At 41.1% G+C, this 57,671-nt stretch carries 53 protein-coding genes, 1 other RNA gene and 2 pseudogenes (1 of these 56 running past the window's edge); 15 read left to right on the top strand and 41 right to left on the bottom strand.

Features of this window, described 5'->3' with window-relative positions; all coding sequences use genetic code 11:
- The 6 genes from HLH16_RS05340 to HLH16_RS15905 form a co-directional block, all read left to right on the top strand.
- Positions 1–265 carry the final stretch of a hypothetical protein gene (locus HLH16_RS05340; RefSeq protein ID WP_171528546.1) on the top strand. 878 nt of this gene lie to the left of the window's left edge, so only the last 265 of its 1,143 coding nucleotides appear in the window; the start codon falls outside the window, past its left edge; its stop codon occupies positions 263–265.
- A gap of 11 nt (positions 266–276) precedes the next feature.
- Positions 277–1,038, top strand: a complete 762-nt coding sequence (locus tag HLH16_RS05335; protein WP_171528545.1) for a hypothetical protein — start codon at positions 277–279, stop codon at positions 1,036–1,038.
- A 14-nt stretch (positions 1,039–1,052) separates the two neighbouring features.
- On the top strand, positions 1,053–2,153 hold the full coding sequence (locus HLH16_RS05330) for a hypothetical protein (protein WP_171528544.1): 1,101 nt from the start codon (positions 1,053–1,055) through the stop codon (positions 2,151–2,153).
- A gap of 8 nt (positions 2,154–2,161) precedes the next feature.
- Complete coding sequence (locus tag HLH16_RS05325; protein WP_171528543.1) at positions 2,162–2,779, top strand: hypothetical protein; 618 nt, start codon at positions 2,162–2,164, stop codon at positions 2,777–2,779.
- Complete coding sequence (locus HLH16_RS05320; RefSeq protein WP_171528542.1) at positions 2,779–3,294, top strand: hypothetical protein; 516 nt, start codon at positions 2,779–2,781, stop codon at positions 3,292–3,294. Before HLH16_RS05325 ends, HLH16_RS05320 begins: the two co-directional genes overlap by 1 nt.
- Before the next feature lie 210 nt (positions 3,295–3,504).
- On the top strand, positions 3,505–4,020 hold the full coding sequence (locus HLH16_RS15905; protein ID WP_350643834.1) for a tetratricopeptide repeat protein: 516 nt from the start codon (positions 3,505–3,507) through the stop codon (positions 4,018–4,020).
- 62 nt (positions 4,021–4,082) lie between these two features.
- Here the strand turns inward: HLH16_RS15905 and HLH16_RS05310 are convergent, their stop codons facing one another.
- The 7 genes from HLH16_RS05310 to HLH16_RS05280 all read right to left on the bottom strand — a co-directional run bounded on the left by HLH16_RS05310 (position 4,083) and on the right by HLH16_RS05280 (position 14,008).
- A complete protein-coding gene (locus HLH16_RS05310; RefSeq protein ID WP_171528540.1) occupies positions 4,083–4,637 on the bottom strand; it encodes a DUF2799 domain-containing protein in 555 nt (184 codons plus the stop codon).
- Between the two features lie 84 nt (positions 4,638–4,721).
- Positions 4,722–5,384, bottom strand: a complete 663-nt coding sequence (locus tag HLH16_RS05305) for a hypothetical protein (protein ID WP_171528539.1) — start codon at positions 5,382–5,384, stop codon at positions 4,722–4,724.
- Positions 5,385–5,409: 25 nt separating this feature from the next.
- On the bottom strand, positions 5,410–6,813 hold the full coding sequence (locus HLH16_RS05300) for a hypothetical protein (RefSeq protein WP_171528538.1): 1,404 nt from the start codon (positions 6,811–6,813) through the stop codon (positions 5,410–5,412).
- Between the two features lie 81 nt (positions 6,814–6,894).
- Entirely contained in the window at positions 6,895–10,605 is a 3,711-nt protein-coding gene (locus HLH16_RS05295; protein WP_171528537.1) for a tubulin-like doman-containing protein, read from the bottom strand.
- A 39-nt stretch (positions 10,606–10,644) separates the two neighbouring features.
- A complete protein-coding gene (locus HLH16_RS05290) occupies positions 10,645–11,055 on the bottom strand; it encodes a hypothetical protein (RefSeq protein WP_171528536.1) in 411 nt (136 codons plus the stop codon).
- Between the two features lie 20 nt (positions 11,056–11,075).
- Positions 11,076–12,545, bottom strand: coding sequence for a hypothetical protein (locus tag HLH16_RS05285; protein WP_171528535.1), 1,470 nt, complete (start codon positions 12,543–12,545; stop codon positions 11,076–11,078).
- Complete coding sequence (locus tag HLH16_RS05280) at positions 12,542–14,008, bottom strand: hypothetical protein (RefSeq protein WP_171528534.1); 1,467 nt, start codon at positions 14,006–14,008, stop codon at positions 12,542–12,544. The genes HLH16_RS05285 and HLH16_RS05280 overlap by 4 nt, the downstream gene beginning before the upstream one ends.
- 1,218 nt (positions 14,009–15,226) lie before the next feature.
- Between HLH16_RS05280 and HLH16_RS05275 the strand changes: the two are divergent.
- Positions 15,227–15,592, top strand: a pseudogene (locus HLH16_RS05275) (site-specific integrase); the annotation flags it as partial.
- A 97-nt stretch (positions 15,593–15,689) separates the two neighbouring features.
- On the opposite strand, the gene ssrA reads toward HLH16_RS05275, so the two are convergent.
- Positions 15,690–16,048: a transfer-messenger RNA gene (gene ssrA / locus HLH16_RS05270) on the bottom strand.
- A gap of 131 nt (positions 16,049–16,179) precedes the next feature.
- Between ssrA and glpK the strand changes: the two genes are divergently transcribed.
- Positions 16,180–17,664, top strand: coding sequence for a glycerol kinase GlpK (gene glpK, locus HLH16_RS05265; RefSeq protein ID WP_171528533.1), 1,485 nt, complete (start codon positions 16,180–16,182; stop codon positions 17,662–17,664).
- 72 nt (positions 17,665–17,736) lie between these two features.
- Here the strand turns inward: glpK and HLH16_RS05260 are convergent, their stop codons facing one another.
- The 3 genes from HLH16_RS05260 to HLH16_RS05250 all read right to left on the bottom strand — a co-directional run bounded on the left by HLH16_RS05260 (position 17,737) and on the right by HLH16_RS05250 (position 21,216).
- Entirely contained in the window at positions 17,737–19,269 is a 1,533-nt protein-coding gene (locus HLH16_RS05260) for a DHA2 family efflux MFS transporter permease subunit (protein ID WP_171528532.1), read from the bottom strand.
- Between the two features lie 6 nt (positions 19,270–19,275).
- Positions 19,276–20,427, bottom strand: a complete 1,152-nt coding sequence (locus HLH16_RS05255; protein WP_171528531.1) for an HlyD family secretion protein — start codon at positions 20,425–20,427, stop codon at positions 19,276–19,278.
- A gap of 291 nt (positions 20,428–20,718) precedes the next feature.
- The gene (locus HLH16_RS05250; RefSeq protein WP_131292076.1) at positions 20,719–21,216 is read right to left on the bottom strand and encodes a thioesterase family protein; all 498 of its coding nucleotides are present in this window, start codon (positions 21,214–21,216) and stop codon (positions 20,719–20,721) included.
- Positions 21,217–21,322: 106 nt separating this feature from the next.
- On the opposite strand from HLH16_RS05250, the gene hemB reads away from it, so the two are divergent.
- Together hemB and thiO are read left to right on the top strand one after the other, a co-directional pair.
- A complete protein-coding gene (hemB, locus tag HLH16_RS05245; RefSeq protein WP_171528530.1) occupies positions 21,323–22,336 on the top strand; it encodes a porphobilinogen synthase in 1,014 nt (337 codons plus the stop codon).
- 18 nt (positions 22,337–22,354) lie between these two features.
- Positions 22,355–23,476 carry a glycine oxidase ThiO gene (gene thiO / locus HLH16_RS05240; RefSeq protein WP_171528529.1) on the top strand — a complete coding sequence of 374 codons (1,122 nt, stop codon included), beginning with the start codon at positions 22,355–22,357 and terminating at the stop codon, positions 23,474–23,476.
- Here thiO and HLH16_RS05235 read toward each other — a convergent pair.
- The 4 genes from HLH16_RS05235 to HLH16_RS05220 form a co-directional block, all read right to left on the bottom strand.
- Entirely contained in the window at positions 23,462–24,370 is a 909-nt protein-coding gene (locus HLH16_RS05235; protein ID WP_171528528.1) for a TIGR01777 family oxidoreductase, read from the bottom strand. The genes thiO and HLH16_RS05235 overlap by 15 nt on opposite strands.
- A 70-nt stretch (positions 24,371–24,440) precedes the next feature.
- A complete protein-coding gene (locus HLH16_RS05230) occupies positions 24,441–24,884 on the bottom strand; it encodes an ABZJ_00895 family protein (RefSeq protein WP_171528527.1) in 444 nt (147 codons plus the stop codon).
- A gap of 390 nt (positions 24,885–25,274) precedes the next feature.
- Positions 25,275–25,898, bottom strand: coding sequence for a LysE family translocator (locus tag HLH16_RS05225; RefSeq protein ID WP_171528526.1), 624 nt, complete (start codon positions 25,896–25,898; stop codon positions 25,275–25,277).
- A 368-nt stretch (positions 25,899–26,266) separates the two neighbouring features.
- Positions 26,267–26,458, bottom strand: coding sequence for an NF038215 family lipoprotein (locus tag HLH16_RS05220; RefSeq protein WP_171528525.1), 192 nt, complete (start codon positions 26,456–26,458; stop codon positions 26,267–26,269).
- A gap of 310 nt (positions 26,459–26,768) precedes the next feature.
- On the opposite strand from HLH16_RS05220, the gene HLH16_RS05215 reads away from it, so the two are divergent.
- Together HLH16_RS05215 and HLH16_RS05210 are read left to right on the top strand one after the other, a co-directional pair.
- Positions 26,769–27,635, top strand: coding sequence for a 1-aminocyclopropane-1-carboxylate deaminase/D-cysteine desulfhydrase (locus HLH16_RS05215; protein ID WP_171528524.1), 867 nt, complete (start codon positions 26,769–26,771; stop codon positions 27,633–27,635).
- A 67-nt stretch (positions 27,636–27,702) separates the two neighbouring features.
- Positions 27,703–28,902, top strand: coding sequence for a BaiN/RdsA family NAD(P)/FAD-dependent oxidoreductase (locus HLH16_RS05210; protein ID WP_171528523.1), 1,200 nt, complete (start codon positions 27,703–27,705; stop codon positions 28,900–28,902).
- Positions 28,903–28,912: 10 nt separating this feature from the next.
- Here the strand turns inward: HLH16_RS05210 and HLH16_RS05205 are convergent, their stop codons facing one another.
- The 7 genes from HLH16_RS05205 to eat form a co-directional block, all read right to left on the bottom strand.
- Positions 28,913–29,071: a hypothetical protein gene (locus tag HLH16_RS05205; protein WP_171528506.1), complete on the bottom strand. Its 159-nt coding sequence runs from the start codon at positions 29,069–29,071 to the stop codon at positions 28,913–28,915.
- Positions 29,072–29,199: 128 nt separating this feature from the next.
- Positions 29,200–29,385 (bottom strand): hypothetical protein, encoded by a 186-nt coding sequence (locus HLH16_RS05200; protein ID WP_171528522.1) that lies wholly within the window; start codon positions 29,383–29,385, stop codon positions 29,200–29,202.
- 73 nt (positions 29,386–29,458) lie between these two features.
- The gene (locus HLH16_RS05195; RefSeq protein ID WP_171528521.1) at positions 29,459–31,159 is read right to left on the bottom strand and encodes a mechanosensitive ion channel; all 1,701 of its coding nucleotides are present in this window, start codon (positions 31,157–31,159) and stop codon (positions 29,459–29,461) included.
- 256 nt (positions 31,160–31,415) lie between these two features.
- Positions 31,416–31,694 carry a hypothetical protein gene (locus tag HLH16_RS05190; RefSeq protein WP_131292058.1) on the bottom strand — a complete coding sequence of 93 codons (279 nt, stop codon included), beginning with the start codon at positions 31,692–31,694 and terminating at the stop codon, positions 31,416–31,418.
- A gap of 122 nt (positions 31,695–31,816) precedes the next feature.
- On the bottom strand, positions 31,817–32,635 hold the full coding sequence (gene eutC, locus HLH16_RS05185; RefSeq protein WP_171528520.1) for an ethanolamine ammonia-lyase subunit EutC: 819 nt from the start codon (positions 32,633–32,635) through the stop codon (positions 31,817–31,819).
- Between the two features lie 15 nt (positions 32,636–32,650).
- Positions 32,651–34,036, bottom strand: a complete 1,386-nt coding sequence (locus HLH16_RS05180; protein WP_171528519.1) for an ethanolamine ammonia-lyase subunit EutB — start codon at positions 34,034–34,036, stop codon at positions 32,651–32,653.
- Between the two features lie 27 nt (positions 34,037–34,063).
- Positions 34,064–35,506 (bottom strand): ethanolamine permease, encoded by a 1,443-nt coding sequence (eat, locus tag HLH16_RS05175; RefSeq protein WP_171528518.1) that lies wholly within the window; start codon positions 35,504–35,506, stop codon positions 34,064–34,066.
- A gap of 217 nt (positions 35,507–35,723) precedes the next feature.
- On the opposite strand from eat, the gene HLH16_RS05170 reads away from it, so the two are divergent.
- Positions 35,724–36,146 carry a hypothetical protein gene (locus tag HLH16_RS05170; protein ID WP_171528517.1) on the top strand — a complete coding sequence of 141 codons (423 nt, stop codon included), beginning with the start codon at positions 35,724–35,726 and terminating at the stop codon, positions 36,144–36,146.
- Positions 36,147–36,294: 148 nt separating this feature from the next.
- On the opposite strand, the gene HLH16_RS05165 is transcribed toward HLH16_RS05170, so the two are convergent.
- Entirely contained in the window at positions 36,295–37,524 is a 1,230-nt protein-coding gene (locus HLH16_RS05165) for a transposase (RefSeq protein ID WP_131290254.1), read from the bottom strand.
- Between the two features lie 148 nt (positions 37,525–37,672).
- Positions 37,673–38,434 carry a ferredoxin--NADP reductase gene (locus HLH16_RS05160; RefSeq protein WP_171528516.1) on the bottom strand — a complete coding sequence of 254 codons (762 nt, stop codon included), beginning with the start codon at positions 38,432–38,434 and terminating at the stop codon, positions 37,673–37,675.
- A gap of 85 nt (positions 38,435–38,519) precedes the next feature.
- Here HLH16_RS05160 and gigC point away from each other — a divergent pair, with 85 nt between their 5' ends.
- Positions 38,520–39,404, top strand: coding sequence for a LysR family transcriptional regulator GigC (gene gigC, locus HLH16_RS05155; RefSeq protein WP_131289365.1), 885 nt, complete (start codon positions 38,520–38,522; stop codon positions 39,402–39,404).
- 37 nt (positions 39,405–39,441) lie between these two features.
- Here gigC and HLH16_RS05150 read toward each other — a convergent pair whose 3' ends face one another.
- From HLH16_RS05150 to ndhC, 16 genes are all read right to left on the bottom strand, one after another.
- On the bottom strand, positions 39,442–40,179 hold the full coding sequence (locus tag HLH16_RS05150) for a cold shock domain-containing protein (RefSeq protein WP_171528515.1): 738 nt from the start codon (positions 40,177–40,179) through the stop codon (positions 39,442–39,444).
- A 138-nt stretch (positions 40,180–40,317) separates the two neighbouring features.
- Positions 40,318–40,611, bottom strand: coding sequence for a cold shock domain-containing protein (locus tag HLH16_RS05145; RefSeq protein ID WP_171528514.1), 294 nt, complete (start codon positions 40,609–40,611; stop codon positions 40,318–40,320).
- An 88-nt stretch (positions 40,612–40,699) separates the two neighbouring features.
- On the bottom strand, positions 40,700–41,335 hold the full coding sequence (gene upp / locus HLH16_RS05140) for a uracil phosphoribosyltransferase (protein ID WP_067726419.1): 636 nt from the start codon (positions 41,333–41,335) through the stop codon (positions 40,700–40,702).
- 122 nt (positions 41,336–41,457) lie between these two features.
- Entirely contained in the window at positions 41,458–42,951 is a 1,494-nt protein-coding gene (gene nuoN, locus HLH16_RS05135) for an NADH-quinone oxidoreductase subunit NuoN (protein WP_171528513.1), read from the bottom strand.
- Positions 42,952–42,954: 3 nt separating this feature from the next.
- A complete protein-coding gene (gene nuoM, locus HLH16_RS05130; RefSeq protein WP_171528571.1) occupies positions 42,955–44,559 on the bottom strand; it encodes an NADH-quinone oxidoreductase subunit M in 1,605 nt (534 codons plus the stop codon).
- 7 nt (positions 44,560–44,566) lie between these two features.
- Entirely contained in the window at positions 44,567–46,462 is a 1,896-nt protein-coding gene (gene nuoL / locus HLH16_RS05125; RefSeq protein WP_171528512.1) for an NADH-quinone oxidoreductase subunit L, read from the bottom strand.
- On the bottom strand, positions 46,459–46,767 hold the full coding sequence (gene nuoK, locus HLH16_RS05120) for an NADH-quinone oxidoreductase subunit NuoK (protein WP_067726428.1): 309 nt from the start codon (positions 46,765–46,767) through the stop codon (positions 46,459–46,461). The genes nuoL and nuoK overlap by 4 nt, the downstream gene beginning before the upstream one ends.
- Positions 46,767–47,285, bottom strand: a complete 519-nt coding sequence (gene nuoJ, locus HLH16_RS05115) for an NADH-quinone oxidoreductase subunit J (RefSeq protein WP_171528570.1) — start codon at positions 47,283–47,285, stop codon at positions 46,767–46,769. Before nuoJ ends, nuoK begins: the two co-directional genes overlap by 1 nt.
- Positions 47,285–47,827 (bottom strand): NADH-quinone oxidoreductase subunit NuoI, encoded by a 543-nt coding sequence (gene nuoI, locus HLH16_RS05110; protein WP_171528511.1) that lies wholly within the window; start codon positions 47,825–47,827, stop codon positions 47,285–47,287. The genes nuoJ and nuoI overlap by 1 nt, the downstream gene beginning before the upstream one ends.
- 18 nt (positions 47,828–47,845) lie before the next feature.
- Entirely contained in the window at positions 47,846–48,862 is a 1,017-nt protein-coding gene (nuoH, locus tag HLH16_RS05105) for an NADH-quinone oxidoreductase subunit NuoH (protein ID WP_067726434.1), read from the bottom strand.
- Positions 48,863–48,865: 3 nt separating this feature from the next.
- A complete protein-coding gene (gene nuoG / locus HLH16_RS05100; RefSeq protein ID WP_171528510.1) occupies positions 48,866–51,550 on the bottom strand; it encodes an NADH-quinone oxidoreductase subunit NuoG in 2,685 nt (894 codons plus the stop codon).
- A gap of 11 nt (positions 51,551–51,561) precedes the next feature.
- A complete protein-coding gene (gene nuoF / locus HLH16_RS05095) occupies positions 51,562–52,890 on the bottom strand; it encodes an NADH-quinone oxidoreductase subunit NuoF (protein ID WP_171528509.1) in 1,329 nt (442 codons plus the stop codon).
- Positions 52,887–53,396, bottom strand: a complete 510-nt coding sequence (gene nuoE / locus HLH16_RS05090; protein WP_131289388.1) for an NADH-quinone oxidoreductase subunit NuoE — start codon at positions 53,394–53,396, stop codon at positions 52,887–52,889. The genes nuoF and nuoE overlap by 4 nt, the downstream gene beginning before the upstream one ends.
- 14 nt (positions 53,397–53,410) lie before the next feature.
- A complete protein-coding gene (nuoC, locus tag HLH16_RS05085; RefSeq protein WP_171528508.1) occupies positions 53,411–55,198 on the bottom strand; it encodes an NADH-quinone oxidoreductase subunit C/D in 1,788 nt (595 codons plus the stop codon).
- An 88-nt stretch (positions 55,199–55,286) separates the two neighbouring features.
- Complete coding sequence (locus HLH16_RS05080; protein WP_086199188.1) at positions 55,287–55,964, bottom strand: NuoB/complex I 20 kDa subunit family protein; 678 nt, start codon at positions 55,962–55,964, stop codon at positions 55,287–55,289.
- 6 nt (positions 55,965–55,970) lie between these two features.
- Positions 55,971–56,519: an NADH-quinone oxidoreductase subunit A gene (gene ndhC, locus HLH16_RS05075; RefSeq protein WP_131289392.1), complete on the bottom strand. Its 549-nt coding sequence runs from the start codon at positions 56,517–56,519 to the stop codon at positions 55,971–55,973.
- Between the two features lie 627 nt (positions 56,520–57,146).
- On the opposite strand from ndhC, the gene HLH16_RS05070 reads away from it, so the two are divergent.
- Positions 57,147–57,503: a hypothetical protein gene (locus tag HLH16_RS05070; RefSeq protein WP_171528507.1), complete on the top strand. Its 357-nt coding sequence runs from the start codon at positions 57,147–57,149 to the stop codon at positions 57,501–57,503.
- 54 nt (positions 57,504–57,557) lie between these two features.
- Here HLH16_RS05070 and HLH16_RS05065 read toward each other — a convergent pair.
- A pseudogene (locus HLH16_RS05065) lies at positions 57,558–57,671 on the bottom strand (IS982 family transposase); the annotation flags it as partial.

Genomic DNA, 57,671 nt, shown 5'->3' with positions numbered 1-57,671 from the left:
AAAATTTCAAGAAAGATTACTCATAGAAATCCAAAATGAATCTGTACTCAACGCCATTGAAATAGATGAAATTCAACTCACCGATTTGGCTGCATTCGAAATTATTCAGGAAAAAATTGTATTTCTTTATTCTGCTTATCCAGATGAACCTAACCTAATTAAAAAACTGCAACAGACTAAAAACTTTATACAAAGTAACCAATCATTAAAAAATCAAATAAATGAGCTACAACATCGACTCCCAAACTTAGATAATCAGACATAGGGAGACGACTAATGTTACTCATCAAAAATCAAAAATCATTATTTTCTATAATGCTAATTAGCATCTTAATTTTAATTGTAATCAACATGGTGCTTTTTTATCAATTTGATAGGCAAAATAAGCGAAATGAATCTACCCACTGCTTGGATCAAGTTGAACACAAACATATTTTTATTATTGATAAATCTTCACCAATGAGTCTACAAACACAGGAAGAAATTCTGTCCCGAATTAAACAGCAAATATCACGAATTCAACAAGAAGACTTTATTTTAGTTTATCAAATTACTTCAGACTCATTGATGCAATTAAAACCTATTTTTCAGGCTTGTAAAACTGATGCAAATTTTGAAAAAAATTTACTTCAGAAAGCACGAACCAGTATCTATTCAAATTTTGATAATACGCTGACAAGCCCACTTGCGGAGGCGTTATTAGATATCAATTTAAGCCACTATCAAATGGATGCTCAACGTACCAATATTTATATTTATTCTGACTTATTACAGAATTCTCGGCATCTTTCTTTAGCACAAACACCACAATTATCAGATGCTATTGAGCAATTTAAAGCAACCCGATTAGGCGGCATACAGCGCCCTACATTTATTAATACTTTTGTGCATTTACATATTATTCCACGTGCTCAACTTACTGAACAACTAGTTAAAAATCGTGATGGATTTTGGATCTGGTTTTTAGGTGATATGCGTGGAGATAGACAATCATATGGCTTAGAACGCCATGATCTTCCGGGATCATATACGCAATAACAGCGGGGAAATACATGTCAAAACAACCTACGAACAGCTTACCCAAGCATTTTTTACCTATTTTAGCTTTCGCCTCAATTACCTCTATTGCTATCATTTGGTTCAACTTACATATTCTCATACTTGGCTTTTTTATCTTTACACCACTTATTGTGTATTTCTTTTATGTCAAAAAATCGGCTGAAGATCTTAATTATAATACAATTGATAGTGTTTACTATTTTGGTTTCAGCTTAACCATTGTTACATTGGCAACTTCTGCAATTATTCATTTTGGTTTATCTTCTGAAATTGAAGATTTACAAAATTTAAATTTAGTATTTTCACAGTTTGGTATTGGTTTATTAGTGACCTGTTTAGGTCTGATTTTGCGTTTATTCTTACTCGCATCAATGAGTAAAGAAACAGAAGATGAAGAGCAAAATGCACGCCAATCATTAATTCAAGATATTAGCGAATTACGTGAAGAAATTACCGGTTTTGCCAGTGAACTCAAAGACATTAATGTTAGTTTAAAAGAACAACAAAGCATCTTAAACCAAGGGATTATTCAAGGTTTAAAAGAAGCCACCTCAGAATTACAAAACCAGTGTAAACAAGTTCAAGACTCTTTAATTGAAAACCAAAAACAAAAAAACCTAGAACTCGCAGACTATCAATCTCAATTACAAAAAACCTTATTTGACCGTATGCAGGATATGAACCAAGAAGTTTATAAGAATATGCAAAAAGCGAATGAATCACATATTAGTTATGTGAAAGAATCTCAGGAACAACTCATTAATTTGGCAAAAGATGTAGGTCAAAGCCTGCATGATTTAGAATTTCATAAAGTTGCACAATCAGCTAAAAAATCAGTGCTGTTAGTATCTAGTGCATATGAAGATATGCAATATAAAATCAGCAATTTTAATGATGAAATGCAGAAAATTTCACAACAATATACAGATATTCATAAGCAGCATCAACATCAGCTACATTCAACTATGCAAACCACTAAAGCTTCAGTAGAGAGTGTCAATGAGGCCTTAATAGAAGTAGCAAATAAAGCATCTAATCACATGAAAAAACAGAAATCTGCAGCTATTAATAACTCAGAACAACGTGCAGGTTAATAATTTAAATGAATAAAAGAGAAGATGTATTATATCTCACCTTAGTTGACTTCTTTTTACAGATGCTTTTTTTGGTGATGATTGCTTTATTAGCTTATATTTATGTCGAACGTCGCCATAATGCTGAAGCGAAACAATTTCATGATTTAGCGAAAGAATATAAAGTAGATAGCGTTCAAGAATTATTAGATCGCTTACAAACTTTAGCGCCTATAGATAACTTAGAAAATGCAAAAAAAGCCAAAGAGTTAATTGATGCAAATGGCGGCTTCAAAGAAGTGAATGCAATGATTGACAAATTCAAAGAAGGACAAGGTAAGCCACCCTGCGTTTTTGAGATGATTGAAGGGTTGAAAACCCCAAAATCGATTGCAACTTTCGTAGCAACCAATACTTCAATTACTTTAATGACATGGCAACCAGAATTTGAAGCGTTAGCTAAAGAAATTAAGCAGCCAATTTCAATAAATCGGCAATGGTCTTTACGCAGTTTTAGTGCAAGTTGGCAACCAGTGCTAAATAAGTACCCGCAATGTCGATATACCGTAACTCTATATGAACGATCTAATCTAGTTGCTCCACGTGACCGTGTTCAAGGGATCTTCTACACAAGGATTCGTAAATAATGTCACTAAATCGTTTACAAGACACGTTGAATAATTACCAAATCCTATGCAAAACTTGTATTGGTATTTGCGATGTAGAATTAATTTCTTTTTCAACATTAACTACAGAAACTCCATCCTCTCCGCAACTACATTCTCCTGAGCAAAATGCGAAAATAGAAGATGTTAATAAAACAAAAGAGTTTAATTTTGACGTAGATGTTTCTGCTTTTACACCCATAAAGCAAAAACAATCGAGTGATGTAGACTATGATGAGGTTAGTGATTTTTCTACCCCTATGTCAAATAACGATTATCGCTCCCCTAAGTTTTCATCCGAAAATCCACCCCATATTAAGATAAAAAGAGTAAAGCCACCAAAAAAAAGCTATTTTGCTTATTATCTTTTTACTGGACTTCTTCTAGTTATATTGTCTTCTGTTACCTATTTTGTCTTCGATACTTTTTACCAGAAACAAAAACTGCCTATTGAAAGCACAAAACCAGTCCTGAGTCCTGCCAATGAAATCAAATAATAAACCACTTATACTCTGTTTAGTTGTATCAGCACTTTATACTTCACCAACTCTAGCGAAAAATTGGGTAGAGACCTTTGAAGAACAGAGCTATAAAAATATTGACAAATTTGATCAATTCGTTAGAAAGGGTGGCAATAAAGTTTCTTCATCCATCAACCGTGGGCTTGCAAATACAATCAATCCATATGTTGACAAAAAAATACACAGATCGATTTTGAAAATGGACTCGCATATTATACGGGTAATGGCACAGTCCAAAACTATGAGTTTGCTTTTCAAGCATGGGAGTCTGCTGCACATTTAGGACATTCTTTAGCTCAATATAACTTGGCGCTCCTCTATGCGAAAGGACTTGGAACTCCTGAAAATAAAGTGAAAGCTTTTGAATGGTTCTTAAAATCTGCATTGCAAGGACTAGCTTCAGCACAATACAAAACAGGATTAAATTATTTGCAAGTCTATGGCACTGAAGTCAATGATTCTGAAGCTAAAATTTGGTTTCTTGAATCAGCAAAACAAGACCATAAGGAAGCTGCATTTAATTTAAATAAAATGTATATAAATGGTCAAGGTGTAGCTCCTAATATGATAGAAGCCATCAAATGGCTAAAAATATCAGCAGCGTTAGGACATGAAGGGGCTCAACACAATTTAAATGTGATCAATAACCTTAAATTAGAATCTGGCAGTGTCATCAATCTTAATGATCAACTTGTAAAATAGAAAATCTTATTTTTTATAAAAATACATCTGCCACCCTTTCGGCAGCAGAGGTATCAAAGATTTTAGTACTCAAAATTTGCAATACGTTTAAAATTCTGTAAATCACGTTCAGCAATATTATATTCGCGCTGTGCCTGATTCAGCTTACTGCTCGCTTCATTATAACGCTCACGGTAATATTTTCGAGTCTCTTCTTTTAAATCGGAATCATACATTTTATTTTTTGATGATACGATTGTATCTTCCAAAGATTTCAATTTTGAGTTTGCTACATAATAACTGTTTGCAGCATTATAGTAAGGTCGTAAATTATTTTGCATCTCCATTGGACAGCTTTGGTATGTACCTTTACCCTGCAGTGCATAATCAAAAATCGTTTGAGGATTACAATAATTTTTTAAGCCTTTTTTATATCCACGTGTATAGGCTTCATTATCTAAAATTGAATTGTGCTTCATACACGCCTGCGTTCTTTTTTGCATTAAAGAACCATTACCATTGAAACCATCATTTTGCCCGATCAATGCCCAATTCGCTGACATACATTCACTTTTAGACATAATAGCGCAGCCGTTTAATATCAACACGCTACTCAGCAACAACATTTTTAATTTCATATATCCCTCTAAAAAACTATTTTAGATAAAGCAAAAGTCCCAAATTTCTTGAATAATTTGAGACTTTTATTGGATTCAACTGTTTTAAGTTAAAGTAATCACACGCGAATTGTTTGCAACTTTTTTACCATTCACCAATACTTCTGTATCAAGAACATAACGACCTTTTGAAACATTCGCTGGAAATTTCCAACTGAATGAGTTTTCAAAACCACCTGAACCAAATTCTTGACTTCCAGTTGTTTGTACATCTTTCACAAGTTCACGCATAACCTTGCCATTAGAATCTTTCAAAATGAGCTTTTCTTGAACACGCTGTAATTGCTCTGAACGCCCTTCGATGACCGTTAAATCTGATTTCACTGTAATATTTTGCTGTGCTTGAACAGTTTGATTGGGCAAAATTACCGTCGAATATTTTTCAACACGCGTATATTCTGGTAGCGTACCTTTATTGGCTTTTTTATATGCCATTTCTACTTCAGCAGCAGATTTTTTTTGCACCGTATTTGCATTAATCATTAAACAACCTGCAGCGAATACAGCCCCACCTATTGCAGCCCCTGCTGCAGCTGAACTACTGTTCCCAACAGATGCACCAATTGCAGCACCTAATAAAGCTCCCACAGCAGTAGACATCCCTGTACTACAACCACCATTAGCCCCTGTAGCTAGACCACCTGTGCTTGCACATCCTGAAACCAATAATGTTGTGCTTAGTATCGCAATCGTAAGTTGCTGTTTCATTATACCCACCCCTCTTTTAGTTAAATTATTCAATTACCATTTCATCAAATGCTCTTGTTTCACCTTGTTCAGCTTGACGTAAAATACGTTTCGCTTGTGCATTATTTGATGAACTTGATAAAACTTCTCTTGCTAAAGACTTGGCCAATCCATAATTATTCGATTTCAAAGCTCTTTCTGCTCGATTCAACTGGTTATCAAATCGTTCTTCATTTTGTTTACGTGTAAACTCTGCGGCTTGCTTGCGTGCTAGCTCAGCTGCTTGTTGACCTTGTTGGCGCTCTTTATCTACCTGTTCCGCTTGTTTACGTGCAGCTATTTCAGCTTGTTGACGAGCTTGCTCAGCAGCGAGAACTGCTGCTTGATTCCCTTGTGTAGATTCAGATTGCTCTATAACTTGAGGTTGTGCTGCCTCTTGTTCTTCCGGCAGAGGCTCTTCAATTACTGCGTTATTTTGCTGTTCAATTAACATTTGAATTTTTTGAAGTAATTCATTTCCGCCCACAAGCTCCCGATCCAGATCAAGTGCAGCAACTGCAGTTTCATGTGCCAATTCTAAATTGCTGGCTTGTACATACTCTTTAGCAAGTGCAATTTTTTCTTTTGCCAATGTAGTCTGCGCCTCAGCAGAAACTAACAGTTGGACAAACTCTCCGTTCGTTTTACATTCTTGCTGATGAAGTTTAATAATACTGAGTGCACGTACTGGCATTTTTTCACTTAACAGACTAGAAATTTCACTGTTCGCTACTTCACAGTTATTAATAGCTTCCCCTGCATCTGACGGCATATCAACAGTTGTTTCTTCTTTGTCGTTAAACACCAAAAAGATCACAATTAAGATGACGATAAAGGCGATTGCGATATATTTAAAACTAGATGATTTAGGCTGAGGTGTATCGAGAGGTGTCGGTACTGCTGGCGGCGTTTCGGCAACTTGAGGCTTAATCACCGGTAAGGCTTGAATCGGGCGCGTTTGAGCAGTACCCGCTTCTTCAGTAGCTTCTTCATCAATATTTATATCTTTGATATTTTCTTGATACTTTAAACGGAACTGATCTGTAGACAAATATTCGTTGGGAATTTTGGCTAAATGTTTTAAGCGAACAAATATTCCATTGTCCTTTTTAAATGCATAACGATCATATTGTTTAAGCACCTCCAGCGAGCTACCCAGCACAATAATGCCGAATAATTCTTTACCTTTTTTTTGGGTAATATGAGAAATTAAAGCAGGATTTTGCTCAGGTAAAACTACTTCATCCTCAATAATCAGATCTTGAATCTTTTCTTTTGTCGTTACTGGCACAATAGGTGGAATACTTTCCATTTTAACTTGGGAAACACCACAAAATGGACAATATTTGACGTAGAGCTTGAGCTCACCATCACATCCTACACAAACATTGATTTTTTTTTGCTCAGCCATCAAGTTAACCTATTCATTACTTTCTTAAGTTGGTGCGACAGACGACTGCTCTATATATGAGAACAATCGTTTAGTCCATTTTTATTGCAATACAGGTGGAATGCTCGGCATCACAGGCGGTGGCAGAATGGTCAATTCTGGACATTGCGCAATGGCAATCCAATTGTTCAAACCTTCACGCCAAACCATAGTCGTTACATTAATTTGCTGATTACGCAGCATGTCTAATACAGACGCATGCGGATATGGACCAAAATTTTGCCCATTAATCGCAATATGATATTGATACTGTGGTTGCTGCATGATTGGTGGGGGCATCGTACCTGCCAATGGTGGGGGTGTTGATGTACCGCTTACAAATGGATTTGTCGCTGCGGCTATCACTTGCGGGCGCAAGAATTGCTCATGCTGCTTCAGAATAGTAGGTGACATATTCAACACCCATTTTAAGCGACGTCCTTTGTTCGCTTCACGGACTTCTTCCTGATATGCATCTTCATCTGAGTCTCTGACCACTTCCGCCCACTTTTCTAACTCTTCATGATATTCTGTGAGTTCAAAAGCACGCTCAATATTTTCTTGGGCAATTTCCTTACGCTCCGCCAAAACTAAAAGTTCTTTTTTCAGCTCTTTGGTAATTGCACAGGCAAAACCAATATGCTCAACTTGAGCGCCAGTTTCGTTTTGTACCAAGCGCGGGGTATAGACTTCTTTTTCATAAAAATCGGTCAACGCAATCAGCATGGTTAAATTCGCGTTAGACAATGCATTAAATTTCTGCTGCACTTGTTCATAAATATTGTCGCGATAAGTTTGTGGTAAACCATTCAAACGGAAACCACGCTCATTACCTAAACGACGAACATCACCACGTGCCACAGCAAACTCGTATTGTCCTGCTGGAATCAAGCCCGGTACATCACAGCGCTTTAATACACCCAACATGACAGCTTTTAGATAGCATTTAAAATCATCTGCTAAACCATTGAGCTCATCCGGTGTTGGCGAATACGGATGTTTAAAACGTGTTGAATCAATATGTGTATGCAACGGGGTACGTTCACTTTCTTTACGATAGCTGGTGCGCCAAGTTTCAATACCACGTAAGATAGTAAGTGGAATACCTGAAAGTTCGACATAACAGACCGCACGCCCCGCTTCACCTGTCTCCACAATCGACAATGCTTGTGCATTTAAGCCAAGACCACCTGGTATACAACTTGTTAATTCATGTTTAAATTTCTTACTGAATTGGTCCGCATTATTAACCCCAATAAAGCATTTAAAACGATCTGGTGGCGGTGTAAAATCACCTCCCATTCGTGCATCAACCCATGGCATTGCACGCTGTAGCCATTCTGTAAAGACGTTTTGACGCTCAACCACACTCATGTTATCGAGCGCTTCATACAAAGCATCGCCATCTTGTGAGTTTTGTTCAAAAATGGCTAAACGTCGTTCAGCCATACGAATAATTTTGAGCAACAACGGTGATTGTTGTTCTGGATCAATCAGAACTCGGAATAGCTCTCGCGAGCCGCCAAAGTCTTCAAATGCTTCACTTGCCCATTCACACAATAAACGTGAATCTATGTCACGATCTTTCACTTCATCCGTTTCAATGATTTGTAAAGTCGCATGCTTAGTGCGAATTTGCTGATGAATCACTTCGCGGTCATGATCAAGTCGTTTCATCATATCAATGACAGCGTCTTGACCGTTTAATAAGTCACCTAAAATTCCATTCCAAATTGTCTTACCTGTTTCATCAACACCTAAACTATTACCTAACCAGTTGGAAATGTCTTTCATCAATTCAATGGCTTCAACTGCTGCTTTGGCTTGTAGATGGAAAGCTAAAACATTCGAAATATCATTACGTAAATGATCGAGAATCGATCTTGCTTGTTCTTCTTTCGCACTTGCCCCTAGACCGAAGAAGCCTGAACCTTTGGTTTCTTCTAAGTCCTTAAGTTGTTTTTCATATTCATAGGTCTGTACTGCATCTTTAATAGCAGTAAAGCGATTGGCTGAATTTTTCAATTGAATACAAATACCGGTATTGGCATTTTCAATTCGACCTTTAATTTGCTCAACTAACGAAATGACGTACTCAAAACCGCCCAATTCTTGATTATCGATATATAAATAAAGTCGACTTTCAATATCTTTTTTCAGTAAATCAAAAATTGCTTTACGACGGCGAACAACTTGGTCTTCTGCTGTGTCACCTTTTGTATTCGGGTTACGAATCACTTGTTCAAGTAGATTTTCCATCCCCAAACGGACTTGTATCGGCCATTGATCACGATCAACATTGCTAATTTCATTAATACGTTTACTCACACGTTGACGCGTTTCATCAACGATATCAACCTCAACGCCGGCCTGCCCTGAGCGAAGTAATGTTTCAACAATAGTTAAATCCATAAACTCGCTATTCAACTCACGAATTTCAGGGTTCTTCAATGTCACAGCAGAAAATTCTGGTAAATTGTTAAACGGCACTAAACCTGAATACATGTATTCAGACATGAAATTATCACATTGCTTTTGACTTGCTCGATTGGCGCTTGGATTAGCGCTCGCAACGCCGAAGAATGCTTTGAGCATGTCCGAGGCTAGACTATATGCATACTCGTCATAGCGAGCACGACCTAATGTATCGAGTGTTGACTGTCCGAATGCTGAATATGCACATGAATAATTCAACTTCATATCACCAAAACGACCTGTTGGTACCGGTGGTGAGAACATGTGAATTTTATGCTGACGTTGGTTCACTGCAACTGAACGTTTACGATTGGCAAAATCAGCGGAACGAAAATCTTCGAATAATGTATCCGCAACCATTGAATAAACATCGTTCATATTGTCAGTATGTTGGCGCGCCAAGTTACCTGAATCAATTAAATGTACTTCGTCATAAGGTTTGATCGCCAATTGTGGACGATCATAGTCATCCCATTTTTCCACATACTTAGAATTGCCCACCATCGCAGACTCAACTTCCATCAATGCGGCATACGCATTAGCTTCAGTACGAGATTTATTGGCACTTGAGTAACCCGTAGGCAAGAACATCATCAGTTCTACATCAGCGGCTTCAACTTCATTGCTTGCTACCCACTTTGACAACCATCCCATATCAAGGAATGAACCTGAGCCGGTACCACCCGCCACGGAACCCATAATCACAATACGGAATTTACTAGTATCTAATTGTAGATTTAATTTCTTTAAAATATCATCGCGTGACAATCCTGCTTTTAATGTATTTAATTTAGAGCGGATTTTGTCACGTGTCTTTGGATATTTATCAAAAAAGTATAAGCGTGAAACTGAACGTATCTGCCCCGCACCTTTGGCAGGATCAATACCCAATTCACGAATTTTTTTCGGCGTTAATGGTAACCAATTTTGAATATGTGGATAACGACTTAAGGACGCATCATCACGACTGTATTTTTCAATATCAAAGGATTCAACAATTTTTTCATCATCATTAAATTTAACCAAATTATATTGCAAGTCTTCAGTCTGAGCACGACCGCTATCAATTACCGCACCTTGGTCTAAATCGAAATGAATAAACTGCGCTATTGGAAATTGAGATAAATTCTCTAAGCGAACATTATCACTACCCCAACTTGCATTTAGAATACGACGACGCACACGCATCATCACTTCCATTCCAGTTCCCCCAACCCCAATATACAAGGTGGGTCTAAGCTTGACCATCTGCTCACTTTTAGTAGCAGATCCAGTGTTAATATTTTGTACGTCAGACATTATCTTCCCCTTGATTTTTATATTTTTTATTTTCTTTAATTAAGCGCGACTTGATGTAAATGCCAAAATTGCGCTGACTAAAGCCACAACACCCAAAGGGCCAAGAATTAATAAAGATAAAAATTTAGCTGGATTCACAGCTGCCAATACTGCACCAATTGCAACCGATGCTAAGAAAATAAATAACCACCAACCCGCCGTGCTTGCTTTACCCGGTGATACACGTTTTTTAACTAAGCTGTTGGTAAAACCACGCTTAGCAAAGAAAAATGCGATCAACAATACCAAAATAATGCCTCCCGCGATCATTAAATCACGTGATTCTGTTTCTTCCTGAATAATCGGCAAAGTAGGATTTTCCGCTGTTTGTGTTGCAACTGCAGTTTCAGCTTGAGTTTTATCATCGGCTTGAGGTAAAACAAAACCGTTATTTTCAGTAGAATCTGACATACATCCCTCTGGATTTTTAACTATATTGAACGAATTGTAACTGTTTTTTCTTTATCTAGATTCTGGACAGTTGCTTCGGAGACACCACGTTTTACAATGGCAATTTCACGACCAGCTTCCCCATAAATGCTACATTTTGTAAAAGGTTTAATTTGGATAGTTTGTTTTTTCAGACCATTTACCCAAATTTCATAACGCTTACGCTTCGAAGCCAATGCCATAGCAAGAATTACTAAAACGATTAGGAGTAAAATACCGCCCATTAGCACTACGACAGGCCATAAGGGATATTGCAACTTAAATTGCACAGGAATGGCTGCTGTGGACGATTTGATATTTTGTGGTGCAACAAAAACGTCCGATAAAGGATCGCCGGGAAAAAGGTGCTGCAAATTCTCTTTAAACTCATCCGATAAACTTAGTTTTTGCTCAGACAAAGTGACATTGATGGTTGCTGGAATGGTTACTGCTTTACCCATTGCCTTAAATACTTCTAAGGACCAAGGCGAAACAATTAAATGTGAGGGAATTGGTAAGTTAAATTCGAGTTTCACATTATCTTTACCCACCAATTGAATATCTTTTTGAGAAATTTGAATCGGTGCTTGCATACCATTTGCAAGGGTTAACTTCGCATCAACTTGAGTCGCTGCAATGTTATAAGGATAAAAGTTATTTTTTAAATCTGCTGTCAGTTTTAACTCAGGAATAACGTGTTTTGGCTCTAATGAGAAGACCAAAGTTTTTTGATCGGCAGCTAAGGAGGCTTGAATAGCGGCAGAGTTTTTAACGCCTGTCGGAATTAGACGAACCGCCTCTTTATCTAAAGGCTTCAGCAAGGCAGGTTGCTGAGTAAAAACTTTCGACATTTGTCCAGATTGAACCAGTTGATTCAATTCATTCTCTGCTGCAGAACCATAAGCCAAGGCATACACCATGAGACCCGAAGCCTTAAAATGTTGCCCTTGTACTGGCATTTTCAATGGGAAAGCGATCACCTTATTGATCGCAGAATCTAAATGAATCAGTTCATAGAATTCTTTATTACGCTCAATGGTTGCTACGTCATTATTTGGACTATTTTTATTGTTGGTAAAAATCCAAATAATGCCGGACTTTTTCTGAAAGGGTCCGGTAATGGTCGAAATTACCGCCTCTTTAAAATCGGTATCCGCATAGGTATGCACTGATTTTTTTGCAATGCCTTGTTCATTCAACAGACTCTTCAAATCTTTATTAGCAGCACCTTGATAAATAATCTGCGGCGATGCTGTTAATGCATTGGTCTGATTAAAAACAGATACAACAACTTTATCATTTGGCTGACTTACGGTGTGAATGACAGCATTGATCAGCGGTTTAAACTGTGAATTTTTATCTTGGTAGAAAGGCTCCATCCAACCAGAGTTTTGCACTAAGAAGGCTTGCTGACCTGCAAATCCAGTCGTCGAAATTAAAGCACTTACCCATAACGTTGTTAAACTTTTCATGACTGTACTTCCCAACCAGACAACTCTGTTAAATTTGGGTTGTAGAAGTACAAATGATCACGATGGTAGAAGAATCGAGAATCTAATGGTTTTTTAACACTTATACGATGAATTAAACCAGGATGATTGGGAGTATCAAGAAATAAAATAATATCCTGAGCACTTTCCGTACTTAATTTATAATCGATTGATTGCGAACTATTCTCTTCGAATCGGAAGCCTAAAACATATTGATGATTTGGATCTTCAATAAATGGCACTACAATTTTTTGGTCTTGAGCACTATTTCCAGATTCTGTCCAAATCTCTTCTTTAATAATATCTTGGAAACTATATTTCACACGTCCTGTTGTAAAACGGAAGGATGATTTCATTTGCATGGCTGTTATTGGCGCATTTAACTCAAGATATATCCAACCTTCATCTGCTTTTTGACACAGTTGATAAAATTTACCCATTCGGTCTAAATAAGGTGCACCAAAACGAAAATCTGGTTTTATATTCGGCAACCATTGCTCATAACAACAAGTCAAATTGTGTTCAGCATCAATATGAAGAACAAGTTGACCAGTTGAGCCGACCCAAATCAAATACTGTGGATCATAAACCACTCTTTCAAAATAAAGTGCTTCACCCAAATGACCAAGCATCGAAGTTTCAATAACCTGTTGACTTAAAATATCAACAATTTTAACCTGCTGATTCACAAACATCGGAACGATTAGACGTTTATTCCAATAAGTAGGCGAACTTAAACAAACACCGTGTTGAGAGTGATAATCAACTTTATAAGTTAACTCTAAACCTTGAATAGTCAAACATGCCAAACCACGAGTCGTTGGAATATATAGCTGATGTTGATTTTTTTCAGTATTTAAAAAGCTAACCACTTGCCAAGATTGCAGCAATGGCTGTGGACAAGGAGCTAAAAGCAATCCGATAGCCTCAAGAGGCTGCCATGTATTTAATTCTTCATTTAAAAGATATAAGGCACCATCAATTTTATTCAGTGCAATTAATTGTTGATAAGGCGTACCAATACAAATTGATAAAAACTCATAGCTTCCCGGCAAATCAAAACCAATGTGTTGGGGTGCCGCTGCACTCACATCTTCAGGAAATTGTTTTAAAAGACGTAGATTTTCGTTGAGCTGTAATCCATTTTGTCTTGCTGGCTTAGGCTGGTTAGATAAATCGATGCTATTACCATAAGCCCCTAACCAATAGTGATCAGATTGCTGATTCGAAGGTATTAATGCATTACCAGTACTAGGATGATATTTAAATTCAGGAGGAAAAATTTGCCCTTCAAATGATGGCAAATTTAGTAATTGTTTCAATAATCCAGAATGCATATGACTAGGAACTTTGACATTTGGTCTACGATGTAATTTATAGCCATTTTTTTCATTCTGAAGCCAAGTACCAGATGGGAGTTCCCATTCTAATTTTTCCTGATTCAAACAACACCCCATTCCACTATTCTTAAAAATTATTCTACATATATCTCATTCTAGAGGAAAATTTGAGGTTTCAAACATTTTTTTGAAAAAAAATACAACAAAAATCAAACCCAATTAACATTAATCAATATTATTAATTAAAAGTTAACAAAAATACAATTTATATTAGATTAAATTAATAAATAACAATAATAAAAAAATAAAGATTAAAGTTAAGGTGACGAGGTTTCTCTAATTCTGTTTTTTATTGCTTCATCTTTAAATTCCGGGGTGTATCGTTGTCTACTTATAAGGTTCTCTCCTAGGCAAAGAATAAATAAAACTTGTTTAGGAGAGTGGAGACAGTCCAAGTCCCTAAATAAAATGGCTAATGTATAAGGTACTTATGAGCAGTAAACGATACCCAGATGAATTCAAGATTTAAGCTATCCAAATTAAGTTTATTTTAATTTAGACGGAGATGGTGACAGAATAACTCAACATCTATACTTCTGAATTCTATTATAATTTTTAAAAAAATTACCCCCTTAATACCCAATATAAAATTAACGGAGCTCATCAGGGCCCTTTTCGCTATTAACCATGAAGTTCATAATTCATTCAAAATTATGAACTTCATTTTTATTAATCTTACTTTAAAAACTAAGATCGATAAGGCTGTCGAAGTTTTTCAAAGTTTTTTGACGTATTAGATTCCAATTCTTTCTGTTTATGATCACTCTGTTTAAAATTAAACAAAGGCCCTATCGGGAATCATGCAAATGAAACATCATTTATTACAAAAACAATTGGTATACAAGCTCTATTTGACATTTTAAAAATCATTTCAAATCAAGCTGTATATACTGATCAAAAGATAAGTATTTCATATTTTGAAGCCAGATTAAGTAATGGAAAAAATCTCGATTTTAGCAAAGTTGAGTATACACAAGCCTCTGGAGCAGGCCGCAGAAAAATTCGTGAAGCAATTCTAGGAGCTTGTAACATTGATCCTAAAGCCTGACTTACTCAGGCTTTTGTTATTTTATTAAAGACACAAGCTAATGCGCACAAAGGCCCTAGAAGGTCAAGATCGCGTCTAACAAATGTGGCTTCTACAAAAGTGCCATTGTCAGATTCATAAAGCTCAGTAACCCGCTTTACTCCACGTTTATGAAGCTCTTTTCCTAATCTACCCAAATTAGCAAAATGCTTAAAATACTCTTCTAGCTCATTGTCGAAGTTTATTTAAATGAACGCTCTTCTTTCGCCTTAGAATCACTGATTCAGTTTAAAAAAGATCAGGGATACACAACCGATTACGTGATGCTCTGTCCTAAAACTAAAGAACCTTTTTTTAATGAAAAACCACCTAGAGAACGACTTGTCGAAGCCATGAAAGCATGCAAAATACGTCATCGTCCTGCATACAATGCCAGACATACCTATGCAACAATGCTTCTTATGGACGGTGTAAATCCAATGTTTGTGGCAGATCAACTTGGGCATAGCTTACAAATGCTCATCAAGCGCTATACCAAATGGATTCATGGAGATAAAAATAAGCAAGAAATTGACAAATTAAGTGTGGCACGCACAGCGTAAATTCATCGATACCAACATCTCTTGGAATAAAAATGTGGCAAATATGTGGCAAATAAAAAAGCCACTTATATAAGTGGCTGATTTACAACAAGAATTTTGGTGGAGGTGGCGGGAGTTGAACCCGCGTCCGCCAGCATTACGCTCGAGAATACTACATGCTTAGATATCGTCTATTGTTTTAACTCTTTGTGACCCGACGAACAGGGTACAAATCGCGATCCTCTTAATTTAGTACAAAGCCCCGAGGCTTGACTTTATACGGCCTTGTGTGCGTGCGCTTCAGTCGGTCTCTCTAACCACAAGTATTCGGAGAGGCGGACAAGCTGCCCTTAGGCAGCTAGAGCGTATGATTCGTCGTTTGCGACTAAAAAATGCAAATTTGATTTACGAGAGAAAATGCGCTCTCGGCATGCATCTATGAGTTTCATCACCAGCGTCGAAGCCAGAAACACCCCCAAAGTACAAAGCGATCATAGCATAAATGTCAAAAATTACGACCTCTTTTCTGAACATTTACACAACTAGATGCGCTTAATTACATTATTGCGCTAATATTTTACTTTTCAAGTCGATTAAAAGAAAAATTTATGAGCTATTTACTTGCCCTTGATCAGGGGACGACATCCAGTCGTGCGATTATTTTTAACGAACATGGAGAGGTGCAGGCAACTGCTCAACGTGAGATCCATATCAAGACACCACATTCGGGTTGGGTGGAGCAAGATGCCCAAGAAATCTGGACAACGCAAATTGCTGTGGTGCAACAAGCACTGGCTTCTGCTCACATTCTAGCCAAAGACATTAAAACCATTGGGCTGACGAACCAACGAGAAACCACGGTCGTTTGGGATAAAAGAAATAGTAAGCCACTCGCCCCTGCTATTATCTGGCAAGATCGCCGTGCAACCGAATGGTGTAACCAGCTCACACAACAAAATTTGCAGGATAAAATTCATCATAAAACCGGTTTACGCATAGACCCGTATTTCAGTGCCGGAAAATTAGTTTGGTTACTGGAAAATGTAACTGGTTTACGCGAACTTGCCGAACAAGGACATGTGGCTTTTGGTACGGTCGATAGCTGGCTGATGTGGAATCTGACCCAAGGTGCAGAACATGTGATTGAAGCCAGCAATGCTTCTCGCACCATGCTGATGAACCTGCAAACTCAAACTTGGGATGAAGAACTGCTTGAGCTGTTTAATACTCCTCATTCCATTTTACCTAAAATCATTTCATCTGATAGCTACATTGCCGATACTGCACCTGGTCTGCTCGGTGCCAATATCCCGATTACTGGTATTTTGGGCGATCAGCAATCTGCCTTGTTTGGTCAATCCTGCTTTGAAGTCGGTACTGCGAAAAACACTTATGGCACCGGCTGCTTTATGCTGTTTAATACTGGCCATCAGGTGCAATTCAGTCAAAATAAATTGCTCAGTACACTCGCATGGCAATGCCAGGAGCAAACCACCTATGCACTGGAAGGCAGCGTATTTATGGCAGGTGCGATTGTGCAATGGTTACGCGATGGTTTAGGGATTATCCAAAAGAGTAGCGAAGTGGAAAAACTGGCTTGCCAAGTCAGTGATACCGATGGTGTCGTTCTGGTGCCGGCTTTTACCGGACTGGGCGCTCCGCATTGGGACAGTGATGCTCGCGCGCTACTGTGCGGGATGTCGCGCGGAACCAATAAAGCCCATATTGCCCGTGCAGCCTTAGAGTCGATTGCTTTTCAAGTGTCTGATGTACTCACGGCGATGCAGGCAGACATTCATCATCCCTTGAAAGAATTACGCGTAGATGGTGGCGCCAGCCAAAATGATATGCTGATGCAATTCCAGGCGGATATTCTTAATGTTCCGGTGCTACGTCCAAAGATGCTGGAATCGACCGCATGGGGCGCGGCAGCGATGGCGGGTTTAAAAGCCGGCGTATTTTCCAGCATGAACGATATTTCAGCGTCCTGGAAATTAGAGCGCGCCTTTGAACCGAACATGAATGCAGATCAGCGCCAAAGTCGTTTAAGCCAGTGGCAAACTGCGCTGAAACGTGCCAAGTCAGATCTCTAACATTGTGAAATATAGTCGTGATGATAAAAAACCGCTGAATTCAGCGGTTTTTTATGTTTTAGAGAATCAGCCTTAATGTGCGTGACCACCGCCATTCACACCCAATTTGGGCCTTGGCGCGAGCCAAACAATCAGTGCAGCAAAAACAAAAACCAGGGTTAAAATTAAAAACACATGATTGGCAGATAAAGTTAAGGCTTCCTTATCCACCAGACTGGATATATAACCCAGCGCCCCTTCTGAACTCATGCCACTTTGCATCAGGGTATTTTGCACTTCAGCCAGATGTAAATTGGAAACCATCTCGCTACGTGACACTTTGCTATGATCATCCCAAATCGTTACCGCAATTGAAGCGCCGATTGCTCCGGCCATGGTCCGCAAGAAATTCATCAATCCCGCGGCAGATGCCATTTCATGCGGTTGTACCGAAGCCAATGCCATATTCGACAACGGAATAAAGAAAAACGGTACTGCAAAGCCCTGTAAAATTTGTGGCCAGGCCAAGGCCATAAAGTCAGCATCGGTGGTCCAGAAAGCCCGCATTAAGGTCACTATCGCCAAAAGGCTCAAACCGAAACTGGCTAAAATCCGCTGATCATATTTGGTTGCCATTTTTGCCACAATTGGTGACATGAGCAAGCTACCCAAGCCCATAGTCGCCGTTAAATAACCGGCCCAAGTGGCAGTATAACCCAAGTTGATTTGCACCCACTGCGGAATCAGCACGATACTGGAGAAAAATGCACCAAAAGCGAAGGCTAAAGATAACACCGAGAAGGTAAAGCCGCGATAACGGAAGATCTGAATATTGACCACCGGATGCCGTTCGGTAAGTTCCCAAATAATAAACAGAATTAATCCCACTACGGTAATCACTGCTAAAGCACAAATAAAGGTGCTGTTAAACCAGTCATTTTCATGGCCAAGATCGAGAATTAATTGTAGTGCGCCAATCCATAAAATCAGCAAAAACAGTCCAATGGTGTCAATTCTAATTTTTGAAATTAAGGTTTCCGCAGGTTTCAACAAGCGCAGTGCAGCAATCGCACAGAAAATTCCGACTGGAATATTGATAAAGAAAATCCAGTGCCAAGACAGATTGTCACTGATCGAACCACCCAAAATCGGTCCAAGAATTGGCCCCACTACCGTGGTCATCGCCCACATCCCCATGGCCTGAGACTGCTTTTCCGGAGGGAAAATACGCATCAGCAAAGTTTGACTGAGTGGCATAATCGGACCACCAAACAAGCCCTGTCCGATTCGGCACATCACCAACATTTCCAAACTGGTAGATAAACCACAGAGAATGGAAAAAACCGTAAAGCCAATCAGACTAATGACAAACAGCCGTACCGTACCAAAACGTCCGGCTAACCATCCGGTCAGTGGAACACAAATCGCTTCTGCAACCGCATAAGAGGTAATGACCCAAGTCCCTTGGGAACTTGAAACCGCCAAACTGCCGGTGATATGCGGCACTGAAACATTGGCAATGGTCATGTCCAAAACCACCATAAAGTTGGCCAAAGCCAACACAAAGGCAGCAAGGATCAGGCGCCCCCCTTTCAGATCGCCAAATGATACGTAGTTATTGTTCATAAGCGACTACTTCGAAGCGAGGTTGATTTTCGCTTCCATCGATAAACCCACACGTAATGGATGTTCAGCCAGTTCTTTCGGATCAAGTGCAATACGTACCGGTAAACGCTGAACCACTTTAATCCAGTTACCCGTCGCATTTTGCGCAGGAATTAAGGCAAAGGCTGAACCTGTCCCCCCTGAAAAGCCCACCACTGTGCCGTGAAACTCAACATCATCGCCATATAAATCAGACGTGAGTGTAGCTTTCTGTCCGGCTTGTACCTTTGCCAGCTGGCTTTCTTTAAAGTTGGCATCGACATACAGTTTATTAATCGGTACCAGCATCATTAACACTGTCCCTGCGGCAACACGCTGCCCCACCTGAATATTACGGCGGGTAATCACGCCATCAAACGGCGCCTTAATTTCGGTTCGTTCCAGATCAAGCAAAGCCTGTTTTAAATGTGCCTGCGCAATCTGAACATCAGGCGTCGATGTTTCATTACTACCGCGAATCAAGGCTTCATTGGCTGCCAAGGTACTTTGCGCTGCTTTTTGACTGGATTGTGCCTGAGCCAAACCGGCTTTCGCCAAATCCAAACCGGCCTGAGCATTATTCACCGCACTCTGTGCAGTGCTGAGTTCTTCTTTAGAGATTGCACCCGATGCACTCAATTGGGTACGACGTGCCAAATCATCCTGCGCTTTATTCAGTTCAGCTTGGGCTTTAGCGACCTGAGCTTCTGCGCTGTGAATGCCATCATCGCTGACATAGACTTGTGAATTTAAGGCACTGCTGTTGGCTTGCGTCTGTTTGTATTGACGTTTTGCTTTCAGCAATTCTGCTTGCGCCTGTGCAACCGCAATTTCTGCATCACGATTGTCCACCCGAACCAAAATATCACCCTGTTTTACCGCTTGAGTATCACTCACCATAACCTGTGCAACTTGCCCATTTACCATTGAAGTAATGGAGGCGGTTTCTGCACCGACATAGGCATTATCGGTCGTGACTGAATGATTTAAAAACAATGCCCAGATAGCATATAGAATAGCTGCAATGATGAAAATCAAGGCTACAACAGTTAAAGCTTTCTTGCGTTTGCTTTTTAAGGCAGCATCCGAAATTTCTGGGTCTGGCTGTGGTTCTGGCAGGGTGTTTTGCGCATCTGTCATCGATTATTCCTAAATCCAACAGACTTGGTCACCACACATCATATTTGTCGTTCTGAGTGAGTAATCTAAAACGAACAGCTATGCAAGACACATCAATGTCATGAAATGGTGTCGATGAAAAAGTCATTTTTTATTTAATATTGCTGCGCATTTTAATGACAAAAAATCATGATGCGATAATAAAAATGTAACTCATCAGTCTTTAAAACCAATGCGGCACTGAATTTTTATTCAATGCCGAATCAACAGGTCCATTCTGCCTCTTGTTAGTCCAATGCCCTTAAAGCAAACTTAATAAGCATAAGATGCAATGGCAGTGGCAATCGGCTTATCTTCATCATTGACCAAGGTCATCCGCATGGTGCAGCCCTTACGCCCTAAACGTAAGGTTTCAGCGCGGGCAATAAAACATTTGCCACGACCTGGGGCCAAATAATCAACCCGCATATCTACCGTTGCCAAGCGAGTGACTTTTTTAATGGTGTCGGGCAATTGATCAGGTTCAGCCTTTTTATATAACTCGCCCATCGCAACAATACCGCCGATACTGTCCAAAATCGTCGCAGCTACACCGCCATGTAGAATTTGAAAGGCAACATTGCCAATCATAAAAGGCTGCATTTCAATATAGGCTTCAATTTGTCCATCAACGACACGCATGACCATCTCATTGTGTTTGAAGTAAGGAGAACTATTGAATGCATGACACAACTGCTTCAGGACAACATCGATATCCACTTTCGAGCCCAAATGAATATTTCCTGTCCAATGTTTATCTGAATTACTCATAATCTGCTCGAATACCTTAATTTGAGAAATAGCTCTTAACTTTTGCCCCAAAATTTTATTCTGGGGCTACAATAGCCATAGTTTAATACTGATCATTGAGATTGTTATGACTTATACGTTCAATCGTCCTGCATTTCCTGCGACTCGCATGCGCCGAATTCGAAAAAATGATAAATTGCGTTCTATGGTACGTGAAACCCAGTTAACGACAGATCATCTCATTTACCCAGTATTCGTACTTCCGGGGCAAAACCAGACCCAAAATATTCCAAGCATGCCCAATGTTCAGCGACTTTCTGCTGATCTGCTGTTAAAAAAATCAGAACGCTTGCTTGAATTGGGGGTTTCTAAACTCGCTTTATTCCCTGTAACACCACAAGAAGATAAAAGCCTAACTGCTGAAGCCGCTTGGGATGAAGATGGTCTGGTTCAAAACACCATTCGCCTGTTAAAAAAAGAATTACCAGAAATGGTGCTGATCACTGACGGCGCACTGGATCCTTATACCACGCACGGTCAGGACGGCATTATTGATGACACGGGTTATGTGCTGAATGATGAAACCGTTGAATGCCTGATTAAACAGGCTTTAAGTCATGCCGAAGCCGGTGCAGATGTGGTTGCACCCAGTGACATGATGGATGGCCGTATTGGCGCGATTCGTAATGCGCTTGAGACCAATGGTCATATCTATACCAATATCATGGCCTACTCGGCTAAATATGCCTCCAGCTTCTACGGTCCTTTCCGTGATGCCGTGGGTTCATCCAGCAACCTGAAAGGTGGCAACAAATACAATTACCAGATGGATATTGGTAACCGTGCTGAAGCATTGCATGAAATTGCACTAGATATTCAAGAAGGTGCAGATATGGTGATCGTGAAACCGGGTATGCCCTATCTCGATATCGTGCGTGAAGTGAAAGATACTTTTAGCGTACCAACTTTCGTTTATCAAGTCAGCGGTGAATACGCAATGCTGGCCGGTGCCATTCAAAATGGCTGGTTATCAGACGATGTGATTATTGAATCGCTGATGAGCTGTCGCCGTGCCGGTGCCGATGGCATCTGGACTTACTTCGCTGAAGAAGCTGCGCTTAAACTCAAAGACATGAAATAAGGATTAGTGGCGCAAGCGATGAAAGTTGCCATCATTGGAGCAGGCATTAGCGGTCTATTGTCTGCTTTAGAACTTGTGGAACAGGGATGTTCCGTGATTATTTTCGATCAGCAGCAAGCGGGAAAAGCTGCCTCCTGGGCGGGTGGTGGCATCCTTTCCCCCATGTATCCATGGCGCTATCCACGCGCGGTGAATCAACTGGCGCAATATGGTAAATCGCTGTATTTTGAATGGAATGAAAAATTAAAACCTGTCACGTGCATTGATTTTGAAATCCATGATACCGGCATGCTCATTTTGGATGAAAGCGATTTTGACATCGGACAGCGCTACGCCCAACAGTTTGATGAACCGATGCAGCAATGCCAACTGCTACAACAGCCGCAACTGCAGCAGATCAATCCGCATATTTCCGCGCAATTTAGCCAAGCGCTGTATTTCTCACAATTGTCTAATGTACGTAATCCACGCCTGCTCAAATCCATCATCAGCTATTTAAAACAGCATCCAAGCGTACAGTTCTATGAAAATACCTGGGTGGATCATTTTCATATTCAACAGCAGCGTGTGACCGCTATTCAGACCCAATCCGGCCAACAGATTCAGGCCGACCAGATCGTCATTGCGACGGGTGCATGGTCCGCGCACTGGTCACAACAATTGAATATAACCATTCCAGTCAAACCCATTCAGGGACAAATGCTGCTGTTTAAAACGCCTGAACAGTGGTTACCAACCATCTGCATGAATAAGGTGATGTACCTGATTCCACGTCAGGACGGGCATGTGGTCTGTGGTTCCAGTATGGATGAGCTGGGTTTTGAACATCGTCCCAATATGCAAACCCAACAGCATATTTACAAAGCATGTCTGGAGATGGTACCGGAACTTGAACAGTTTCCGATTGTGAAACAATGGGCAGGCCTCAGACCGGGTTCACCTACCGGTGTGCCCTATATCGGGAAAATGCCAGAGCTTGAGAATCTTTGGGCCAACTTCGGACATTTCCGTAATGGCTTATGTATGGGCCCTGCCTCGGCACGCTTATTACGACAGCTGATGCTTGAGCAACCCACATGTGTAGATCCTACCGCTTTTAGCACTCAGAGATTAAAATCTGACGTTTTAACCGCCCGCTAAAATATCAGCCAAAGCCAGTTTTAACGTAGGATATTTAAACTCAAATCCTAGCTCTTGCAATGCTTTCGGTTGTACATATTGACCGTTCAAAACCAGTTGCGCTTGCTCACCCAACATTCCCTTCAAAACAAAAGCCGGCAAACAGAATAAAGGTTTACGATGCAGTTGCTGTGCAGCTATTTGAGCAAATTGCCCTTGGGTTATTTTTTCTGGACAAACCACATTAAAAATTCGTGTGCTGGTTTCATTTAACATCAGAAATTCAATCGCACGCAGCACATCCTGAATATGCACCCAAACCACGGGTTGCCGCCCATGTCCAATTCGCCCCACCATATTCAGTTTAATGGGTAACAGCATGCGTGGCAGAATGCCTCCATTCTTGGCAAATACAATACCGAAGCGCACGATTTTAGTATTCTGTTGCTGAAAACTTAATGCCGCCTGTTCCCATAGCTGACACAGTTCCGACATAAAAATAGATTGTGGCGCAGACTGTTCGGTACAAACTTCTGACCATTGTTCGGTCGGATCAATGCCGTAATAACCAACGGCAGAACCCGAGATAATACGTTTCGGAAAAATCTGTCTTTTTTCTAAATAGCGGTACAGCTGATGAGTGGTATTAACCCGACTCTCAATCAGTTGCTGCTTTCGTGTTGCTGTCCAGCGCGCCTGACCAATATTTTCACCGGCAAGATTAATCACATAATCAATTCGATCAGTTTTAAGTTCATCAAGACTCTGAACCCAGGTGAGATCTGGATGATTGGATATCTTATTCTTCTGGCGAGTCAGCCCAATCACTGCATAATCACGCGATAATAAATAAGGCAGTAGATGCGAACCAATAAAACCACTTGCACCTGTTACCAGTACGTTTTCTTTTAGCATTCGACCACCTCACTTGAGTATTCTTATCTATAAAACAGGATGATTTTTAATTCAAGCGTATGGCATTTTTTTAACCAAACATTTTTTTCGCCATGCGTTGTGCCTGTTTGCCATAAAACCAATAGGTCAAAATATAAAGCGGAATGGCAATGAGTAAAAACATAATCAATACGATGCTCATAAATTGCGGATTTTTCAGATACAGCAGAAAATTCTGCCAAACCTCGGGATCGCCTTTGGCAAAAATTAAAATCCCAAGCAACAAAAATGCAAGGTTATAACCCCAAAAAATCAGACTGAAGCCTAAAGTTATTTTTTTTCGTTCTTGCTCGCTTGGTGCACGTTGTTGTTGTTTTAAAAATTTATAAAGTACTAAAATCATTGCAGTTAGATAAGGAACAATGGTGAGAATACCGCCCATGCCTGTAGGCAGTAAAGCTGCCAATATTCCGCAGATACAGGTAAAAATAAAACAGAAAAAGAAAAACCATAAAAAATATCGACTTAGTGACACCGTATACCTGCATAAACAACTTTTAGACTACCAGTATAGAAAAAAATGAGGTTTTTTTCATTTTATTGTCAACCAATCTGTAAACTGCTGCGTTATATAGGGTAAGAAGTTCATAAACCCGTTAATTTGTACCGGCATCCACAATATTTTCGGTGAACTTTTCCTAAAGCAATAAACTTGGTTTCAAGTTTTAGTACGGAACAGCAGCCCAAGCTAAATCTTGCAACAGATTTTTTTGACCGACGATTTCATCATCACTCGAATCGTCGGTCTTTTATTTTCTAGAGTCTATTTTTCTTAGATCTACATTGCATGTACTAATTTAGATGAATAGTGTGATGCTTCAGTTAACTATCAAAATAATTCTAATTATTCATCTATTAGCTAAAACTATTTCATTCCAAAGATTAACTTTAAGCCTAATAAAGTCATCACGCCACCAGCAATACGGTCAAAAATAGCTTTAAATTTTAAATATACACGGCGTGGTTTTTCTGCTGATAAGGCAACTGCGACCAATGAACACCAACCTGCATCAATAAAGAAACATAGAATGGGTAATACAAAATAATAATAAGCTGGAATTTCTTTAGGTAATAGTGCTGTAAAAATACTGGCCAGCACAATCGCAATTTTTGGATTTGAAAGTTGAGTAATGAGTCCGGTACTAAAAGCCCGGCGCAATGACATTTGAGAGCTTGTATTATTATTGGCTTCAATGGGGTCTTTGGCATGTTTAATAATTTTGGCAGCCAACCACAGCAAATATAAACCGCCACAGATTTTTAAAATCAGATACGCTGATGGCACTGCCAACAAAAATGCCTGTAGACCCAGCACCGCCAATAAACCAAAAATAGCCGCTCCAGTACCTGTACCTAAAGCGGTAAACAGACCATGTTTACGTGAAATAGCGATTGAATTTTTGGCGACATAAATCGATGTCGGTCCAGGACTCATTGCGCCTAACATAAGAGCAAAGGCGATTGAGCCCAAAATCCAAAATGATTCCACGTGAAAAGCCTTGTATGAATTAATTTCGTGATAATTTTACAATTTTAAAATTTGAATATCTCGCTATTTTTCTCAGGTTTTTCGCAATTTCACCGAATAATTCACTAAGATTTTCTTTAATCCCCCATAAAAGCATTTCATAGGCGAAATAAGACGATCATTTATTTTAAAGCAGATGAACCAGGGACAAGCACTCCTGCTGAAAATCGTCCACAAAATCGACTTTTAGCACGACTAAATCCATAACAAGCTACAGGTAAACAAAGGTACAAGCAAAAAACTAAAGATGAATCGTAAAACTGAAAATCAAACCGACCATATCCCGTCCCTCTTAAAAAGAATTTTATAATATTGCGTACTGGCAATCCTTACTTTTCAAGTCTCTGAGTATTTTCACTTGCACTGAGCTGCGTAAGACGATAATCATGATCATTCACGGGCATACCACCAATAATCATCGTTCTAACTTCAGTTTTCGGCTTGTTATAGTCATCTTTTGCATCACATGCTGTCAGCAACAACAGTAAGCAAACCGATAAACCTACGGATAGTTTTTTCATCACATATCCTCTTTTTTCATCATTGTTATATTTTCTAGCTTAGCACCAATGTGTATTTTTTAATCATTTTTTTATGTTTTTAATTCAACTATTTAAGATATTTTACAAATAAGTATCGATCGTAAATCTACAATATACAGAACTGTCCGTTAAAAATTTATTTCAATTAACTGAGTTATAAAAATTGAATGCCATTACAGTCACATGTCTGTAGCTACTTTTGTAGATACACACTCTCAAGCAAATAATATGACTGTAGATAAAAATATTTTGCGTACAATACGATTGAATATTCAGGGATCGTGATGAAATGTTTGATCAGATTGCACAGTCAGTGGCCTACCAAAAACTTAATCTTGCTGCTGTTTCAGTCACGGTTAAGCGATTAGATCAAATCCATCCGCAAATTTCCGGCAATAAATTTTTTAAACTGAAATACAACTTTCTTGAGGCACAAGAACGAGGTTTAAATAAAGTCCTGACCTTTGGCGGGGCTTATTCCAATCATATTGCTGCAACAGCATATGCAGCACATTTATTTGGCTTCAAAAGCGTGGGGATCATTCGTGGTGAAGAACTGGCCGCCAAAGCATTAAACTCGACTTTAGCCACGGCGCAACAGTTTAGCATGCAACTGCATTTTGTTTCGCGTGAACAGTATCGTTTAAAAGATCAGCATGAATATCTTGCAACATTGAACCAACAATTTCCTGAATATTTTATTATTCCTGAAGGTGGAACCAATCCGCTTGCCATTCAAGGCTGCAAAGAAATTCTAAATACCGAAGACTTACAAAATTATGATGTAATCTGCTGTGCTGTGGGTACAGGTGGAACTATTTCAGGAATCATTGAAGCGAGTGCAGAGCATCAAACTATTCTCGGTTTTTCAGCCTTAAAAGGTGATTTTCTGCAGCATGATGTAAAACAATGGACAACAAAGCAAAACTGGAAAATTATCGATACCTATTGCTGTGGAGGTTATGCCAAAACCACGCCTGAGCTTTTACAATCCATGCAGTCTTTTGAAACCGAGCACAATATTCCTTTAGAACAAGTTTATACCGCCAAAATGATGGTCGGTTTATTTGATTTAATTGAACAAAATTATTTTCCACGTGGCTCGCGTATCTTGGTGATTCACACTGGCGGCTTGCAAGGTCGGCACACTGGCTAAGATCAAGCCTGAAATTAGCAGTAAAATTGTCTATAATGCCCTGCTTTTATCTCCCGTGAGTTGTCCCATGTCTACAAATCAGTACGATGTCATTGTTTTAGGTGCAGGTGCATCAGGTCTGATGTTGGCATATATGGCGGCACAACGTGGTCGTAAAGTCTTGGTGGTTGAAAAAGCCAACAAAGTCGGTAAAAAAATTCTGATGTCTGGTGGCGGTAAATGTAACTTCACCAATCTATATGTCGAACCTGAAAATTACATTTCACATAATCCACACTTCGTGATTTCAGCGCTGACTCGTTATACCAACTGGGACTTTATTGGCTTGGTGTGCGAACACGGTATTGAATATGAAGAGCGCAAACACGGACAACTCTTTACCTTAAACGGTGCCAAAGAAATTTTAGCCATGTTATTGGCTGAATGCGATAAAACCGGCTTGGTCGATATTAAAACCAGCTGTGAAGTAAAAACTGTGACTCCTGCTGAGGGTCAGGGTTTTCAAGTAGCAACGTCTATGGGTTATTTTCAAGCTGAATCTGTAGTGGTGGCAACCGGTGGTTTATCGGTGCCAACCCTAGGAGGGTCTGGGATTGGTTATGAGATTGCCAAACAGTTTGGGCATCATGTCCATCCCACCCGTGCAGGTTTAGTACCTTTTACTTTTTCCGACCAATTCAAAGAAGTTACTACCCGTTTAAGCGGAAATGCAGTAGATGCGACACTCTCCAATGATTTAAACAGTTTTACCGAAGCCCTGCTGTTTACCCATCGCGGTTTAAGTGGGCCAAGCTCACTGCAACTTTCTAATTATTGGGATGTCGGTCAGCGCTTTAATATTAACTTCCTGCCTTATATCGACCTGGTTGATTTCTTTAAATCGAAAAAAAGCAGTCAACCGAAAGTTTTGCTGCGGACTTTGTTAAATGAGCATCTGCCTAAAAGTGTAGTACTGGAATTACAAAATTTAATCTGGGCTGAATCGGCAGATATGCCAATTGGTAATTTGAGTGATGAAAAGCTTGAACAGATTGCTCAGCGCTTGCATGCTTTTGAAGTTAAACCATCCGGAACTGAAGGTTATCGTACTGCAGAAGTGACTTTAGGCGGTGTGGATACCACAGAAGTTTCATCCAAAACCATGGAAAGTAAAAAGCAGAAAGGTTTATATTTTGTTGGGGAAGTTCTTGATGTATCCGGTCATTTAGGCGGTTTTAATTTTCAATGGGCATGGGCTTCTGCACATGCCGCATCGCAATATGTTTAAAAAATACCAATTATTCTAAATAATCAGTATGTAATAAACGAACAGGTTTAGCCTGCTGTAAACGAGCAATTGTGATCTCCATTTTCGCAATTGCTTGTGCTTCAGATGAAGCTTCAGCAACGTTCAACATAGTCGCAAGTGACTTAAAAATTTTATTTAATAACATCATGATCTCCTTTTATTATTACCATTCATACATCCAGGTATGATTCTCAATATTTCACTCACATTAATCTAAATGCTTATATTCTATGAAATAGTTGATTTATAAATAGCATAAAAAGCCAAGAAAAACGATCATTTTTTAGCTATTTTTTCATTTTGGTTTTCTTGTGACTTATCTACTGAATAATCATGCTTTACTTGTTTATGTGCTTGCTTCGCTCTAGCAAATACAAATTTATAGGCACTAATAAAGAAACCTGCAGTAATTCCTGCAATCACAATCGGTGCAATAAATTTATTCGGTTCTTTTTTTGACATCATGATCTCCTTTTGAATATTAAATAAAAGACCGACCACATTGATGTGATCGGTCTGCTACAAAACTGATAGGTTATTTAGGGTCATCTTTAGGATGAATATCAACATCTTGTACAGGTTCGCCTGTTGAACCATACGGATTATTTAATGGCTTATTTTCGGGATTGACCTGTAGACCATTATCAGATGGAGTAAGACGCACCTCATTGGTTGATGTTGAACTCTCTACGATTGTCGATGGAGGTGGTGCGCTTGAAGATGTTTTAGGGACATCCGGTTGATAATCTGGATTAGGATATTTTGCTTTCTCTTTGGCTTGATTAATCAAGTCAGTCAATACACGCTCAGCAGGCTGACGACCGCCTAAACCAAAGGCCAAAGCAAATGCCACTGCCACTGCACCCAGCGTTAAACCAAAGGCAAGATTCACGATAGAATCGGCAATACCCATTGCACGTAAGCCCATAGCAATCACTAAGCCCATAATCAGGATACGAACCAAGTTTGCTAACCATCGTGAACTGTTATATTCACCACGTCCAATGACTTTCGCGACCAGGTTTGCTAGCCAGAAGCCGATCATCAAGATAACAGCACCCAGTAAAATATTGGCACCGAACTGGATAAACATCGAAATAAGCACACTCACCTGTTCAAAACCAAGTCGGTTTGCCGCTTCCGATACTGCAAAAAGCATGGTAAAGAAAACAATCATGTAACCCACAATGCAAGACACTTTAGTGGTGCCTAAAAAGCGTTGTGCATCCATTTTGGCAGGTAATTCATCAACACCTGTTCCAGCCAATACATCAACCACCAAATTGGCCACGAAACGTGAAACCACATAAGCCAGAATTAGAATTAGACCAGCCGCAATAATATGCGGGATGGCATTCATAATCTCGTACAACATCGCAGTCGCGGGTTGTGAAATGGCCTGAATACCTAAGGCTTCAAATGCAATGATGAGGGAAGTAATAATAATGATGGCGAAGACAAATGAACCTAGCATTTTTGGCAAATTAGAATTTTTTAAGAAACCAATTTTTTGCGCCTCATGTTGCAAATTCAAACTGCTAACCAAACCTTCTACAATACCGCGTACAATTTTTGCCAAGATATAACCAACAAAAACAATAACAGCAGCAATAAAAATATTGGGTAAGAATGAAACGACTTCATTCACCATATTTTGTATAGGGAATAACAGACCGTTGAGACCTAAAATAGACAATACAATCGGTAGGAATAACAATAAAATTAGCCAATAAACAATTTCGCTAATATTTTTGCTGATTGGACTGACACCGACATCGGCACTCAGTTTTTCATCTAGCTTGGTACGGTCAAGCAGTTTTTGCATGCCTACTTTGACTAGATTGGCCACAATCCAGCCAATAAAACCAACTGCAACTGCAGCTAAAAGTTGTGGAATAAACAACAGGAATTGCTGAACCATATTACTAAATGGTCCACTCACACCGGTAAGATTAAGCACATTTAATGCGCCTATGACCGCAATGATCATCACGATCCAAAACACGACACGCGATACAATACTTTCAATATTTGAGCGATGTCCGGTTGCACTTGAAAGTCTTTGATTTGTTCCTATTTTTTCTAAAACTTTTTTAACTCCTGCTGCAATAATAAGAGCAAGAATCCAACCAATCAATAAAATAGCAACAGCGGCTAGAATGGGATGGAATTGATTCCAGTAATACATGGCATCAAATTCTCCTCCTCTAGGGCCTCCAGAAAAATATTCATTCATGTTGTATTTCCTCTTGTTATTACTTATTGAAGTCTTACGGCGATGAATCGCTTTATTATCTTGACTAAGTTATCTTGACCAAGCCTATTGAGCGTGAGCCGAACCAAAAATCACGAGGTTAAAAACACATTAGAATTTGCTTATTTTTTATTCAATACAAACCATCACAAATACAACAAAAGCGCACACTAGATTGCACAAAAGCCCTAGTCTTTTCAGACTAGAGCTTTAATAAAAAGATAATTTAAGTTTTCAGTTAATAGTCTTTTGCAGTGGCCGTATCTTTATCGGTAGCAACTGCTTCATCACCCGATGTACCAGTTGTCGTATTATTCGGTGTCGCGGGTTGGGCTGAAGGATTAGGATGTCCAGGAGGGGCATCTTTAGGGGTTGGTTCCTTATCCGCAAACATATAAGCCAGTAACGCAATAAAGAAAACACCCACAAGAATTAGAATATAAACAGGCAAACGTTTCTTTTGCGATCTTTCTTCTGGGGTAATTACATGAGGTGGTTTATTGAAATCATGTGTCATATTCCTATCCCCTCTTTTTTGTCATGTCCGTATTTTTATATTAGCAATACTTCTTATTCGGTTATGTGTAAAAGCATAGTGACATGGTGAATACATGTAAATTTCCTTTAAACGGCTTAAGCTTAAAAAATCCGTTTTGGATTGGCTTGGATGGCTAATTCTACAACCATTTCATGTTCATCTTTCAGTTTGACACCAGAGAGTTGCAACTGTCGTGACTTTCTCATCAGTGCCATTAAACGCTGAATGGCAATTTGTTCAGACAACCCGGCAGGACGTACATTGGAAATGCAATTACGCATCGCATCATGGCAACCTCTATAGGCATTCCAGGTGTAGTAAATTCCCATACTGTCGGGTGAACTCAAACCTGGACGTTCACCTATCAGCATCACCAGCATTTTGGCATTTAGAATCTGGGCAACTTCATCACCCAAAGCTACGCGACTTCCGGTTGCAATCACCAAAGGCGCAACAGACCAAGCCTCATTGATACAGGACTGGTGTAATTCTGCAATGAAATGCGCTGCATTATCTTCAATGGCACGTGCGGATAAACCATCACCCGCCACAATCACCACGTCATATTCAGTTTGATGTTGCAGTTGATATTGCTGTAATAATGTTCTAGATGAATCTGACAGTACTCGACCTAAATCCGGGCGTTTTAGGTAAGTATCTTTATCTTCTGCGCAACTGGAAATATGCAAAATATCGGTGTTCAGTTTTGCCAATTGCTCTTCTAAAGCTTGAACATCGAGTACTTTTAAAACGGCATCTTTGGCCTGCGCGTGTGAAAGCTGGAATTCCAAGGAAGGTTTAGTCGGTAAACTGCCACCGACTCGACCTAATGCAATACGGGCATCGGTAAACTGTTTCAGTTGTTCCCATGCATTTTGCTTCAGCTCTGGTTGAAATTGAATATCGTATTGAACTGTCATCATCAAATCCTCGACTCATGACATGATTAAACGGGAAAACTTTTCCGGCAGCTGGCTTGGCCATTGCAGTTGTGATGCCTGCAGTTTCAAAATTCCCTGTTGCTCGAGCCAAGTTGTAAACTCGGGTGCAGGCTGCAAACCTAATAATTGGCGAATATATAAAGCATCATGAAAAGAGGTGGTTTGATAATTCAGCATCACATCATCCGAACCCGGAATGCCCATAATGAAATTAATTCCGGCATTGGCCAACAATGTGAGTAACACATCCATATCGTCCTGATCGGCATCGGCATGGTTGGTATAGCAAATATCACAGCCCATCGGCAGACCCAGTAATTTGCCACAGAAGTGATCTTCCAGCCCTGCCCGAATAATCTGTTTTCCGTTATATAAATATTCAGGGCCAATAAAGCCCACTACGGTATTGACCAGAAAAGGCTGATACTTTCGGGCCACTGCATAGGCTCTGGCTTCCATGGTTTGTTGATCCACCCCATGATGGGCATTACTGGATAATGCACTGCCCTGTCCGGTTTCAAAATACATCACGTTCTGACCGACCGTACCCCTTTTTAAACTTAAAGCGGCTTCATGGCCCTCCTGCAACATGGCTAAATCAATCCCGAAAGCACTATTGGCGGCTTGTGAACCGGCTATTGACTGAAACATTAAATCGACTGGAATATTTTTATTGACCAGCTCTATGCCAGAACTGACATGAGTCAAAACACAGGACTGGGTCGGTATCTCATATTCATGAATAATATGATCCAGCAGTTTCAAGAGTTCTGAAAGATTTTGCAGATTATCGGTAGCCGGATTAATACCTATCACGGCGTCACCATTGCCATACATCAAGCCATCTAAAATACTGGCGGAAATCCCGAGTAAATCATCGGTGGGATGATTCGGTTGTAATCGGGTCGAAAGCCGTCCTTCCAAGCCAATGGTGTTCCGAAATTTGGTGATCACCTGGCATTTCTTTGCGACCAGAATCAAGTCCTGATTACGCATAATCTTGCTCACTGCAGCCACCATTTCAGGCGTCAGCCCCGCTTGTAAATGTTGTAATTTTTCAGTGTTGGCATCTTCACTGAGTAACCAGTTGCGAAAGTCTCCTACGCTAAAATGTGAAATGGGATAAAAAGCCAGTGCATCATGTTCATCAATAATTAAACGGGTCACTTCATCCTGATCATAATCAATTAAAGTTTCTTGCAGAAATTGCTTGAGTGGAACATCCGCCAGACACATCTGTGCTGCAACCCGTTCCGTTGCATCTTGTGCTGCAATTCCAGCCAGATGATCACCTGAGCGTTCAGGCGTGGCTTTTGCCATCAATGTTTTTAAATCTGCAAAAACATAATGATGATGGGCAACATTGATTTGATACAGCATGATGCATTGCTCCTGATTGTATAATTATTATTTCAGTTCCTGTTCCGCAGCCTGAATATTGGCAAACTCTTCTTCTGGCGTTCCGGCAACCAATTGATTTCTGCTATATAACAAGAAATAAACAATAAATGCTGCATAAATTGCTGCCGCCATCAGCCAGACTTTAGGGTCAACCACAAAGCCTGCCACGACCGCGATAGCTGCCAGAACCAAAGCAATAGATGCTGTGATGATGCCGCCCGGCGCTTGATAAGGACGTGGCATATCGGGTTTTGAAATTTTCAGTTTGATGTATGCCATCATCATCAGCACATAAGAAATGGTTGCACCAAAAACAGCCATCAAAATAAGCAGATCGCCTTCTCCTGTTAAAGACAGCATAAAACCAATAATACCCGGAATAATAATCGCCCAATGCGGAGCATGGTTGTTATTTGTTAAAGAGAGTTTTTTCGGTAAATAGCCGGCACGTGACAGCGCGAAAACTTGACGAGAGTAGGCATAAATAATCGAGAAGAAACTGGCAATTAAACCTGCCAAACCCACAAAGTTTACAAAGCCTGCAAGCCAGGTATTTTCACCATAGACCGCTTTTAAAGCATCAACCAGCGGTGCACCTGAATTTTTTAAAGTATCCGCACCCGCTGCACCAGTCCCTAAAACCAAAATGCTTAATGCAAAAATGGCTAGGATAACCATAGAACCAATTAAACCACGCGGTAATGATTTATGCGGCTCTTTGGCTTCTTCAGCCGCTAAAGGTACACCTTCCACCGCCAGAAAAAACCAGATTGCATACGGTACTGCCGCCCAAATCCCTAAATATCCCAAAGGTAATAATGAGCTAGATCCTGTTGCCTCAGTATTTACTGCAATGTTGAATAAATTGTCACTATTGAAATATGGCGCCATAGCGAAAATAAACACCAATAAGGCAACAGCAGCAACGGCTGTAATCATAAAGATGATTTTTAAGGCTTCACCTGCACCTTTTAAATGCATTCCCATAAATAGCAAATAACAAACCAGATAAATAACCCAGCCACCAATCCCAAATAAAGACTCGCAATAAGCGCCAATGAAACAGGCAATCGCGGCAGGAGCAATGGCATATTCCATGAGAATGGCAGTTCCTGTGAGATAGCCGCCTAAAGAACCAAATGCAGTCCGCGCAAAACTGTAACCACCACCCGCTGTGGGTAACATGGTCGACATTTCCGACATAGCTAAACACATGCACAGGTACATGAATGACACAATGATGGTGGCAATAAACATTCCGCCCCAGCCACCTTGAGCCAGACCGAAGTTCCAGCCGGCAAAGTCACCCGAAATCACATACGCTACACCCAGACCGACCAATAACAACCAGCCGACTGCACCTTTTTTTAATTGTCTTTGGGCAAAGTATTCTTCTGCTGTATTTCCCGCTATCGGGGTATTCTCGATGACATCTTTAACATCTGACATACACACCTCTTATTTTATCTAATCAATAAGAGAGTTATGCATAAGCCATACCAATTTTAAAATTTGGTAAAAAAATGCATGAAGCGACTGGAGTATGAAAATAAATGAAGGGGAATTTTTATCTTTAATCTTGAATGAAGATGAATCTGGCTTTAGGTGCTGAAACAGCTAAAATGAGCTATAATTATGCACCTTGTTTTTCATGCTGCTTAACTTTATGGCGTATCGACAGCAATCTGTAACGCTTGATCTGGACACTGATGTCACTCATCAATGTTGCTTGCATTACACTCGTGATGAACATCTCATTGGAATTATTGAATTTAATAAACCCAGTTACATGCTTAAATGGGGTGACTTAGAATATTTTCGTCGTCGTACCGAAGAGTTTTCAGTGATGCCTTTCCCTGAATGTATCAATGCGATGGTGATTGATATTCGTAATATCGCACCCTTTTTAGACAATGAAGTGCCGATCATTCCTTGGCGTTTATTGGAAGAAGAATGCCCAATCCGCTTGGTGGTTCCACAAGACCGTCTTGAACATTATTCAGGTCTGTTTGAACCCACATGGTTGACTGCGGATGTTGAAACCGCGATTCAAGAAATTCGTGAATATATTGATATGTTTGTACATTAATAATAATTATTAGATTTGATTTATATATCCCTTTTTAATGAGGGATTTTTTATGCTTGGTCTTCTCTTAGGAGGGGTTTGGAGAGAGGTAAATATAATTATTTAAATTAAATACCCCTCACCCTAAAGGCATAGGTATCTACACATCTTTAGGTACCTAATGCAATCGCAGCAATCTCATTCAGTTCATCTATTGAATATTCCGAAAGTAGTTGAAGAGTGTTCAGTAAAATCGAAAGTCCTGCCAATATTGCAGGTGCACTTTCCAACTTGCCCCTTTTCTGCTGCCTGCCTGAAAGACGGGCCAGAAATATACGGATTTTCTGATTTTGTTCATCTGTACAGCGCTGTATTCTCCAAGTTACTACACACGCCATGCAACTAATCAGCAATCGTCTTAAAATCGCTTCGGGGGTAGTTTGAAGCCATGATTCAATGTCATGACCTGCTTGCTTGAGCAGCTTGAAATAACATTCAATTGACCAACGCCAGTAATACCAAGTCGTTAGTTCTATGGTACTGATTTCAGGAGGTACATTGCTAATCAGTGACCATCTTGCCAGTGTCTTTCCCTCACAGTCTTTAACTACTGAAATAATGAGCCTTGCTTCAATGGCATCACCTTGCTGAGATGTAACCATTTGACCTGTATGATCTTTCCTTTTCGGTTTAGCTGCACGAGTCATCCGAATATTGGTTTCTCCGACATGAAGCGTATGTTGCTTCCCCTTATATGAAATGGGTTTCACTTGCTGTGTTTCTATACATTCAGCAACTTCTGAAACTTTACATATTTCGCCCTGATGTTCAATCCGATGACCTTCCTTTGCTCGAATCAGCCATTGAAAACCATGGCTGTTTAATTCCCTCAAGTGAGCGATAGAATCACCTTCACGATCAATGATATGTACGCAGGTTTTCTTAATAGGCAACTGCTCAATCATTTGAATTTGTTCAACAAGGAAGTCTAAATGAGTTTTACGCTCAGTATATTGGTCATTAAATGTTGAATAGCAACCTGAGGCATCTGAGAGTGTTTGAGCCAATGGAGCAATAGGAAGACCTGAAGCTGCATCGACAAGCAAACTCGTTTGTAGCTCATAGCCCAAGTCGTATTGATGTGTTCTTTTCAATCTTTGAGTCTTATTACGATGTGTCACATATTGTAATTGAGACCAATCATGAATGACTAAAGCATAGCGATGCTGTGATGCACTGATGTCTTCACAAGCATGTTGCTGAATAGGTTCATTTAATTGTTTAAAAGAGACTTTATCATTATTTAAGAATCGCCAAACTGCCTGTGTGGTTGCGAAACTCGTTTTTTGGGCAGAGGCAATATCTTTAATTGCAGGAGCAAGTGAAGCTAGAGGATTCATATTGAGCTTTACAAGGCTATTGTAGCGTTTAATAAGACGCAGATCTAAGCCAGAGATGTTAAATTGAAGAGCATGCTCCTCAATTTAACGCAAAACATGAGAATTGTGTAGATACCTATGCCCTAAAGGAGGAGGAACTTAAAGGATTTTACCAATAATTCTCAACTGCAATATTCCCTTCACCACGGCGGTTCATGATCAAACCACGTGCCTTTAATGCTTCCTTGGTGTCTTCGACCATTTGCGGATTACCGCAGAGCATGACATGGCTGGTTTCAACATTAAATTGCAAACCTGCCGCTTTTTCCAGTTCACCATTTTCAATCAGTACCGGTAAACGGTCATGCAATGTAGCGTTTGGATCACGGGTAATAATCGGGATGAATTTAAAGCCACTATGCCCTTCGCCAAAGGTTTCAGCAATTTCCTGAATACGCTCTACATAAGCCAGTTCAACCTCGGTTCGCACACTATAAACCAGATTAATCTTTTGATATTTAGACCATGTATCGAAATCTTGCAGCATGGAAATAAACGGCGCCAAGCCTGTGCCAGTAGCGAGCAGCCACAAGTCATTCGGTAATGGAAGCTGATAACGTGCAAGCGTTAAGAAGCCATAGGGGATTTTTTCCAAGTACAGTTCATCGCCGACTTGCAAATGTTGCAAATTCGAAGTGAAGGCACCCTCTGGAACTACAATTGAAAAGAATTCCAAGGTTTCATCAAAAGGTGATGACACCACAGAATAAGCTCGAACAACCAGTTCATCACCCACTTTTAGGCCAATACGTGCAAACTGCCCTGCGGTAAATTTAAAATGTGCAGGTCGTGTCAGGGTAAAACTGAATAAGGTATTGGTCCAACGGTGTACAGATAAGACTTTTTCTAAGCTAAATTTTTCAATTGACATGATTTCAACGTGGCATGAAAGACTATGCTCATGGTAGCATGACCACATAATTTATTAATATTTTTTAAATGTTAAGGCTCTATTCATGCGCATGACTTTACGCCAGTTGGCTGTTTTTGTAGCAGTCGCCCAAGAAGGCACAGTAACCAAAGCCAGTGATGCCGTAAAACTCACCCAAAGTGCTGCAAGTATGGCTTTAGCCGATTTGGAAGATGGCTTAGGTGCCCCGCTGTTTGACCGTTTGGGTAAACGTCTACAATTGAATGACTTAGGACGTTATCTATTGCCACAGGCATTAGAAATTTTAGGTCGTTGTGATGCATTCGAGCAGGCAGCCAAAGGCGAGCTACAAAGTATCGACTTACGCTTAGGTGCAACGCTCACGATTTCAGATTACTTAATGCCCGATTTAATGGCAGATTTCCTTCAAATTCAGCCACAAGCGCATTTACAACTTCAAGTCGGCAATACCCGCCAAATGATTGAAGCTGTGAACCAGTTTCAGTTGGATTTAGCTTTAATTGAAGGTTCATGTCACCTACCGCAGTTGCAATGTATTCATTGGCGTGATGACGAACTGGCAGTGTGCTGTTCACCAAATCATCCGCTTGCACAGCTTGAACGTGCATTAACCCCAGCTGACTTTGAGGCTGCAGGGGTTGAATGGATTTTACGTGAAGAAGGTTCAGGTACCCGTGAAGTCTTTGATAATGCAATTCTTAAAGATTTACCCGATGCCAATATCCGTTTAACCTTGGGTCATAATGAAGCAATTCTGAAAATTGTGGCAGGCGGCATTGGGATGTCCTGTATTTCTAAACTCGCCATTGAACCTTTACTTGAAAAAGGTCAGTTGGTCATTTTAGAAACTCCGTTCTGGCAACTCACCCGTCCTTTATTCATGTTGGTACATCGTCAAAAGTACCAAGGACCAGGTTTAAAAGCCTTTATGAAATTCTGCGAAGAATAATTTAAAGTCATAAAAAAAGCGCCAAATGGCGCTTTTTTTAACGTCCGAATTGGCGCTCGCAAGGTTCACCATCATTGTTACCATCCATTTGAGTTCCCGGACAGTTTCTTAAAAAGAAGACTGCTTCTTCATAAGAGCGCATTTGTGAACAATGCGTACGCCCATCACATTTAAATTGCGAAGACTGCTGATGTTGCACAGCATTTTGTTTTTCAATACTGGCACTGACTTTTTCTGAACGTGGTTTATTGGTTAAATAGGTTTGATCTTCTAGATTGCGCTGTCCCTGTTCAGACAGTACATTTTCTGGTAAATCCCCCAAAGCTTCTCGCTGCTGTTCCACAATTTGTGCCTGTTCTTGCATCAACTGTTGGGCTTTCAATTGTTGGGTCTGCCTATAAGCTTGATATTTGTTATAAACCAACACGGCCAGCACAGCGATAATAATTAGCCCAACAATCGTGAAAATACGCCCTTTGCGACTACGCTCATTAAACCGTGGCGAAGCACCGTGATTTCTATAAGAACCTTGTTGCGGCTGAGCTTCTAAAGCTGCTGTGTTCTGCTTTAAATCTAAACGAACAATCTGATCAGCTTTTAATTTACCGTTATCTTCGACAATACGAAACTTTAACTTTTCCCCTATTTTAGGTTCTACACTTTTATTGGGAAAATCCTTGATATGAAAAAATAAGTCTTTCGACTCCCCATCCATGCTAATAAATCCAAAGCCACGCTCTACGATATAGCTTTTAATTTTTCCCTCAACAAACATAAGTCACTCTTATTATTTAAATCTTATGCAGGTAATTGTAATAAAAAAAGCGCCTCAATGGCGCTTTTTTTATGCATTACATTTAATTCATTCTTCAGTTGAATGACATCGCTCTTTTCATCTATAGGAATGAAAATTTTATTTACGTAAGTTTGATAACAAGGCTGATGTGATCGACTTATTATGGGTAGACACTTTTGATTTCTTTGCTTTTGCAGATTTATCTTCAACGCGTTCTATACGAACTGCTTTAAACTTTTCTCCATTTTCAACAGCTACGAATTTCACCCGTTCATTACGTTTCGGTTCGCCTTCTGCCGCAGGGAAATCTGAAATATGGAAGAATATATCCCCTTCAGTTGTACCAATAAAACCAAAGCCTTTTTCAGGGTCGTACTGTTTGATTTTGCCCTGTTGTAATTCATCTTTCATGCTACTGCCCTATTCTAAAACTGCCATGTGTACATTATATAAAAAAAGAGGCTTTAAGCCTCTTTTTTCGATCTTTAAAAAAGACGAATTAATCTTTTTGTACAGAACCAAAGATTTTATCGCCAGCATCGCCAAGACCCGGAACGATATAACCATTTTCATTCAAACCATCATCAATGGATGCAGTAAAAATAATTACATCAGGATGAGCTGCTTCAACACGTTTAATCCCTTCCGGTGCAGCAACCAAAACCATCACGCGAATGTCTTTACAGCCACTTGCTTTTAATACATCAATAGCCGCAACCAGTGATGAACCAGTAGCAAGCATTGGATCGATAATCATCGCAAGACGGTTTTGGACGTCCGGTACCAATTTTTTGTAGTAAGTACGCGCTTCTAAAGTTTTTTCATCACGTTCTAAACCCAGAACCGATACTTTAGCACTTGGAATAAGATTTAAGAAACCATCCAACATACCAATACCGGCACGTAAAATTGGCACAACGGTAATTTTTTTACCGACAATACGATCTACCGTTACTTTACCGTTCCAACCATCAATTTCATGGTCACATACTGGCAAATCTTTGGTTGCTTCATAAGTCAGAAGCATGGTGACTTCTTGTGCTAATTCGCGGAAGTTTTTTGTACTAATGTCTGCACGGCGTAGCAAACCAAGTTTATGTCGAATGAGCGGATGACGGATTTCATGAATAGCCACGGGAGAACACCTAAAAGATGAGATAAAATTCCTTCTATTATAAATGTTTTTTATATCTCTTATAAACCAAAAAGCCCCCTAAGTTAGGAGGCTTTTTGGTTAAAACTAATCGTTTTTTTAGATTACTGTTGAGAAAGCATGAAATGCAGTGGAGATAAAATCTCTGCTTGAAGCGCTAACTTGATGATTGGGTCTGGGTAAATACCGATAACCAATACAGCTAATGCAGCAGCAAGCACCATAATACCACCCACTTTTTGACCCCAATGTTTATCAGCATCAATACGCGGTGTATCTGGCGGAGTCATGTACATCACGACCATCACACGGAGGTAATAGTACAAACCAATACCAGAACCAACGATGATCATTGCAGCAAGGAACCAGTGTTGGGTTGTTACCGCAGCCATTACCACCAAGAACTTACCAATGAAGCCCGCAGTCAGTGGAATACCAGCAAGAGACAACATCATCACAGTCAAAGTTGCTGTCAGGATTGGACGACGCCAGAACAAACCACGGTAATCCGCCAGACTTTCTGCTTCACTGTCATTGTTGTACGGGCTCGACATTAACGCGACCACACCGAACGCACCAATCGTAGTTAACACATAAGTGATCACATAAACTGTTACGTTGCCAAGGCTTGCGTAAGTCATGCTGATTAAACCAATCAACAAATAACCAAAGTGTGCAATTGAAGAGTAACCCAGGATACGTTTCAAGTTCACTTGACGTACCGCAAGGAAGTTACCCACCAGGATTGAAAGCACCGCAATAATCGTGATGATTGTTACGATTGAATCAACCAGGATTGCACCTGAAGCCAATAAATAACGTACAAACAAACCAATGGTTGCAACTTTCGCCACAGTCGCAAGGAATGTTGCGATTGGCGCTGGCGCACCGGCATAAACGTCTGGTGTCCATTTGTGGAACGGCGCAAGAGACAATTTAAATGCAACGGCACAGATGATTAGGCCTAAACCTAAAATCACCATTGGTTGCTGGATCGCTTGCATTAACGCTTGAACATTGTCATAGAAAGACAATGAACCGGTATAGGCATAGATATAAGCCATACCCATCAACAACATTGCAGAAGCAGTTGCTGAAAGAACCAGGTATTTGATACCTGCTTCTAAAGAGCGTGAGCGTTGATGTGTATATGCCAACAGACCGTATACAGGAATCGACATCAACTCAAGGCTTATGAAGAAAGATGCATAGTGAGAGCTTGCTACCATGAGCATTGCACCCGCAACCGAACACAACATCAAGATATACAGTTCTTCACGGTTATCTTTGTAGGTTTCAATATAAGCATGCGACAAGGTACAACAAGCAAGGGCAGCAACAATAATCACCAGTTGATAAAGCATGCTAAATGGATCAACCATAAACATGCCCATCACGTTCGATGGTGCAAATGCCCCACCAAACATAGCGAATAGGATATATACCAAAGCAAAGTTTAAGCCCACTACAGATGCTGTTGCAATTAAATTATGGTTACGTTTAATTGCAATAAGAAGCATCACAACGATCGCAGTTAAAGCCACGATCATCACAGGAGCTAATGGCATAAGCTCAGAAAATGACATTGTGAAGTTCATGGCTTATTGGATCTCCACATTTTGTTGAGATACGACTTGTTGAGTCGCATCGACAACATCTTGAACTGGGATATAGCTATTTGCTAACCACGCCATGCTTGAATTTGAAATATCAAGGAAGCTTTGTGGGTAGATACCAAGCCATAGTAGAGCAACAGCACAAACTAACAAAATAACAATCTCACGCGCATTTAAGTCTTTCAATGGGTTTGCATAATGTTGTTTTTGCTCTTCATTTGGCGTACCAAACAATGCTTTGTGAATCAGGATCAAGCCATAAAGACCTGCCAATACCAAGCTGGTCGCTGCCACAATGGTGAAGGTTGGGAATTTGTTGAATGAACCCATCAAAATCAGGAATTCACCAATAAAGTTACCTAAACCTGGAATACCGACAAGCGCAGCAACAAAGAACATCAGGAAGAAAGCAAGGTACGGGAATTGACCGCGCATACCACCCATTAAACGTAAGTCGCGCGTATGAACACGTTCGTACACTTGACCACACATAATGAACAATGCAGCAGATGAAATACCATGTGCCAACATCATGATCATCAAGCCCTGGAACGTTAAGATATTACCTGCGTAGATCGCAAGGAGTACAAAGCCCATGTGCGAAATAGAGGTGTAAGCAAGTAAACGTTTCATATCGGTTTGTTGGAAAGCACACCAAGCGCCGTAGAACACACCAATTAAACCGAAGATGATCGCGATGTCTGCAAACTGTGCAGAAGCCGCCGGGAAGAACGGAATAACGAAACGAAGCAAACCGTATGCAGCTGTCTTAATCAAGATACCTGCCAAGTCGACAGAACCTGCTGTCGGAGCTTGAGCATGCGCATCTGGTAACCAGCCGTGCAATGGGAACACTGGAAGTTTCACAGCGAAACCAATGAACATACAAATCATCAAGGCATAAGCCACTGATGGTAATTGTGCATCAAGCGTATTCGCTACACCTAACAAGTAGTTGTAATCAAATCCGATCATGCCTGTCATCATGTAACCGTAAACCACGAGGCCTAGGATACCGATCAGCATGATTAAACCTGCTACTTGGGTATAGATAAAGAACTTGGTCGCTGCATATACACGCGACTTGTTGTCCGCGCCCTTATGACCCCATAATGCAATCAGGAAGTAGATTGGTACAAGCATCATCTCCCAGAAGAAGAAGAACAGGAACAAGTCAATCGCTAAGAATACACCGATCACCCCACCCAAAGACCATAAAAGGTTTAAGTGGAAGAAGCCAACGTTCTTTTGAATCTCACCCCATGAACATCCAACTGCAAGTACACCCAGTAATGCAGTTAAGCCCACCATAAGAAGTGAAAGACCATCCACCGCCAGGTGAATGTTAATGCCTAGGGTTTGAATCCAAGGCACCATGAATTCAGCCGCCCAAGTCGGAACTTTAGCGCCTAATTCATAATTATAAGTACCCGATTGCCAAAGCGAAACAGTTAAGCCCAGTGTTACGAGCATACCGATTAAGGCAATATAACGTGGCAATTTGTCATTGAACTTGTCGACTAACCAACAAATAAAACCTGCAATGAACGGTACGAGGATCAGCGCGGGTAAAATCCAGTTGTTTGTGATTTCCATCTTATTTCCCCACTACCTGAATCACGATCAAGATCATCAGCAATACCACTACACCGAGTGACATACTTGATGCGTATTCACGCAATGAACCTGTTTGACGTGAGCTTGTGAAGCTATGACCACCTTTAACAATCGCAGGAAGCACTAACCACAAACCATCAATTGGATCACGACCTAAAATTTTCGCAATCAGCAAATATGGTTTTACAAATACGATGTTATACAACGCATCAAAACCGAGTGCATTACGGCAAATATTGGCAAGACCCGCACCGAATGAAGTTTCGGCAAAAGCTTTAACTGCTTTATAAGCAAAGGCAAACAGGATCACGCCAACCACCAGACCGGCAAGCGCAATACCGACTGCTGTATATTCAGCACCGTGTGCACCCGCTTCAAGTGCTTCAGGAATAATAAACGCTGGAATTTTCGCAGAGTTTAAAATTGCTTCCACTGGTGCTTTCAGGAAGTAAGCCAAACCAGTTGAAAGTACCGCCAAGATACCCAACGGAGCCCAATAAGTTGCACCTTTGATTTCGTGATACGGTGTGTTTTCTTTCCCGAAGAATACAACCCAGATTAAACGGAATGTATAAATAGAAGTTAAGAACGCACCAGCAACACCGACCCAGTACAAGCTGTTATATACAGGAAGATTTGCAATGTGACTTTGTGCCCAAACTGCGCCAAGGATCGCATCTTTAGAGAAGAAACCGATGGTTAAGAATGGAATGGCTGCCAACGCACCGCCACCAATCGCGAAGCAGGCAAACAGGAATTTGTTATGTTTGAACAAGCCACCCATTTTAAAGATGTTTTGTTCGTGATGGTAAGCCAGAATCACCGCACCAGACGACAAGAATAATAATGCCTTGAAGAATGCGTGTGAAAGCATGTGGAATAAGCCTGCTTGATAAGCTTCAGCACCTACAGCCATAAACATATAACCGAGCTGACTCATGGTTGAGTAAGCCAGAATACGTTTGATGTCGGTTTGAACCAATGCAGCAAAACCAGCAACAATCAATGTTACCGCACCCGTAATCGAGATGAACATCATCACTTCAGGTGTCATTTCAAACACAGAGAACATACGGCAGCACAGGTAAATACCTGCAGTGACCATTGTTGCAGCATGGATCAATGCAGAAACAGGTGTAGGACCTGCCATTGCATCAGCTAACCATGTTTGTAATGGAATTTGAGCAGATTTACCCGCAGCACCCAAGAACAACATTAAAGATGTCCAGATCGCAAGTGAATGGTCACCCGCTAATACTTGAGGTGCATTGGCAACGATTGTTCCAATATGCAAAGTACCAAATTGTTGGTAAAGCAGGAACAATGCGATCAGCAAGAATACGTCACCGATACGAGTAACGGTAAATGCCTTGATGGCTGCATAACCATTTTCAGGTTTTTGGTAGTAGTAACCTATCAGCAAGTATGAGCACAGACCCACGCCTTCCCAACCCAAGAACAATAACGCCAGGTTATCGCCCAATACGAGCAGCAACATACTCGCTACGAACAGGTTGAAGTATGAGAAGAAACGTGCGAAGTCTTCATCACCATGCATGTACCATGATGCAAAGATGTGGATTAAGAAACCCACACCCGTCACCATGCCCATCATCAGTAATGATAGACCATCTAGATGCAAGCTCATGCCCGGTGCTAAACCACCCACGTTGAACCAAGTCCAAAGATGTTGAACTTGAGCAACTGAGCCATTCTCGACAAAGCCCATACCGGCAATCAGTGCAAATAAAGCCGAAAGACCGACTGAACCTACCCCAATAAGGGCTGCCACACTTTCAGGAAGCTTGTTACGCCCCGCCGCTAAAAGGATAAAACCAATGAGCGGAAATAATACTGTTAAATATAAATAACTCATCCGCGCATCTCACTAGCAGCATCCACATCCAAATGATGGAAGCGATGGTAGAACTGAAGGACGATCGCAAGACCAATACACGCCTCTGCAGCAGCAAGGGTTAAAATCAGGATGAACATGATTTGTCCATCTGGTTGTAACCAAGCGCTACCCGCTAAAACAAACGCAAGTGCAGCTGCGTTCATCATCACTTCAAGGCTCATTAACATAAATAATAGGTTGCGTCGCACCATTACACCGTAAAAACCGAGTGCAAAAAGAATGGTTGCAACGATCAAACCATGTTCTAAAGGGATGTTGCCCATTATTCTTTTTCCTTTTCTGCACTTGGTTCACGTTTACCCAAATGGAATGCAGCTACTAATGCAGCTAGCAATAACATCGCGGCAACTTCTACCAATAGTAAGTAGTGAGTAAAGAGCGCTGTACCAACAGCTTTAGGTCCAATCACTTTTGTGCCCATGACAGGAGCAGCGGTGGTGTAATCTGAACCGAGCATCCAGACAAGCACTAAGCCCATCAGGAAACTCACCATTGCAGGATATGCCCATGCAGATGAAGTGAGCCACTTACGTTCCTGATCAACCGTATGTTGACCAAGATTCAGCATCATCACCACAAACACGAACAACACCATGATCGCGCCGGCATAAACAATAATTTCCAGCGCACCAGCGAATGGTGCACCGACGATCATGAACATACCCGCAACTGCAAGCAGAGACACGATCAAGCTAAGCAATGCATGTACAGGATTCGCGTTGGTCACAACACGAATCGTAGAGACAATGGCCACAAGTGCCATCAAATAAAATGGCCACATCATGGTAATAAGCTCCGTACGTCAACAGGTGCGCTTTCGCGTTGTGCTTGACCTTTCTCTTTACCTGTCACTGCCATACCGGTTACACGGTAGAAGTTATAGTCAGGATATTTACCAGGACCTGAAATGAGCAAGTTTTCTTTCTCATAGACCAAGTCTTGACGAACATATTCGCCTAATTCGAAATCTGGTGTCATCTGAATTGCAGTCGTTGGACACGCTTCTTCACACATACCGCAGAAAATGCAACGAGAGAAGTTGATACGAAAAAACTCCGGATACCAACGACCATCTTCTTTTTCTGCTTTTTGTAATGAAATACAGCCCACCGGACAAGCAACCGCACATAAGTTACATGCAACACAGCGTTCTTCACCATCTGGGTCACGTGTCAATACAATACGACCACGGAAACGCGGCGGAACAATTTGTTCACCTGGTACTTCTGGATATAAAATGGTGTCACGTTTACGTGTCACGTGGCTGAACACCATCCACAATGAACGTACGATTGACCCGAATCCAGCTAGAATTTTATACATTTTGTACTCCCTGCTGTCCTAGGCCTGATTCATCAGAATCACAGCACCAGTCACCAACAAGTTGACCAACGCCAAAGGCAAACAAATCTTCCAACCAAAGTTCATCACTTGGTCATAACGTGGACGCATGAGTGAACCACGTGCCAAGACAAACATCATTACAAAGAATGCTGTTTTGATAATGAACCAGAATACTGGTGGAATAAATGGAATTTCTAGGTTGAATGGCGCTAACCAACCACCGAAGAATAATGTTACGATCAGGGCTGAAATAAGAACCACGTTGACATATTCTGCAACGAAGAACATACCCCATTTCATACCGCCGTATTCGACATGGTAACCTTCCGCCAATTCTTGTTCTGCTTCTGGTTGGTCAAATGGATGACGATGCGTCACCGCAACACCAGCAACAATAAAGATCAAGAAACCTAAGAATTGAGGAATAACAAACCAGACATCACGTTGTGCTTCAACAATCTCACGCATGTTGAATGAACCCGCAATTGCGACCACACCCATCAGCGAGATCCCCAAGAACACTTCATAAGAAATGGTTTGAGCTGCAGAACGAAGACCACCCAATAACGCATATTTGTTATTTGAAGCCCAACCACCAAAAAGCACTGCGTACACTGCAATACCTGCCATTGCCATAAAGAACAATAGCCCGATACTCATGTCAGCAACACCAAGTGTTGGACTTACAGGAATCACCATGAACGAAAGTACCGCAGTTGCCATGGCAACTGCTGGTGCTAAACGGAAAGTGAGTTTGTCAGCAAACTTAGGTGTCCAATCTTCCTTAAACATGATTTTCAGCATGTCGGCAACGATTTGGAACATCCCCCCAGGACCAACACGGTTTGGACCGTAACGGTCTTGCCATAATGCAAGTAAACGACGCTCGATGAATGACATCAACGCAGCGACAAGCACCACCACAAGCAAGATCACAATCGCTTGAACCACTGAATAAGCGATTGGCCAGTTCTCAGCCCAAAGCGGTGTTTGACGTATTAATTCTTGTTCCATGAATTACACTCCTACCGCGACTGATACAGGCTCTGCAAGTGAAACAGTTGGTGCAAGACCAATTGGATAACCAATATAACCTGTAGGTAAATATTCAATCACTTGAACTGGCAGGCTAATGCTTGCCTCACCTGATTTCACAGTAATTTTTTGACCGTCTTGAACATTTAAGCGTGCTGCATCCTGTTCACCCACTGCAAATACTGCTTCAGGAATACGCGATTCCATGGCAGATGTTTTTACCGTGAATTCACCAGAACCGAAAATGTGGTGCATCGGCACTAAACGGAAGCTTTCTGGATGCACAACGACTGGCGTTGGTGCAACAAATGTACGTGCAGGACGTTTTTTCAGACGATCGAATAAACGAATGCCTGAATCACCACCTTTCAAGTGACCACCCACGTTGTCTTGGTATTTGTTCCAAGCTTGTGGAGAGTTCCAGCCCGCAGACCATGCAAATGGCACGAGTGAAGATGGGGTTTCATTTCCGACATAACCTTCCATAGAGAATGTTAATGCAGAATCGATATCGATCGGTTGTTTTGGTTCATGTACAGATAACGGTGCACGCATTGCAGTACGACCTGAATAACGACGTGGTTCACGCGCAATTTTCAAGCCATGAACACGGAAGCCGGCATCTGGTGCCACATCACGAATTGCTTCAAGTGCAGGAACATTTTTCGCAACCGATTCAATTACATCATCAAGCAATGTCCATGAAATTGCCTTACCTTGTAAGCCAGTTTCAAGGGCATGTAACCAGCGCCATGATTCTTTAATCGCATACTCTGGTTTGTAGTAGCTTGGGTCATACACTTGGTAGAAACGTTGTGCACGGCCTTCCTGAGATACCACAGTACCATCACCTTCCGCGAAGCTTGCCGCTGAAAGTACAATCGATGCTTTCGCAACAGTTGCAGTTTCTGCATGATCAAGCACGATCACATCTTGTGCTTTAGCCAGTGCAGCATCAACTTGAGCTGCAGGTAAACGACGGTATAGGTCATTTTCAACCACGATGATGGCATCGTAATCTTGAGCGAATGCTTGTTCCAAGCTTAAACCACCGAAGATTGCCAAGCCCATTGAGTTCACTTCAGGAACAGTCAATGTAAGACCCGCATTTGAACCAAGGTTTTGTGCAACTTGTGCAGCCGCCTCCATGATTGCAGGATCTTGCAAGCTTGTACCAGAGATGATCAATGGTTTTTTCGCCGCTTTTAAGGTATCAGCAATAGTTTGCGCAAATGCTTTCGCATCGTCATCCAAACCAGTGATGTTTTCACCTACAACTGCCGCAGCAACCGCAAAGCCTAAACGCGCGATATCGTTTGGAGAAGCAACCACTTCACCTGTCGCAACATCAGACAAACGTGTTTGAGTTGCAGCAAGGATGTAAATCGGAGATTTCGCATCTTGACCAATACGTTGTACCGGTTCAGCCAACCATTCTTGCGTACGACGTTCTGCAGCCATTTCTTTGGCTTTGTTTTTCGCAGCCTGGCGAACAGACAACGCCATACGTGGTGCAGTTTGAGTTAAGTCTTCACCCAGAATCAACACAGCATCATAGCTTTCGATTTCACGCATCGTCGGGTTATAAACACCCTCGGTTTGCATGATAGACGCAGCAAGTTCAACCAGGTTTTGCTCTTTTTGAGATACACCTGTAGAGAAGTTGTCTTGACCGACCAGTTCGCGAAGCGCGAAGTTCGATTCAAGAGATGCACGTGGAGAACCAATACCCAATACTTTTTTGCCTTGGATACTTTCAATCACGGTATCAAGCGCCTGATCTACAGAAACTGTAGTCACGTTTTCACCTGAACGGAATTGCGGTTGACGTGGACGATCTTCACGGTTTACATAACCCGTACCGAAACGACCTTTATCGCAAAGGAAGTATTGGTTAACGTCACCGTTAAAGCGGTTTTCTACACGGCGAAGTTCACCATAACGCTCACCCGGAGAGATGTTACAACCTGAAGAACAGCCTTGGCATACGCTTGGCGCATACTGCATGTCCCATTTACGGTTATAGCGTTCTGAGTGAGTTTTATCGGTAAATACACCCGTCGGGCAAACTTCAGTCAAGTTACCCGAGAATTCAGATTCTAAAGTGCCTGATTCAGGACGACCGAAATAAACACGTGATGCGTTGGCATACACGCCGAAGTCCGTACCACCTGCGTAGTCTTTGTAATAACGCACACAACGGTAACACGCGATACAACGGTTCATTTCATGAGAAATGAATGAGCCTAGCTCCTGGTTGTAATGCGTACGTTTGGTGAAACGATAGCGACGACGGTCGTGCTGTGTCATTACAGTCATATCTTGTAAATGACAGTGACCACCCTCTTCACACACTGGACAATCGTGTGGGTGGTTGGTCATCAAGAATTCAACAATCGAAGCACGGAAATCTTTTGCTTCTTTGTCTTCAATCGAGATGTAGGTATTGTCAGATGCAGGCGTCATACATGACATGACTAAACGACCACGCGTATCTTCTGGATTCGCGTACTGAGTCACGGCACATTGACGGCAAGAACCGACAGAACCTAAGGATGGATGCCAACAAAAGTACGGGATATCAATACCCAAAGACAAACATGCTTGCAGCAAGTTCTCTGAGCCATTGACTTCATACGATTTGCCATCGACATGAATTGTAGCCATAGTCGAATTCCTTAAGCTTGTTCTACGTTGCTAGTTTGAGCGGCGGCATTGACTACCTTCGCTTCAAATTCGCCACGGAAATGTTTGAGTGCACCCATAAGTGGTTCCATTGCACCTGGAGCGTGAGCACAGAAAGTCTTACCAATCCAAAGCTTACGAGTAAGTTCTTGTAAGTGGTCGATATCTTCTTTCTTTCCTGTACCATTTTCCAATGCTTTAAGCGCTTTAACCGCCCAAGGTAAACCATCACGGCAAGGCGTACAGAAGCCACATGATTCACGCGCAAAGAATTCTTCAAGGTTACGTGTTGCTGAAACCATACACTGAGTTTCATCAACCACCATCAGCAAACAGGTCCCTAAACGTGAACCTGCTTTCATGATGCTTTCTGCATCCATTGGTAAATCAATGTGCTCAGCAGCCAAGAAGTCAGTAGAAGCACCGCCTGGTAACCATGCTTTAAGCTTCAAGCCATCACGCATACCACCAGCATGATCTTCAATCACTTCACGCGCAGTGGTACCAAATGGCAGTTCCCAAAGACCCGGGAATTTCACCTTACCTGACGCACCGTAAATTTTTGTGCCTGGATCTTTTGATTTACCTTGCGATAAACCGATATACCATTCAGGACCACGTAGCATGATTGCTGGTAAGTTGTTGTAGGTCTCTACGTTATTGACAATCGTAGGACGACCCCAAGCACCAGCAACTTGCGGGAATGGTGGTTTGGTACGTGGATTGGCACGGCGACCTTCAAGCGAGTTAATCAATGCAGTTTCTTCACCGCAAATATAACGACCCGCACCAGTATGCACGTGTAAATCAAAGTTCCAGCCAGTTCCAAGGATGTTGTCACCCAGGTAACCTTTGGCACGAACTTGCTCAAGCGCTTCGTTTAAGTACTTCGCAGCTTCGATGTATTCACCACGGATGAAGATATAACCTTGAGTTGCTTCTAAGGTATAAGCAGCAATCAACATCCCTTCAATCAATTGGTGTGGAAGATCTTCCATCAACAAACGGTCTTTAAAGGTACCAGGTTCCATTTCATCGGCATTACAGATCAGGTAACGCGGACCACCATCATTTGGCGCCATCAACGACCATTTAATCCCTGCCGGGAAACCTGCTCCACCACGACCTTTTACAGTTGCAGCTTTAACAACATCAAGCACTTCAGCTGGTTTCATGGCAATGGCTTTTTTAAAGCCTGCATAACCTTCAAGCGCTTCGTAATCATCAGCATTACGAACATTGGCTTGTTTGCTTAAACGCCAAGTGAGTGGATGAGTTTCCGGGTTACCGTCACCGTAAATTGGTTTTGGTTCAGTATTCATAGATACTTCTCCAATAACTGTTTAACTGAAGTCACTTCAACCAATCCGTGAGTGTCTTCATCAATCATTAAGGTTGGACCTTTGTCACAGTTACCTAAGCAGCAAATCGGCAGCAAGGTAAAACGACCATCAGCGGTAGTTTGACCAAACTGAATACCGAGTTCACGCTGGAATGCTTCAGCCAAAGTTTCTGCGCCCATCAGGAAGCAAGCAATCGAGTCACATAACAAAATTACATGACGACCAACAGGTTGGCGATAGATACGGTTATAGAACGTCGCAACGCCTTCTAAATCTGCAACGCTCATAGAGAGCATTTGTGCAATCGCATTCATTTGCGCATCATCCACCCAACCATTACGGCGTTGAACGCATTTCAATGCATCCAAACATGCCGCGCGCGGGTATGGATAATGTTCAATGTGATGTTCGATATCGTGGATTTCTTCCGAAGTTAAAATCCCTTCAACATTCACACGTGGCTTTTTATCAGTCAAAATCATCATAATGCGTTTACCCCTTAGCGATCCACGTCAGCCATTACGACGTCAATTGTCGCTAAATAAATGATTAAGTCAGATACAAGACTGCCGTTAATCACAGAAGGCATTTGCTGTAAATGGGTGAAAGTTGGTGTACGAATACGGGTACGGTAACTCATGGTCGACTTGTCTGAAGTCAAGTAGTAGTTAGATGCACCTTTCACCACTTCTGCCATCACAGATGCTTCACCTGCAGGCATTACAGGTCCCCATGACACGCTTAAGAAATGCGTAATCAAAGTTTCAATATCTTGTAATGTCTTGTCTTTTGGTGGTGGAACAGCTAGTGGATGGTCTGCTTTATACGCACCAGAAGGCATGTTATCTAAACATTGCTGGATGATTTTGAGCGATTCTTCAATTTCACGGAAGTGAACAAGAACACGCGCATAAGCATCGCCTTCATACTCTACAGGTACATCGAAGTCGTAGTTTTCATAACCGCTATAAGGACGGTATTTACGAACGTCGAAATCAATACCCGTAGCACGTAGGCCAGTACCTGTTACACCCCAAGCCAATGCAGATTTTGCATCGTATTGCGCAACATTACGGGTACGACCAATAAACACAGAGTTTTTCAGCGCAGCAGTGTAGTACTCTTTCAAACGACTTGGCATCCATTCGAGAATTTCACGAATGAGTTTTTGCCAGTTGTTTGGAAGGTCGTGCGCTGTACCACCGATACGGAACCATGCCGGGTGCATACGGTAACCCGTGATCGCTTCAATTGCGTCATAGATTTTTTGACGATCAGCGAACATGTAGAACACAGGCGTCATACCGCCGGCATCCTGAATCGCAGTACCGATATACAACAAGTGGTTATTGATACGGAACAATTCAGACATCATGACACGGATACATTGCGCACGGTCAGGAACAGTGATTCCTGCCATTTGCTCTACGCCAAGAACGTAAGGCATGTTTTGCGCACAACCACCCAAGTAGTCAACACGGTCGGTATACGGAATGAATGAATGCCAGGTTTGACGTTCAGCCATCTTTTCCACACCACGGTGGTGATAACCGATGTCAGGCACACAGTCTTTCACTTCTTCGCCATCTAACTGCAAGATGACACGGAATGCACCGTGAGCAGATGGATGGTTCGGACCCAAGTTCAGGAACATGAAGTCTTCGTCGGCATTACCGCGTTTTAGACCCCAGTCTTCAGGTACGAAACGAAGATGTTCCTGCTCAAAGTCCTGCTTAGCCTGGTTCTGCATATACGGGGTATATTCAGTCGCACGTGCAGAATATTCTTTACGAAGTGGGTGACCTTCCCAATAGGTTGGCAACAAAATACGACGGAGCATTGGATGCCCTTCGAAGTTAATGCCGAACATATCGTATGCTTCACGTTCGTACCAGTTGGCATTTGGCCAAATGTTGGTTGCTGTTGGAAGATTTACATCATTCTCATTCAACGCAACTTTAATACGAATATCACTGTTGCGCTCTAGCGATAACAAGTGATAAAACACGGTGAAGTCAGACGCAGGTAAACCGTCGCGGTGCGTACGTAAACGCTCATCTACCGCTGACAAGTCGAACAACATCACGTATGGACGTGACACTGTACGCAAGAACATTAAAACGTCTTGTACACGTGCGCGCTCAACCCAGACCGTTGGAAAATCTTCAAAGGTCGCTTGCACGTAGAAGTTCTCACCAAACTTGGTTTTGAGCTCTTCTACAATTGCAAATGCTGGGCGTGAATCAACTGGAGTTGATTCTGGCATAGCAATGTCAGTTTCAGCCATTAGCTTGGCTTCCTATTTAATACAAATTCAAGTCAACTTTAACGACAATTACACCCAGACCGGGTGCATCAATATTTCATCGTTAAAATTATTTAATTTCATCCATAGAGCGTAAGTTTTTCACTGCAATACGTTCAGCATTCTTACGGTCACGTTCTGGCTGCATCTTTGGCTTATATACTGGCTGAAGATCATCACCAATTACCGCTGAAAGTGGACGGCGCTCTAATTGAATTTGGTCTTGTAACAACATTAATGCTTGCAACAATGCTTCAGGGCGTGGTGGGCAACCTGGGATGTACACATCGACAGGAATGATTTTATCCACACCTTGTACAACTGAATAAATGTCATACATGCCGCCAGAGTTTGCACAAGCACCCATTGAAATCACCCATTTAGGCTCTAACATTTGCTCGTATAAACGCTGAATTACAGGTGCCATCTTCACGAAGCAAGTCCCTGCAACAATCATTAAATCCGCCTGACGCGGTGAAGCACGAATAACTTCGGCACCGAAACGTGACATATCATGCACACCGGTTAAGGTAGTTGCATATTCTACGTAACAGCATGATGTACCAAAGTTAAAAGGCCATACAGAGTTTTTACGGCCCCAGTTTACAGCTGTATGCATCACGTCCTCTAAACGAGTCATGAATACATTTTTATTCACTTCTTCTTCAAGCGGATCCGTAACGATCTGACGCTCCTGAAGTGGATATTGATCAGCATCCGGATTCGCACGGGTTAATGTATATTTCATCCCGAGTTACTCCTTAATAGATGATGTAGCCGGTGTTTTTGCTTTCACACGACCAGAAGATTGAGCTGGAATTTGACCTGTAGGGTCCATGACCAACTCTTCGATGGAGTTAAAGCGAGTAATGTCTGCAAGGTTCATATTTGCTGAACCTATTTTCGGTTGCATAGCTGCTGATTTGCGGCGGTCCGTTGGCGCCCAGTTTAATGCACCTACAGAAATGGCATAAACCAAAGCAATCAATAAATCGACCACAAAAATAACAACAGTTGTAAACCCGAACCAACCTACCTCACGAACCGATGTAGCCCATGCGTAGAGATAAAGTGCTTCTAAGTCAAATACTACAAAGAAAATCGCCACCAAGTAGAACTTAGCAGACAAGCGGATGCGTGCTCCACCAGCACCTACCACACCTGACTCAAATTGCTCTTGCTTCGCACGGCCCCATGACTTACCCCCAAGGAGTAAAGGAACTGTGAGCATAAAGACGCAAAGAAATGTAACGCCGATCACGAAGGCAATAATTGCCCAATCGTATGGAGTAATGGCACTCATGCGGGGATAACTCCTGGCAGGCCTAATTTATTAACAAAGAATGTATGTATTGGCCTTCAAATACACCAAACACAAAATTAATCCCGCCAATTGTACCTGATTTATGATTTCACTTGCTAGCTTATAAGCCTTAGTCTTTAGGATGATTTTTTAATCATTTTGCCTTTTTTTCAAAGCTTAAGCCCTATTGTTTATCTAGCAATCGCTTTATTAAATCAAAAAAAGAAAAATGATTATTTTTTTCAAATTTATGAAATCCAGGTTTATATTTCCCAGAAAAATCCAAATTATAGTGTCATCTGTTTATTCAAGCACATCTTCAATCAGCGTAAAACGATCAAACTTTGGCTCAATGTCTTTCTGGCTCCCACTCTCAAATCCAAATCATTGTTGTTTTATCTCTCCCATAAAGATCAGCACTTTTAGCAATGCGATGATAAATATGAGAACTCTTTTTTAGGGTGTGATTTTTTTAAAGCACTCCCATCTATATAAAGCAATAAACCCGACTTCGTAGTACATATTTTGTGTGTTTTTTTGCAACTCTAATGCATCTCATGATGATCTCCCCCCCTATTTATGCTATTCCTATCTGTATTCGTAGAACAAAGAATAAGGAGCAAACACATGGGCTTAGCATACAAACACGAATCTGAGTATTTTTTCTTTGCACAGCTCTTAGTACATCATGTGCAAGGGTATATTGAAAAACATCCGGATGCCCAGGATGCCATTTTCGACCTTCGTGATATTTATGAACTTTTTCGCCAAGACTTTGCTTCTGCAACCACGAATCTGGATGCTATTTTAAATATCGCAGATCAATATAAAGTTGAAACACTGAACGGCGATCAAAAGCTGATTAGTCATTACGCCATCGATCCTAAAAATAATTCTTTGCTGCTAGATTTCAATACTGAGGCTCTAGAAAGCCTGAGACAAAGCAAATCCATTATTGAACCCGATGCTACTCTTCACGAATAAACCATAAAAAAAGCACCGAATCCGGTGCTTTTTTATTATCTTACTTAACCCTAGTTACGGATAAGCTAAATTTCTAACGACATGAATTTTTGGCTTATTCTTCTGACAGAGTTGATAGGCACATAGAGAAGAAAATATGCCTGCTAGGAAACCGGAAATAGCCCGATG

This window comes from Acinetobacter sp. ANC 5378, assembly GCF_013004315.1.
Taxonomy (GTDB): Bacteria; Pseudomonadota; Gammaproteobacteria; order Pseudomonadales; family Moraxellaceae; genus Acinetobacter.
Note: the sequence above shows the minus strand (reverse complement) of the source record. Positions and strands in the feature narration are given on the sequence as shown.

Excerpts from the sequence above, each read along its gene's own strand:
- HLH16_RS05335 (WP_171528545.1), top strand. The coding sequence starts at position 277 with ATGTTACTCATCAAAAATCAAAAATCATTATTTTCTATAATGCTAATT.
- HLH16_RS05330 (WP_171528544.1), top strand. The coding sequence starts at position 1,053 with ATGTCAAAACAACCTACGAACAGCTTACCCAAGCATTTTTTACCTATT.
- HLH16_RS05325 (WP_171528543.1), top strand. The coding sequence starts at position 2,162 with ATGAATAAAAGAGAAGATGTATTATATCTCACCTTAGTTGACTTCTTT.
- HLH16_RS05320 (WP_171528542.1), top strand. The coding sequence starts at position 2,779 with ATGTCACTAAATCGTTTACAAGACACGTTGAATAATTACCAAATCCTA.
- HLH16_RS05310 (WP_171528540.1), bottom strand. The coding sequence starts at position 4,637 with ATGAAATTAAAAATGTTGTTGCTGAGTAGCGTGTTGATATTAAACGGC.
- HLH16_RS05305 (WP_171528539.1), bottom strand. The coding sequence starts at position 5,384 with ATGAAACAGCAACTTACGATTGCGATACTAAGCACAACATTATTGGTT.
- HLH16_RS05300 (WP_171528538.1), bottom strand. The coding sequence starts at position 6,813 with ATGGCTGAGCAAAAAAAAATCAATGTTTGTGTAGGATGTGATGGTGAG.
- HLH16_RS05295 (WP_171528537.1), bottom strand. The coding sequence starts at position 10,605 with ATGTCTGACGTACAAAATATTAACACTGGATCTGCTACTAAAAGTGAG.
- HLH16_RS05290 (WP_171528536.1), bottom strand. The coding sequence starts at position 11,055 with ATGTCAGATTCTACTGAAAATAACGGTTTTGTTTTACCTCAAGCCGAT.
- HLH16_RS05285 (WP_171528535.1), bottom strand. The coding sequence starts at position 12,545 with ATGAAAAGTTTAACAACGTTATGGGTAAGTGCTTTAATTTCGACGACT.
- glpK (WP_171528533.1), top strand. The coding sequence starts at position 16,180 with ATGAGCTATTTACTTGCCCTTGATCAGGGGACGACATCCAGTCGTGCG.
- HLH16_RS05260 (WP_171528532.1), bottom strand. The coding sequence starts at position 19,269 with ATGAACAATAACTACGTATCATTTGGCGATCTGAAAGGGGGGCGCCTG.
- HLH16_RS05255 (WP_171528531.1), bottom strand. The coding sequence starts at position 20,427 with ATGACAGATGCGCAAAACACCCTGCCAGAACCACAGCCAGACCCAGAA.
- HLH16_RS05250 (WP_131292076.1), bottom strand. The coding sequence starts at position 21,216 with ATGAGTAATTCAGATAAACATTGGACAGGAAATATTCATTTGGGCTCG.
- hemB (WP_171528530.1), top strand. The coding sequence starts at position 21,323 with ATGACTTATACGTTCAATCGTCCTGCATTTCCTGCGACTCGCATGCGC.
- thiO (WP_171528529.1), top strand. The coding sequence starts at position 22,355 with ATGAAAGTTGCCATCATTGGAGCAGGCATTAGCGGTCTATTGTCTGCT.
- HLH16_RS05235 (WP_171528528.1), bottom strand. The coding sequence starts at position 24,370 with ATGCTAAAAGAAAACGTACTGGTAACAGGTGCAAGTGGTTTTATTGGT.
- HLH16_RS05220 (WP_171528525.1), bottom strand. The coding sequence starts at position 26,458 with ATGAAAAAACTATCCGTAGGTTTATCGGTTTGCTTACTGTTGTTGCTG.
- HLH16_RS05215 (WP_171528524.1), top strand. The coding sequence starts at position 26,769 with ATGTTTGATCAGATTGCACAGTCAGTGGCCTACCAAAAACTTAATCTT.
- HLH16_RS05210 (WP_171528523.1), top strand. The coding sequence starts at position 27,703 with ATGTCTACAAATCAGTACGATGTCATTGTTTTAGGTGCAGGTGCATCA.
- HLH16_RS05205 (WP_171528506.1), bottom strand. The coding sequence starts at position 29,071 with ATGATGTTATTAAATAAAATTTTTAAGTCACTTGCGACTATGTTGAAC.
- HLH16_RS05200 (WP_171528522.1), bottom strand. The coding sequence starts at position 29,385 with ATGTCAAAAAAAGAACCGAATAAATTTATTGCACCGATTGTGATTGCA.
- HLH16_RS05195 (WP_171528521.1), bottom strand. The coding sequence starts at position 31,159 with ATGAATGAATATTTTTCTGGAGGCCCTAGAGGAGGAGAATTTGATGCC.
- HLH16_RS05190 (WP_131292058.1), bottom strand. The coding sequence starts at position 31,694 with ATGACACATGATTTCAATAAACCACCTCATGTAATTACCCCAGAAGAA.
- eutC (WP_171528520.1), bottom strand. The coding sequence starts at position 32,635 with ATGACAGTTCAATACGATATTCAATTTCAACCAGAGCTGAAGCAAAAT.
- HLH16_RS05180 (WP_171528519.1), bottom strand. The coding sequence starts at position 34,036 with ATGCTGTATCAAATCAATGTTGCCCATCATCATTATGTTTTTGCAGAT.
- eat (WP_171528518.1), bottom strand. The coding sequence starts at position 35,506 with ATGTCAGATGTTAAAGATGTCATCGAGAATACCCCGATAGCGGGAAAT.
- HLH16_RS05170 (WP_171528517.1), top strand. The coding sequence starts at position 35,724 with ATGGCGTATCGACAGCAATCTGTAACGCTTGATCTGGACACTGATGTC.
- HLH16_RS05165 (WP_131290254.1), bottom strand. The coding sequence starts at position 37,524 with ATGAATCCTCTAGCTTCACTTGCTCCTGCAATTAAAGATATTGCCTCT.
- HLH16_RS05160 (WP_171528516.1), bottom strand. The coding sequence starts at position 38,434 with ATGTCAATTGAAAAATTTAGCTTAGAAAAAGTCTTATCTGTACACCGT.
- gigC (WP_131289365.1), top strand. The coding sequence starts at position 38,520 with ATGCGCATGACTTTACGCCAGTTGGCTGTTTTTGTAGCAGTCGCCCAA.
- HLH16_RS05150 (WP_171528515.1), bottom strand. The coding sequence starts at position 40,179 with ATGTTTGTTGAGGGAAAAATTAAAAGCTATATCGTAGAGCGTGGCTTT.
- HLH16_RS05145 (WP_171528514.1), bottom strand. The coding sequence starts at position 40,611 with ATGAAAGATGAATTACAACAGGGCAAAATCAAACAGTACGACCCTGAA.
- nuoN (WP_171528513.1), bottom strand. The coding sequence starts at position 42,951 with ATGAACTTCACAATGTCATTTTCTGAGCTTATGCCATTAGCTCCTGTG.
- nuoL (WP_171528512.1), bottom strand. The coding sequence starts at position 46,462 with ATGAGTTATTTATATTTAACAGTATTATTTCCGCTCATTGGTTTTATC.
- nuoK (WP_067726428.1), bottom strand. The coding sequence starts at position 46,767 with ATGGGCAACATCCCTTTAGAACATGGTTTGATCGTTGCAACCATTCTT.
- nuoJ (WP_171528570.1), bottom strand. The coding sequence starts at position 47,285 with ATGTGGCCATTTTATTTGATGGCACTTGTGGCCATTGTCTCTACGATT.
- nuoI (WP_171528511.1), bottom strand. The coding sequence starts at position 47,827 with ATGTATAAAATTCTAGCTGGATTCGGGTCAATCGTACGTTCATTGTGG.
- nuoH (WP_067726434.1), bottom strand. The coding sequence starts at position 48,862 with ATGGAACAAGAATTAATACGTCAAACACCGCTTTGGGCTGAGAACTGG.
- nuoG (WP_171528510.1), bottom strand. The coding sequence starts at position 51,550 with ATGGCTACAATTCATGTCGATGGCAAATCGTATGAAGTCAATGGCTCA.
- nuoF (WP_171528509.1), bottom strand. The coding sequence starts at position 52,890 with ATGAATACTGAACCAAAACCAATTTACGGTGACGGTAACCCGGAAACT.
- nuoE (WP_131289388.1), bottom strand. The coding sequence starts at position 53,396 with ATGATGATTTTGACTGATAAAAAGCCACGTGTGAATGTTGAAGGGATT.
- nuoC (WP_171528508.1), bottom strand. The coding sequence starts at position 55,198 with ATGGCTGAAACTGACATTGCTATGCCAGAATCAACTCCAGTTGATTCA.
- HLH16_RS05080 (WP_086199188.1), bottom strand. The coding sequence starts at position 55,964 with ATGAAATATACATTAACCCGTGCGAATCCGGATGCTGATCAATATCCA.
- ndhC (WP_131289392.1), bottom strand. The coding sequence starts at position 56,519 with ATGAGTGCCATTACTCCATACGATTGGGCAATTATTGCCTTCGTGATC.
- HLH16_RS05070 (WP_171528507.1), top strand. The coding sequence starts at position 57,147 with ATGGGCTTAGCATACAAACACGAATCTGAGTATTTTTTCTTTGCACAG.